Source organism: Leptospira neocaledonica (assembly GCF_002812205.1).
GTDB classification, from domain to species: Bacteria; Spirochaetota; Leptospiria; order Leptospirales; family Leptospiraceae; genus Leptospira_B; species Leptospira_B neocaledonica.
Genome location: NZ_NPEA01000003.1, coordinates 403701 through 457806, shown reverse-complemented (window position 1 = coordinate 457806; position 54106 = coordinate 403701). Strand labels below are relative to the sequence as shown.

The 54106-nt window shown below is 38.8% G+C and carries 45 protein-coding genes (1 of these 45 running past the window's edge); 17 read left to right on the top strand and 28 right to left on the bottom strand.

The genetic code is table 11. The features are described 5' to 3' along the window. From CH365_RS07025 to CH365_RS07010, 4 genes are all read right to left on the bottom strand, one after another. A partial coding sequence (locus tag CH365_RS07025; protein ID WP_125226295.1) for a TIGR04388 family protein occupies positions 1-672 on the bottom strand: 672 nt, incomplete at its 3' end. Positions 673-863: 191 nt separating this feature from the next. Further along, positions 864-3536 (bottom strand): efflux RND transporter permease subunit, encoded by a 2673-nt coding sequence (locus CH365_RS07020; protein WP_100767855.1) that lies wholly within the window; start codon positions 3534-3536, stop codon positions 864-866. Further along, positions 3520-6597, bottom strand: a complete 3078-nt coding sequence (locus tag CH365_RS07015; protein ID WP_100767854.1) for an efflux RND transporter permease subunit — start codon at positions 6595-6597, stop codon at positions 3520-3522. Before CH365_RS07015 ends, CH365_RS07020 begins: the two co-directional genes overlap by 17 nt. After that, on the bottom strand, positions 6597-8015 hold the full coding sequence (locus CH365_RS07010) for an efflux RND transporter periplasmic adaptor subunit (protein ID WP_100767853.1): 1419 nt from the start codon (positions 8013-8015) through the stop codon (positions 6597-6599). The genes CH365_RS07015 and CH365_RS07010 overlap by 1 nt, the downstream gene beginning before the upstream one ends. On the opposite strand from CH365_RS07010, the gene CH365_RS20050 reads away from it, so the two are divergent. Next, positions 8014-8157 (top strand): hypothetical protein, encoded by a 144-nt coding sequence (locus CH365_RS20050; RefSeq protein WP_208861165.1) that lies wholly within the window; start codon positions 8014-8016, stop codon positions 8155-8157. The two genes, CH365_RS07010 and CH365_RS20050, sit on opposite strands and share 2 nt — an antisense overlap. 545 nt (positions 8158-8702) lie before the next feature. Here the strand turns inward: CH365_RS20050 and CH365_RS07000 are convergent. The 4 genes from CH365_RS07000 to CH365_RS06985 are packed head-to-tail and all read right to left on the bottom strand — an operon-like array spanning position 8703 to position 12905. Further along, the gene (locus CH365_RS07000) at positions 8703-9368 is read right to left on the bottom strand and encodes a tetratricopeptide repeat protein (protein WP_100767851.1); all 666 of its coding nucleotides are present in this window, start codon (positions 9366-9368) and stop codon (positions 8703-8705) included. After that, positions 9365-9994 (bottom strand): lipoprotein, encoded by a 630-nt coding sequence (locus CH365_RS06995; RefSeq protein ID WP_100767850.1) that lies wholly within the window; start codon positions 9992-9994, stop codon positions 9365-9367. Before CH365_RS06995 ends, CH365_RS07000 begins: the two co-directional genes overlap by 4 nt. Beyond that, positions 9991-11376: an Ig-like domain-containing domain gene (locus CH365_RS06990; protein ID WP_100767849.1), complete on the bottom strand. Its 1386-nt coding sequence runs from the start codon at positions 11374-11376 to the stop codon at positions 9991-9993. The genes CH365_RS06995 and CH365_RS06990 overlap by 4 nt, the downstream gene beginning before the upstream one ends. Then, entirely contained in the window at positions 11373-12905 is a 1533-nt protein-coding gene (locus tag CH365_RS06985) for a TolC family protein (RefSeq protein WP_244283023.1), read from the bottom strand. The genes CH365_RS06990 and CH365_RS06985 overlap by 4 nt, the downstream gene beginning before the upstream one ends. Positions 12906-13298: 393 nt before the next feature. Here CH365_RS06985 and CH365_RS06980 point away from each other — a divergent pair, with 393 nt between their 5' ends. The 5 genes from CH365_RS06980 to CH365_RS06960 all read left to right on the top strand — a co-directional run bounded on the left by CH365_RS06980 (position 13299) and on the right by CH365_RS06960 (position 16561). Continuing rightward, positions 13299-13727 (top strand): MarR family winged helix-turn-helix transcriptional regulator, encoded by a 429-nt coding sequence (locus tag CH365_RS06980; RefSeq protein ID WP_100767848.1) that lies wholly within the window; start codon positions 13299-13301, stop codon positions 13725-13727. A 54-nt stretch (positions 13728-13781) separates the two neighbouring features. Beyond that, on the top strand, positions 13782-14531 hold the full coding sequence (locus CH365_RS06975) for a glucose 1-dehydrogenase (protein WP_100767847.1): 750 nt from the start codon (positions 13782-13784) through the stop codon (positions 14529-14531). Positions 14532-14645: 114 nt separating this feature from the next. Next, positions 14646-15215, top strand: a complete 570-nt coding sequence (locus tag CH365_RS06970) for a DNA-3-methyladenine glycosylase I (RefSeq protein ID WP_100767846.1) — start codon at positions 14646-14648, stop codon at positions 15213-15215. A 15-nt stretch (positions 15216-15230) separates the two neighbouring features. Next, positions 15231-15887 carry an SAP domain-containing protein gene (locus CH365_RS06965; RefSeq protein ID WP_100767845.1) on the top strand — a complete coding sequence of 219 codons (657 nt, stop codon included), beginning with the start codon at positions 15231-15233 and terminating at the stop codon, positions 15885-15887. Between the two features lie 77 nt (positions 15888-15964). Next, positions 15965-16561, top strand: coding sequence for a hypothetical protein (locus tag CH365_RS06960; protein ID WP_100767844.1), 597 nt, complete (start codon positions 15965-15967; stop codon positions 16559-16561). 20 nt (positions 16562-16581) lie between these two features. Here CH365_RS06960 and CH365_RS06955 read toward each other — a convergent pair whose 3' ends face one another. Then, positions 16582-17178 (bottom strand): TetR/AcrR family transcriptional regulator, encoded by a 597-nt coding sequence (locus CH365_RS06955; protein WP_100767843.1) that lies wholly within the window; start codon positions 17176-17178, stop codon positions 16582-16584. 102 nt (positions 17179-17280) lie between these two features. Here CH365_RS06955 and CH365_RS06950 point away from each other — a divergent pair, with 102 nt between their 5' ends. Then, on the top strand, positions 17281-18105 hold the full coding sequence (locus CH365_RS06950) for an acyl-CoA thioesterase (RefSeq protein ID WP_100767842.1): 825 nt from the start codon (positions 17281-17283) through the stop codon (positions 18103-18105). A 45-nt stretch (positions 18106-18150) separates the two neighbouring features. Further along, positions 18151-18834, top strand: coding sequence for a YwaF family protein (locus tag CH365_RS06945; RefSeq protein WP_100767841.1), 684 nt, complete (start codon positions 18151-18153; stop codon positions 18832-18834). Between the two features lie 70 nt (positions 18835-18904). Here the strand turns inward: CH365_RS06945 and rsx are convergent, their stop codons facing one another. From rsx to CH365_RS06925, 4 genes are all read right to left on the bottom strand, one after another. Continuing rightward, positions 18905-20290 (bottom strand): LIMLP_03685 family anti-sigma factor, encoded by a 1386-nt coding sequence (gene rsx, locus CH365_RS06940; protein WP_100767840.1) that lies wholly within the window; start codon positions 20288-20290, stop codon positions 18905-18907. 1 nt (position 20291) lies between these two features. Continuing rightward, a complete protein-coding gene (locus CH365_RS06935; protein ID WP_100767839.1) occupies positions 20292-20822 on the bottom strand; it encodes an RNA polymerase sigma factor in 531 nt (176 codons plus the stop codon). A gap of 142 nt (positions 20823-20964) precedes the next feature. Continuing rightward, positions 20965-22656 carry an RICIN domain-containing protein gene (locus tag CH365_RS06930; protein ID WP_100767893.1) on the bottom strand — a complete coding sequence of 564 codons (1692 nt, stop codon included), beginning with the start codon at positions 22654-22656 and terminating at the stop codon, positions 20965-20967. A 320-nt stretch (positions 22657-22976) separates the two neighbouring features. Next, entirely contained in the window at positions 22977-23441 is a 465-nt protein-coding gene (locus CH365_RS06925; protein WP_244283019.1) for a helix-turn-helix domain-containing protein, read from the bottom strand. Positions 23442-23728: 287 nt separating this feature from the next. Between CH365_RS06925 and CH365_RS06920 the strand changes: the two genes are divergently transcribed. Continuing rightward, complete coding sequence (locus tag CH365_RS06920; protein WP_100767838.1) at positions 23729-24028, top strand: DUF433 domain-containing protein; 300 nt, start codon at positions 23729-23731, stop codon at positions 24026-24028. A gap of 96 nt (positions 24029-24124) precedes the next feature. Here CH365_RS06920 and CH365_RS06915 read toward each other — a convergent pair whose 3' ends face one another. From CH365_RS06915 to CH365_RS06890, 6 genes are all read right to left on the bottom strand, one after another. Beyond that, positions 24125-24652, bottom strand: a complete 528-nt coding sequence (locus CH365_RS06915) for a NuoI/complex I 23 kDa subunit family protein (RefSeq protein WP_100722294.1) — start codon at positions 24650-24652, stop codon at positions 24125-24127. Next, positions 24639-26093: an NADH-quinone oxidoreductase subunit G gene (locus CH365_RS06910; protein WP_100767891.1), complete on the bottom strand. Its 1455-nt coding sequence runs from the start codon at positions 26091-26093 to the stop codon at positions 24639-24641. The genes CH365_RS06915 and CH365_RS06910 overlap by 14 nt, the downstream gene beginning before the upstream one ends. Before the next feature lie 141 nt (positions 26094-26234). Continuing rightward, positions 26235-27380, bottom strand: a complete 1146-nt coding sequence (gene aroC / locus CH365_RS06905; protein WP_100767837.1) for a chorismate synthase — start codon at positions 27378-27380, stop codon at positions 26235-26237. A gap of 72 nt (positions 27381-27452) precedes the next feature. Next, the gene (locus tag CH365_RS06900; protein ID WP_100767836.1) at positions 27453-28940 is read right to left on the bottom strand and encodes an HD domain-containing phosphohydrolase; all 1488 of its coding nucleotides are present in this window, start codon (positions 28938-28940) and stop codon (positions 27453-27455) included. 226 nt (positions 28941-29166) lie between these two features. Continuing rightward, positions 29167-30660, bottom strand: a complete 1494-nt coding sequence (locus CH365_RS06895; RefSeq protein WP_100767835.1) for an HD-GYP domain-containing protein — start codon at positions 30658-30660, stop codon at positions 29167-29169. A 124-nt stretch (positions 30661-30784) separates the two neighbouring features. Further along, positions 30785-31396: an ACT domain-containing protein gene (locus CH365_RS06890; RefSeq protein ID WP_100767834.1), complete on the bottom strand. Its 612-nt coding sequence runs from the start codon at positions 31394-31396 to the stop codon at positions 30785-30787. Positions 31397-31675: 279 nt separating this feature from the next. Here CH365_RS06890 and CH365_RS06885 point away from each other — a divergent pair, with 279 nt between their 5' ends. Together CH365_RS06885 and CH365_RS06880 are read left to right on the top strand one after the other, a co-directional pair. Continuing rightward, positions 31676-33553, top strand: coding sequence for an ABC transporter ATP-binding protein (locus tag CH365_RS06885; protein WP_100767833.1), 1878 nt, complete (start codon positions 31676-31678; stop codon positions 33551-33553). A gap of 4 nt (positions 33554-33557) precedes the next feature. Beyond that, complete coding sequence (locus CH365_RS06880) at positions 33558-33956, top strand: SET domain-containing protein (protein ID WP_100767832.1); 399 nt, start codon at positions 33558-33560, stop codon at positions 33954-33956. Here the strand turns inward: CH365_RS06880 and CH365_RS06875 are convergent. Then, the gene (locus CH365_RS06875; RefSeq protein ID WP_100767831.1) at positions 33953-35998 is read right to left on the bottom strand and encodes a sigma-54-dependent Fis family transcriptional regulator; all 2046 of its coding nucleotides are present in this window, start codon (positions 35996-35998) and stop codon (positions 33953-33955) included. The genes CH365_RS06880 and CH365_RS06875 overlap by 4 nt on opposite strands. 340 nt (positions 35999-36338) lie before the next feature. On the opposite strand from CH365_RS06875, the gene CH365_RS06870 reads away from it, so the two are divergent. From CH365_RS06870 to yihA, 3 genes are read left to right on the top strand one after another with little or no spacing between them, the layout of a single operon-like run. Beyond that, positions 36339-38267 carry a GAF domain-containing SpoIIE family protein phosphatase gene (locus CH365_RS06870; protein WP_100767830.1) on the top strand — a complete coding sequence of 643 codons (1929 nt, stop codon included), beginning with the start codon at positions 36339-36341 and terminating at the stop codon, positions 38265-38267. Positions 38268-38269: 2 nt separating this feature from the next. After that, positions 38270-39523: a tRNA lysidine(34) synthetase TilS gene (tilS, locus tag CH365_RS06865; protein ID WP_100767829.1), complete on the top strand. Its 1254-nt coding sequence runs from the start codon at positions 38270-38272 to the stop codon at positions 39521-39523. 15 nt (positions 39524-39538) lie between these two features. Continuing rightward, positions 39539-40213 (top strand): ribosome biogenesis GTP-binding protein YihA/YsxC, encoded by a 675-nt coding sequence (yihA, locus tag CH365_RS06860; protein ID WP_008591632.1) that lies wholly within the window; start codon positions 39539-39541, stop codon positions 40211-40213. A 3-nt stretch (positions 40214-40216) separates the two neighbouring features. Here yihA and CH365_RS06855 read toward each other — a convergent pair whose 3' ends face one another. From CH365_RS06855 to CH365_RS06845, 3 genes are all read right to left on the bottom strand, one after another. Continuing rightward, positions 40217-40921, bottom strand: a complete 705-nt coding sequence (locus tag CH365_RS06855) for a hypothetical protein (RefSeq protein WP_100767890.1) — start codon at positions 40919-40921, stop codon at positions 40217-40219. Between the two features lie 77 nt (positions 40922-40998). Beyond that, a complete protein-coding gene (locus tag CH365_RS06850; RefSeq protein WP_100767889.1) occupies positions 40999-41337 on the bottom strand; it encodes a PilZ domain-containing protein in 339 nt (112 codons plus the stop codon). A gap of 162 nt (positions 41338-41499) precedes the next feature. After that, positions 41500-42438, bottom strand: a complete 939-nt coding sequence (locus CH365_RS06845; protein ID WP_100767828.1) for an MBL fold metallo-hydrolase — start codon at positions 42436-42438, stop codon at positions 41500-41502. A gap of 49 nt (positions 42439-42487) precedes the next feature. Here CH365_RS06845 and trmB point away from each other — a divergent pair, with 49 nt between their 5' ends. After that, on the top strand, positions 42488-43135 hold the full coding sequence (trmB, locus tag CH365_RS06840; RefSeq protein WP_100767827.1) for a tRNA (guanine(46)-N(7))-methyltransferase TrmB: 648 nt from the start codon (positions 42488-42490) through the stop codon (positions 43133-43135). Between the two features lie 7 nt (positions 43136-43142). On the opposite strand, the gene CH365_RS06835 is transcribed toward trmB, so the two are convergent. The 5 genes from CH365_RS06835 to rsgA all read right to left on the bottom strand — a co-directional run bounded on the left by CH365_RS06835 (position 43143) and on the right by rsgA (position 51954). Further along, positions 43143-46715, bottom strand: a complete 3573-nt coding sequence (locus CH365_RS06835) for a tetratricopeptide repeat protein (RefSeq protein WP_100767826.1) — start codon at positions 46713-46715, stop codon at positions 43143-43145. Next, positions 46715-48334: an LIC10124 family lipoprotein gene (locus tag CH365_RS06830; protein ID WP_244283017.1), complete on the bottom strand. Its 1620-nt coding sequence runs from the start codon at positions 48332-48334 to the stop codon at positions 46715-46717. The genes CH365_RS06835 and CH365_RS06830 overlap by 1 nt, the downstream gene beginning before the upstream one ends. A gap of 220 nt (positions 48335-48554) precedes the next feature. After that, entirely contained in the window at positions 48555-49484 is a 930-nt protein-coding gene (locus tag CH365_RS06825) for a FecR family protein (RefSeq protein ID WP_100767825.1), read from the bottom strand. A gap of 204 nt (positions 49485-49688) precedes the next feature. After that, on the bottom strand, positions 49689-51002 hold the full coding sequence (locus CH365_RS06820) for a hypothetical protein (RefSeq protein ID WP_100767824.1): 1314 nt from the start codon (positions 51000-51002) through the stop codon (positions 49689-49691). After that, positions 50986-51954 (bottom strand): ribosome small subunit-dependent GTPase A, encoded by a 969-nt coding sequence (gene rsgA / locus CH365_RS06815; RefSeq protein ID WP_100767887.1) that lies wholly within the window; start codon positions 51952-51954, stop codon positions 50986-50988. The genes CH365_RS06820 and rsgA overlap by 17 nt, the downstream gene beginning before the upstream one ends. A gap of 27 nt (positions 51955-51981) precedes the next feature. Here rsgA and CH365_RS06810 point away from each other — a divergent pair, with 27 nt between their 5' ends. Both CH365_RS06810 and CH365_RS06805 read left to right on the top strand, forming a co-directional pair. Further along, positions 51982-53796, top strand: coding sequence for a sensor histidine kinase (locus CH365_RS06810; protein ID WP_100767823.1), 1815 nt, complete (start codon positions 51982-51984; stop codon positions 53794-53796). After that, positions 53793-54106, top strand: the 5' portion of a protein-coding gene (locus CH365_RS06805; protein ID WP_100767822.1) for an MGMT family protein. It continues 40 nt past the right edge of the window; the window shows 314 of its 354 coding nt (coding positions 1-314); its start codon is at positions 53793-53795; its stop codon lies beyond the right edge, outside the window. The genes CH365_RS06810 and CH365_RS06805 overlap by 4 nt, the downstream gene beginning before the upstream one ends.

Here is a 54106-nt window from a genome sequence, read left to right as displayed (position 1 = left end):
TATCGTTTGTATTTGTTGGAAGTTCTGTTGGAATTGAGCATCCGTACTTGCAAGTGAGTTCTGCATACTCGTAAATTCGGTTTGCAAATTTTTCAAAGCGGTCTGGAACTCATACATTCCAACCTGAGTATTATCTTGGAATTTTTGGTTCCAGGCATTTAAAGCCAAACTTTCCGAAGTATTACTTACTGGGCTTTGGTTTGTTAAGGTGTCTACCTGGGTATTTTGAAGACTCGCCAAGAAATAACTTCTTTCTTGTTCGATCCTATATACCGCCTGGTTCTCCCAATCTTTTGCGGCTTGTTGTTGCTCCATCTGCAAATAGCTAGTAACGTAATCTATATATCCTTGGTTTCCTGCTATTTCATCACTATTCGTTATCGTACTTAATATATTCGAAAATTCTATGTTAGATTGGTTTTCCCAGTCTGACCAAAAATAATTAAACCCCTGCCCGATGAGCTGATCCCAGGTTGCTACATCTGATAAATAATATGCCTGCTGAAAAAGACTGTCCCATTGAGAAGACTGGTAGGCTCCAGTCGGTAACTCCATGCTTCCCGGATCTACAGCTTGAGATTTTAAAGTTCCTTGGAAGGGAAATAGAACGAATCCTACCAATATAAAATATACTCTCATTCTGCGCAAAAACGATACGGTTAGCTGTGACATAAACACTACCCTAAGATGGCTTAAATCACAAAAAAATGGCTTTTTCTCCTTCATTCAAGAGTAATTTGCAAATTTGAAAAAACTTTCTTGGAAATAGCGAAACTAACTTTTGAGATGATAGCATGACTTTACGAAAGGAAGCCCTTAAGGTATAGGTGTATCTCAAATTGGGTATTAAAACTTCGTTTCGATTAAATAAATAAGCCAAGAAGGATGAAATAGATATAAGAATCCGACCTCCATTCTGGGAACACAATTACCAATAGAATGAATAACGCAGATAACTTATAAGACTGAGCTAGAAACCTAGTATATAAATCCGAGCTCCCGAAATAGGACACGAGCGGAAGTAGAATTATGACCGAAATAGTCAACAGAAAGGAAACATCCATTCTTTTTATGATACTTTCCTCTTCGGAGGCATTGATCGTATAGTCGCCCGGCAATGGAACTTCATCTACTCTTTCAGTCACTTTATCAATATACCCGCGGCTATCATTTCTTAGTCGCACAGAAAATGACAGAGATCTCTTTCTATCCGAATGGTATATTTTCACGGGAGTACTGTCTTCCTTACCGGAAGTAATTTCCTCCACCGGAACAAACTTTGAAGCGGAATTTCGAACTTTAATTTTATTTAATGAAGTTTTGGATTCACGAAACTCTTCTGTCGATCTAATTCTAACATCATATAACTTTGAATTCGTAAAAGCCTTAGCTCCCACTCCTCCCTGCAAAGTTAATCGAATGTCTTCTCCTAAACGTGATGTTTCTAATAAGGATTGTGAAGATTTACTAGGATCTAAATCCATTATAAATTCGTCTCTTGGTCCCTTATATCTCAAAACGGTTTCCTCGACCTCAGGCATTCCCGATGTTTCTTTCGAAAATATTTTTACTAATCGATCTAACTCAGATTGGTCTGGTCCTCTAATTTCAAAAGTAGTTTCAATATTAGTCTCGTTATCTCTATCAGGTAAAAGTGAAACATATGCGGGAGCTTGTTTTCCGATGCCATTCTTTAAAAAGGCAAGCAGCTCAGCATTAGGAGATTCACCTCTTTTAAGTTTAATAATCAGATTGGCATGATCGGATTCAACAGTCGTAAGAACTTCATCGCTTACTTTTGCTGCCAAGATAACTGTCTCGACCTTCTTTGCGACCTTATCAGTCGCACCGATTCCTGTTCCCGAAGGTAATTCAATCCTGCCAATGACAGTTCTCCTACTTAATGGATTAGAATAACTTCTATGAACAAAGAAACAAAATATAAACGGTAACGATATTATAAAAATCTGAATAACAGAATATCGACGAATCTTGTCCGATATTTCATATTTATCCAACTTAGAAGACGATTTCTCGATAAAGAAAGAAAGAGACTTATATTTTTTTGAAAGTTTTTCTTTATATTTGAAGATTACGGTTCTAAAAGTCAGAATAAACGGGGCGCATGCACGAAAAATTTTCTTATCTAAAACTTCCATTTTATGTAAAAAAGGAAATCTCTTTTTTTCCGTAATATTAAAGGTTAAAAATAAAATCGTAAAAACGATCTGGGACACAGACGCCTGTAAAAGTAGTTTTAAGAATTCAGGATTTATAATATAATACGCGCAAATTATCCAACCGATGGCGATATAAACTGACCCATACAGGCCTTTATTTTTAAAGAAAAGTTTTCTTAGAATCAGCAGACAGAACGTGACATTTATGCCGATAAAGAGGGTAGCACCTATTTTATGACTAATTAATGATAGAATTGATGCAGTACATATTAGTGAATATAAAAATCCAATGATCTTGGTAAAAGTTTTCCTAAAACTATTTACAGCTAGATAAAGAATAAAGATAATACCAGTAAAAAGAAAACGTATTAACATTTCCTCTTGAATCTGTTCATTTTTATCGTAAAGGATCCTAAGTTCTATACCCTCTGTCTCTAAATTCTTAGCTGCCTGACGAATCGCTCTCGAAGAAAAAGTAACACTTCCCGAAGCATAAGCATAAATGCTGACACCTGCCTTACCATTTCTACGAAAAATCGTTTCTAAATCTTTATTTGCATACTCGACCTTGGCAACATCTCTCAAGAATAAAGTTCCTTGTCCGCGAAATGAAATAGGCAAGGAAGCAAAATCAGTTGGAGTATATTTTCGATTATCTAAATAAATCGGAACTTCTATGTTTCCTCCTTTTTCGATTCCAATTCTCGAATATAAAGAACCTTGACGCACAATATTTAGAACGTCCCCAATCGTTAAATTCTCCGCTTCTAAACGATCGCGATCGCAAGAAACTAGAATTTCTTTATCTTCTCCACCTACGACTAAGACCCTTCCAATTCCAGGGACACCTTCCATATAAGGTTTGACTTTTTGTTCAATAAGTCGCCTTGTTTCAAACAAATCTTGTTCATCTACGTTAGCAACTGATGCTATAAAAACGGGGCTTTCAGATGAATCGAAAGATTGGATAGAGGGCCTTCTAACATCCCTTGGAAAACGAACGGAAATAATTTCGATCTTCTCTCTCAACTCGGCAATTTTTACAGAAAGATTGATTCCAGTTGTAAAAGAGATAGTAATCATCGATTTGCCCGACTCAGTGACCGAACGAATCTTTGAAATTCCGCCTAACGAGCTAATCGATTCCTCAAGAGGGAAAGTAATCTCCCTTTCTATTTTTGAGACGTCCGTGCCCGGCCAGCTCGTTGTTACTGTAACAGTCGGCGATTTTAAATCCGGAAATGTTTGTAGAGGAACATTAAATATACGCAATAAAGATAAAAGAAGAAGGATTGAGAATAAGGAAAGGAACGCTCCCGGTCTGCTTTTAGATATTCTCTTAATTTTTAAAAGCATTCTTTCTATCCGAAGTCATAACAAAGAACGTAGGCAGAACGAATAACGAGTTTAACACGCTGAGAATCAAACCGAAGCCGACCACAATTGCCATCGACGCCTGAAATTCCGAACCAGGAATTAAACCAAACATAACAGGAAGTAGACCGGCAATCGTCGTAGAAGAGTTCATGATAACTGGGCGAACAATTGTAGAAGCTGCGGTAATTGCCGGTTCTTCACTTATCCGTTTTTTATTATAAAAAGAATGATAATATTCGTAAAATAAAACTCCAGAGTCTACGGAAATCCCCATTAAAAGAATTAGACCGACAAATGAGCTCGCATTCAAAGAATTAAAAGTAATAACTAATGCGATTACAGATCCAAACACGACTAGCGGAACCGTAATTAAAATTAAGGATGAAACCCGAAGGGATTCGAACTGTCCTGCAATCAAAAGGAAGAGAACCACATAAGCTAACAAGATCGAAAATCCAAGTTCAGCCGAAACTTCCGAATAGTCCTCTTGATCTGAAGTTGAAATAGAAAGATTTGCAGGAATTTTTTCTAAACGATTCAGAAGGTCTGTTGTCGCTGAATCTTTTTTTCCGGATTCAGGAACAAGAGTTACAATATTGGCTCTTTGACTACCGATACCATATAGATATCTATAACCAGTTTCTTTATTAAGCTCTACTAATTCTCCGATCGGAACTAATTTTTCTCCTGTTGGAATGGTAAAATTTAATAGAGAAGTCGCATTTTGAACATCTTCCTCTCTAAAAATCAAACGAATGGGGACTTCTTTTCCTGAAATTTCAAGACCGGAGAAATAGGCACCTAAAGTAGCAATTCTTAAATATTCAGCTAAAGAATCATTAGACCATCCATACCTTAACATTTTCGCTTCATCTGCTTTTAAAGAATAAGATCTAATTTTTTCAGAAAGTGTGTGTTTACTACTTAAAATAGATTTAATAGATTGTGATTGCTGAACAATTTTTTCACCCCAAGTCTCTAACTCTGAAAAATTTTCTCCTCTCAATTCTAATCGAATTTCAGAATTCTCACCGATCAATGAAGTAAGAATGTCTCCCGAATAACGTATTTTTGCATCTATATTAGGAAATTCGGATATAATAGTTTTTCTCAAGTATTCAACATATTTCGCCGTCTTGGTCCTATATGAAGAATCTAGAATGAACCGAATTTCCGAAACAGCTTCTGAGCCTAAAGACGATGAACCGGATGCCTCGATTTCTTTTCCAATTCGAATTACAGTCCTTTCTATCGGAATTTGCTCTCTAACATATGCCTCGAAACCTAAGGTAGAGTCTTCCATTCTCTCTCGAATTGTTCCCGGCGAGAAATTTAAGGTTACTGCAAATTCTCCAGTTTCCATTGCTGGTAAAATTTCTTTTTTTACTACCACCAAGGAAGTTAGAGAAACCAATAAGAAGGTTATTAAAATTATGATGAGTTTTTTCGGTCTTCCGATGAAATTTTTTAAAATTTCAGAATGTTTTTGCAATATCCAAGATTCAATTTCTTCCGCTTTAAGAAATATCTTAAAAATTCTTGTCCCTTTAGCGGGATAAATTCTTGGAATCAAAAAATATAATGTAGGAGTTAATGAAAGAGCAACGATTAAGCTAACTAATAGTGATAATGAAATGGCAATTGCCATTTCTGAAAACAGAGACCCGATAAAGCTGTCCAAAAATGACATCGGAACGAACACAAATAACGTGGAAATCGTAGCAATGACGACAGATACCCCCGTTTCGGAAACCGCTTCTTCTGCTGCCCTTTTCCTATCATTATATTTTTCGTAAACACGCTCTGCCGCTGATAATATTACGTTACTATTATCAAACAGCATACCAATCCCGACCGCTAATCCTCCGAGAGACATCATATTCAAAGAAAGGCCGGCAAGTCTAAATAGAAAGAATGATGCTATTACGGAAACTGGAACTATTATTAGAATTATTAGAGGTGTAGAAAAATTTCTTAAAACTAAAGCGCAAACTACGAAAGCAAGAAAAGCACCGATTATTAGGGATGTTCTTAAGCCAGCAACTGCCTTCTTAATATAATCGGATTCATCAAAACCCATTTCGAATTTTAATTCGGACCGAGACGAATTTAGAATTTCTTCCGCTTGTTTTCTTACTTTTTTTGAAACCTCAACAGGATTTCCGCCGGATTCTAAAAAGAAATATAAAATAACGCATTCTTTTCCGTTATATATTGCCTTCTCTGATTTTTTTCTATATTCATATGATAACGAAGCAAAATCTTTTAAACGAACTGGTTCTCCATCTTGTCCGACAAACACAACCGTTTGGGAAAGATCTTCTAAATTTTCAGCAGCTCCTCGGACTCTGACGAGCACTTCCTTATCTCCGGAAGGAACAGATCCAGCTGGAACGTTTCGGTTTGATTGAACAACTGATCTTCCTACATTTTGAGGTGAGAGTTTAAAGGATAACATCCTTCTAGAATCTACTTTTGCTAAAATTTCTCTCTCATAACCTCCGCCGATTTGGAGGCTAGCAATACCTTCGACTCTTTCCAAAATAGGCTTCCAATCTTCTTCAACTTTGCTTCTAAGAAGAATAGGGTCGTTTAACTTATCCGGAAAAACAGCAATCTCCAAAAATGAGCCTGCATTCGGATCATATCTGGTAAGCACAGGTTTTTCAACATTTTGAGGGAGCGCTTCTCTTACTTGTTCTAACTTTTCGCGAAGCTCTAAAATTTTGAAATCTAAGTCACGATTATCTACAAACGTAACAGTTATTTTTGAAACACCAGGTTCAGAGACGCTATAGACTGCTTTTACCCCTCGAGAAGATCCGAGTCTTTCTGCGATAGGACGGGAAACTAAAGATTCGGTTTCCTCAATTCCGGCATAGGGATATTTAGTCTCGATTAATATCTTAGGAAACCCTATATCGGGTAAGGTTGTAATCTTTAAATCGAATAAGGAAAGAATCCCAAATATGACTAGCGAAACGAAAAATGCAAGAACTGCTATCGGACGCGAAAGAAAGAAGGAAACTGCATTCTTCACTACTGACCTACAGATTGATTTTGTTCAGAACCTTCCGATTTAAGAACATCTACTTCGATACCTTCTTTCAGTCTACTTACTCCTTCAACAACGAGTTGATCACCTTCTTGTAAGCCTGACGAAATTAAAATCGATTCTCCCCTAGTTTCAGAGACTTCTACAGCAACTTTATAAGCTCTTTTCTCCTTTATAACGAAAACAAAACCTTGTTTATCACCTGTCTCAGTAAATCCAGATCTAGGTATTTCAAACATTGGCATTTTTTCACCTGCATATGTCCTTGTTCTAAGAAACATACCTGGCTTTAATTTATTACCTTTATTTTCTACTTTCGCGCTCACTTGAAGCGTGTGAGTTTTTTCTTCAATATAGGGCTGAATTTTACTGACCACTCCCTTATATTTAACTTCGGGAAGAACATCGATCGATATATCGACCTCTAATCCTTTCTTAACTTTTACCGAATCTTTTTCACTAACGTTAAAAACAGCATATATGGTTTCTAATTTCGCAACTAGTACGACAGCCTGCCCCTGAACGGAAGACCCGCTGATCACATCGCCACGGGTTTTATATTTTTTTATTACGAGACCTTCCATAGGCGAATAAAGATCAGCTTCTCTTAGATTTTGTTTTGCAGAATTTAGAAGAGATTCATTCGAACGATAAGAAGCTCGTGCAACCTCTACTTCTGCCTTTTCAATCTTAGTATTTAAGTCCATTAAAATGGCTAACTTTCCAGAATCCGTTGTAGGAACTTTAAATCCTGCAGTTTTGATGTCATCATCTCTCATTCCAATGGAGACAATTTCATAATCCCTTTTACCATTTTCATAAGCAGTCATTCTTGCAATCATCTCAACTCGAGCACTATTTGCTTCTTCGCTGCTTATCCCGCCCTCTTTAAAGACGGTCTCTTTTGCTTCGTAGGTCTTTTTGGATTTTTCGTATTCTTCTTTGTACTTATTTACAAGTTCGGAATGTTTGCGGACCTCAATATATCTTGCCTCGACCTGCTTCCGAGCTTTTTCATACTTTTCTTCGGCTAACCTTACCTGGGCCATTGAGGAGTCTAAATTTGCTTCGAACCTTTTCTTCTCTTGTTCAAGTTGAAATTTTTCTAAAGACGCCAATAGTTTTCCTTTAGAAGCATGATCACCTTCTTCGACATATACTTTTTCGATCCGACCTGGAACCTTAAAGTATACTTCGACTTTCTCCTCCGGATCCACGATTCCGCTGGATTCTATACTAGGGGAAACCATCTTCACTTGAATTTCAACCGTCTTAACGGATGGCTTTTTTACACTAGAATCTTTGAAAGTCCCAGAAATCTTAGGGACTAAAAAAGATATTAATATAGCGATAAATAATAGAAGTGTTGAGCCTAGAAAAAGTATTTTACCGTTAATTTTCATGAACGTGTCTTACTTAGCTCAATTATATGCAATCCAAACTAAAAGCCCAGTAATCAATAACGGAAAAGACCAAGTTATTATAGATCTTCCTTTAGGTTGTTCCAAAATAGCGTTAGTCACCAATATCCATCGTTTTAAATAAAAGAAAGCCCCAAAAAGAATGGTTAGCATATATACAGATACGTAAAAAATCAACGGAAGCAATTGTAGCTTCCAACTTTGCGGAAATATTTTGGCAATAAATAGAAGCGGGAAGAGAGAAATAAAAAATCTAGAAAAGGAGTGAATTTCAGCTAATGCAATTCTTTGCAAATCTGTATACTTTTCAGAAAACAGTCTTATAAGGCCCCATCGAGATAAAATAGATATTGTTTGGAATAGTATTATGAAGAACGCACCCCAAAAAACAGTATAAGGATACGTGTTCATCGAATACAAGAAGGGAGAAACTTCTCTCTGATCGAATAGATACCTCATCCTTATATTTAAGGCGACCACCTCTTCGTAATTAGTGGTATAGGTAACCACTAAATTAAGAATTACGTAAAATACGATTAGGATAGCCTCGCCTATCAAACTGATAATTAAAAACTTCTTAACATTCTGAGCTAAAACTTCCGGCTCAGTTTTAACATATTCGTTAAAAAAGTTTATACAATAGGAATATGCTTCTCTCAGATAATTCATTCATTTTTCCTTTTTATTCGTTTTTGTAGAACCGTTTAATTCTTGAACTGCGTTTGAAAATTCTCTATAGCGTTGTGCTTTAGCTGGAAAGCCAGCTTTTTTATATATTGCTTCCAATCTAGCCAATGAAGGAAGAATTGTAGAGGTAAAGGAAATAGATCTATTGTAACTTTCTAACGCGAGGTCCAATTTGCCTTTTCTTTCATATAAGATTCCCCTAAATTGATCCAACTCAGGATTTTCAAATCCATCCTCGGCAAGTTGATTCAAGATTTTTTCAGAAAGATCATAATCCTTACCGGAATGAATTAGAGATTTCAAAACCCAAAGTTTACAATTCAATTTACCATTGTCGGCGCAAGTTTTGAAATAAGTTGTCGATTGATCAAAGTTTTTAGAAAAATATTCTATCTTTCCTAATAGGAAAGATACATCCTTAAAATCTGAATCCGATTCATAAATTTGTAATAATAAACTCTTAGATTTGTCCAAATTTTTAACGGAATACGCGGATAAAGCTTCCTGATAAAGCCCATTCAATTTTACTGATTTAGTGTAATACCAAAAAATAAAGATAACAAATATCGCAATTGGAATGCTTAAGAAAATTAAGATAATCTTAACATTTAAAAATGCTCTTAGTTCAGTAAGTCTTTCCTTAATCATTCTTTAACTAAATCCCTAATTTGTTTTACCGAACCGTAAGTTGAGTATTTAACTGTTTCATCCAACTTTTCTCTTGTAGTATCGGCAGAAAACCGTATCTCACCGAATTTCTTCCCGGTTTTGCCACTTACGCGAATAAAAACTGATACGGAATAAAGCGGATCCAAAACGGTTCCCGTTTCTTTTAATATTACTGTACTTTCTAAAAAATAATCGAATTTCGTTTTATCGAAAAGGTTTTTTAAATCATTTTCGGAGATTCCGAGAAATTTAGGATTTTCTTCCTTTGTATTTGCAACTGGAGGATTCGTTTGTTTAACGTCAGACGGTTCTTCCGGGAATGTGATTCTTCCTCCATCCTTATATGGAAGGCTTTCCCGATTCGTTTCGTCTAAAGCGGCGGAAACAAAACCTTGTTTTGCTAATTCGAATCTTAAATTTTCTCGAAATACCTCTCCTACGAAGCTTCCGCCGGTCGAATCTTTCAATCGAATAGGAGCAATTAAAACGTATCCTGTTTTTCCATTATTTCTCGCGATTTCCGGTTCCGATGGGAAGAAACTTCTCAAAAGAACACATTGCAGGGATAAACTTACTGCAATCGGAATAATAATAAAATATTTCATTTTCCCTCTACGCCGAAAATAAATTGAGAACTTAAATTTTTCCCGTTCACATCCTGAGCGGAAGTATCTACAATCAATTGATAGAATGGGAAATTTGCAGGTGCATTGTCTGTTCTATCTAAATTAAAATCTCCGCCTGTACTTGAATCACCAAAGAGTGTACCGTTACAAGAGGATTCCTGTTCAGAAAATGCGATAGTAAGCACCTTACAACCGAACGGAAATACTGCCTGGCAATCTGACCAAACATACGTTGCCGTTCTTATATTGGATGAAGGAGGAGAAACTCGTTGTAACCTCACCGCATTTACAGTATTTCCAGGATTCATATAGTTGTTGAATATTACCCTGAAATTATCCGTATTCACGTCTGCGCAGGCGTTAGAAGAACCGATCGTACCTGAACCATCATCCCCTCCTCTAAAACGATATGAACCGGAGGAAAGAAGAGGAAGAGAATTATCCCAAAAACAACTTCCTAAAGTCCAGTCACCACCGGAAGCCGAACCGGATCCTGGAGAAGTAGTAGAACATCCTTGGCTTTCCAATCCTACCGCCTGCACTACCGGTAGAGGATTTAGTCCGCCGGCTACAAAGTTTGCAGTAAAGGGAGCATCTAACCGATAGCCCACCTGGCTTTGAGCAGACGAATCGATTTTAAACGTATATCTAGTTCCGAAATTTAGAGGACCGTCAGGTAGAATTGTAAGAGTTTGTGAATCTGACGACCAAGATAAAGAAGCAGCAAGACTCGCAGTATAAGATAAAGCTAATGTAGTGATTGTACGATCCATCGGTGACGAAAAGACAATCTGAATTGGAGTTCGCGATGCTACACTTCCAACACAAGTATCTTCAACAGTGTTGGTGGAAAAATTAATCGATGCCCCACCTCCAGCATTACAAGTGGCAGGAGTACCATGCAATGTAGAAGCACTTACGACAGTCGGTGCTAATTGATTACCTCCTGGAACGGATCCGACCGCAAATCTTAAAACGAAAACATTATCCAAATCTAATCCGGATTTATCTTCGCAAGACTTTGTAATAGTAATCGTATAAGTTCCATCAGATAAAGGTGCAGAAGGAGTAAATTCAAAACCAAACGGACTACTTGCAAAGAAGCCGGTAATTTTTGGCTCGATCACAAAGGCAGAAATACAAGAATCAATATTCATTTCCTTATCGAACAAGAAAGATATCGAAGCGTTCGGAGGAACATTAGCAGTGTCTTTCAAAGGATAGTAATAAACCAATTTCGGATTTTCAGAACCGCCTAAAAATGGGAACATTTTACTCGCAGATCCGGTTAGTTGATCGCAAGAGACTAGAAAGAATAGAGAAAGTCCATATATCGTTTCTTTTAAAAAGTTAAATCTCATTTTTTTCTACCTTTTTCGGGAAAGAAGTCTTCATTCTCTCTTGTCTCTTTCACTAGCTTTGCGACTATACTGTTTCCTTTGCCCAAATTAACTTTATAAAATGGAAGATCCCCGAGATCTCTTCCTGTTACATAAAAATATTCGTAACAGGATCTTAAGTATTCAGAATATGCGTCAGCCAAGTCATCTTGTGTTTTAGAAAATTCGTATTCGCTTTTCAACAGGTCAGTCCTTTTTAGTTGACCACTTTTAAACTTAACCCGATTAATCCGAAAATTTTCTAAATAAAGAAGTACCTTTTGGCTAAGCACAGAAATAACAGAGTAATTTTCTAACACTTTGTCTCTTGCTTTAATAGTTTCAAATTTAGCCTGCTTCCTTGCGAATTCATAAGAAGACTTTGCATCTACAAATTTAAGTTCTCCTTCTAGAACTTTACGTGCTTGGCTTAAATTATCGAATAATTGCAAATTAGCGCTATTAAAAGAGTTCGCACCTTGTCCTACGAATTGTGGTCCGTAGCCTGGAATTCTTTGGATACCGGTTCCATCGGTTTGAATACCGTAATTGGATTGGGATTGAAGAGTAGAAGAACCTAATGGAACGACGACTGAAAAATTAAACCCGTAATTGTCGTGAATCACAGGCAGAACATCGTTTGTATTTTTACCGTAGTATCCACCTGCAAACAGCTTAGGTTTCCAGCCGGATTCTAAAGTTTCCCTTTCTAATTTTAATCGATTCACGATTATCTTAGATTTCTTAAGATCTGGTCGATTTTCTTCTAAGTTTCCCTCATCCGAATCTAAAATTGGTTTAGGATCTTCTATATAATAATCGTAAAAAATATTTTCTTGGATAACAAAATCATCGGAATCTTCTAACTGGAGAATCAATTTCAATTCAGTGATTGAATTTTTGAACTCTGTTTCCGCTCTTAATAAAGAAAGTTTCGCTTCATTAAATTTTGCAGAAACTTCGAGAAAATCCAATCTAGATTTTAATCCGTTCTTATATTCTAAAGTAGTATCATTCAATTGCCCTTCGAAACTTCTATATAAACGCCTTGAAGAAAGATACTTACCCCGATTTGAGATAATTTTCATATACTGGCGTACTACATCGATTTTTGTTTTTCGAATTTGTACTTGAATTTCGGCTTTATTGATCTCGGCAGATAAACGGGCGGATTCTATCAATCGTCCATTTTCTCCGCCATCATAGACTAACTGCTGAATTGTTAAGCGAATATCATTATAAACTGAATCTTGCTGGTTTTGATTTAAATTGCGAAGACCAAAGTAAGAAACACCTAACTTCGGGAGATATTCCCTCCATTTTTCTCTTACTGTCATCTGAAAGACTTCATTTTGACGTTCCAGGTTTTTCAAAATGACGTTATTTGCCAGGCCGAGCAAGACCGCCTTCTCCAAATCCATTTCAACGCCGTCATTAACTGATTTTGCGAAAAAAGATGTAGAAAAGAATAGAGCAAACAGGCAAGCAATGATGCAGAAGATCTTCTTCATACGAATAATATTAATTCTTGGGTAGACTGCGACAAATCCTGACAAAATTCCGTAATTTCTGAGGAAACTTACGTTTAAAAATATCTTTATGAAAATTGAGTTTTTTTTGAGCCGTCTTACGGTCAAGCTGGAACGACGTATTTTACAATTTTGCATAGATCATAACTATGTCAGATACATATAACTATAGTTACCCATTATCTTTTTTCGTCCCTAAGGTAACTAAAATTGAAATAAAAAATAATCTAGTAAGGTTTAATTTCTTAAATAATCACGTTAAACGAATACATATATCCCGAATAGAGTATGCTTTCGTACGAATTTAAGGAATGTATCTAACGGAATTAATATTCAACTTGACAAAACTTCATAACTATTTCGATGTCTAAATAAATGAAGCCCGATTATGTAATTCATTTATTATCCAGAACAAGGGATCGGATCCAAAAACATTTGTCCGAAGAATTCCTGAAACAAGGAATCCAAGATCTTGTCCCTGCCCATGGGGGTGTACTTTTTATTTTAGGCAAAGAAGGGCCGCTTACGATGAGCGAATTGGCGAAATTGTTGGATAGGACCAACTCAACAGTTACCGCTCTTTTGGATAAAATGGAAGAATTCGGTTATGTTAAAAGATCTAAACCTTACGAAGATGAAAGAGTTACTTCGGCAGAATTAACCGAGAAGGGAAAACAAACCTTAGAAAAAGTGCAAAGAGCTTCTAAGGCAACATTAGTTAAGCTCAGTCATAATTTAGAGCAGGGAGAAAAAGAGGAATTCATGCGAATTTTAACTAAAATCCATTCGAATTTCGATATATAACGTAAAAATTTTTTACATTAATATTTCGACATCGAAATAAATAGGAGAACGACAATGTTAGAAGGTAAAACTGCGGTAATCACCGGATCAGCTAGAGGCATAGGTAAAACGATCGCAAGAATGTTCTTAGAGAGAGGGGCAAAGGTCGTCCTCTCGGATCTAGGAGATTCCAATTGTAAGGAAACGGCAGACGAATTAGCAAAATATAATCTTGAGGGAGTTTTCTGGAAAACTTGCGATGTGACTTCTAAAAATCAAAACAAGGAATTGGCAGAATTCGCAATTGAGAAGACCGGAGCTTTGGATATTTGGATTAATAATGCAGGCATCGTTCAAGATGATCTTCTTTTGAGAATGTCGGAAGAAAAATGGGAGAAGGTACACTCGGTAAATTTGAAAGCTGCCTTCTTCGGAATACAAACTGCGGCAAAGTTTATGTTAAAAAAAAGTTCAGGTAGGATCGTAAACATAGGATCCGTTTCCGGGTTTTATGGAAATGCCGGGCAAGCAAATTATTCTTCTGCAAAGGCAGGGCTATTTGCTCTCACCAAATCAGCGGCCAGAGAATTTGCTTCCAGAAATATTACCGTGAACTGTGTTGCTTCCGGTTTTATCAATAATCGTTTTGCTGAACATGTTCCCGAAGAAATTAGAAATTCTATCTTGGATTCCATTCCTTTAAAGATCAAAAGAAATCCGGAAGAAGCTGTCGCCTCTGCAGTTGTATTCCTTTCTTCCGAGGAAGCGGATTGGATTACCGGAGCAACTCTTCGGGTAGATGGTGGAATGTTGATCGGTTTTTAGACCGAATACTCATTTTGTAGTTTTACGAACAGGTAAGAGAAGAATTCAAAAAATTTCTTGCCTGTTCTTTTGTAAGAGGTGACTTAATTCTTTAGATTACCTTCTTTTTATCATATGAATTCTCTTACAAAATATTGCCAATATGTCCTTTCGCTTGCAAGGGACCAAGATCCCGAAAACAAAACCTATCACGATACAGAATACGGTTTTACCTTAAACTCGGATGATGAGTTATTCGGCAGGCTCATTTTAGAGATCAACCAGGCGGGTCTTTCATGGACTACGATCTTACGAAAAAAAGAAAACTTTCGCAAGGCTTACAAAAACTTCTCGATTAAAAAAATCTCAAAGTTCTCCGAAAAAGATTTTGATCGGCTCATGAACGATGCAGGGATCATTCGAAATAGACTTAAAATAAATGCCGCCATTCATAATGCGAATGTGATTATCGGGCTCCAAAAAGAATTCGGAAGCTTCCAAGATTGGTTGAATTCTCATCATCCTAAATCCTTGGAAGAATGGACTAAACTATTCAAAAAAACTTTCGTGTTCGTGGGTGGAGAAATAGTGAACGAATTTTTAATGAGTACCGGATATTTAGAAGGAGCTCATGGACCCGGCTGCCCCATCTATAAGAAAGCTTTAAAATCAAAGCCGGCTTGGAATTCCAAAAAGAGAAAATAGATCGATAACCTGATAATGAAATCTCGTCCTAATTTCGAAACAATCAAAACCATCTCTGAATTCGAGTCTTACTATTGGTACAGAGAAGAGTTAAAAGATATTTGTCTGACTTTAAAAATTTCTTCCAAAGGTGCCAAAGCAGAGTTGGAGGAAAGGTTAAAATCGTATTTAGTATTAGGGAGAGAGAAATTTCTAAAAAAGGAAAAGTTTTTAAAAGGTTCTAGTTCTGTTCGCAGAAAGAATAAAACTGAAAAAGAAATCACTCTCAAATCCAAAATTATTCCGGAAGGAATTCGTTTTGATTCCAAATTCAGGGAATTCTGCAGAGAATATTATGATCTCAAAAAGTTCAGTTTTACCAAGGCAATGGCGGAAGCGGTTCGGGATGCGGAGAAGGTCGGCAATCTAAAACTGTCTGTCCAAGATCTTCTGAAGGTGTACGAAAATCCTCCCAAGGAAGAAAGGCCTGACGATCGTGTTCTAAGATGGAATCGTTTCGTAAAAGATTTTCATTCCGATCCGAAAACTTCTCCGCTCAAAAACAAACTCAATATCGCGGCATTTTTATGGGGAAAGGTTCGAGACAGAGTAGGCAGTAAAAAATTTGATTCTTCTCTTTTGGACGAATTTTCAAAAGACATTCGAAAATTGGAAGCTAAGAGCAATAAGTAATGCTAAATCCGTAATGAAAATCAAGTTTTTCTGCTGGAAGACTCTCCCAAATCATTATAAAATAATATTCGAGCCAAATGAAAGTTAAGTTGTTCTCATTCTCCATTCTATTGTGTTTCGTAATTAGTTTTCCTTTTTTCTTAGGAGCTCAGTCGGAAAGCAAAGTAGTATGTTTAAATTGGGAAAAAGATTTCCCCAAAATAGAATCCAAACTATATCTAGAGATCAGCGGGTTAGAATTGATCCTCAGCCCTCCTACCGGAGCCACAATGAGGAGTAGGAGACCGGGAGAATTAGTGCCGGTTATTCACGGATCTTATAAAACCGAAGGAAACAAAGAAGTACTTATCGAATTTCCATACGAGCCTTCCGATCCTGACGAATGCTCCTTCAATTGTAAGGAACAATCACATACTCTTCGTTCCAACAGAAATCCCGAAGAGGTATTCGATAGTTGTGTTAAATCATGCAGAGGGAATACAAGTTTCAAATACGGCAAGGATAAGTTTAAACTTCATTTGAAATTCAAAATATATAGGGATGAATCGGATACTTTAAGGATAGATTCCGTTTCATATAAAGACCTAAATCCGGTTACTGGAAAATTAGCCTATTCCTTTCCTCATTATTTCGCAGGAGATCTGGTAGAATGTGCTAATTCTATTTGGGATTAATATATTTTAAAAAACTAATATTATCTGTCTAAAGACAAAAGTTCTTTTTCTAAGCGATAGATATGTTTGAAGTCTCCGGACATTCCATACAATTGTAGAGCACCTTGGTAATAAAAAAGAATACTTTCTGAAATTTCCTTTAACTCGGATTCAGTTTTTACCTTTCTTGAGCTCCAAGAGATTTCTTTTAAACAAAGTTCGAAATCCTCGACCCAACGGTTCAATGCCACTTTTACAAAATCGGAAATCTCAGGTTCATCGTGGGTTTGGTTGGATAAATTCGCATAAGGACAGCCGTAAATATACGTATTTTTCAAACCCCTTCTCAGCATCTTCATCCAAGACTTGATAAAGTCCGAATATTTCTTTTCTCTTTTTGCAATCCTTTTAACAAAACCTAATATAGCTTCTTCTTGTTCCAGAAGATAAGCCTTACCCAGATCCCTTTTTGAAGGAAAGTGAATATATAGACTCTTCTTAAAGGCTCCGGCTTCTTCCAAAATTTCGTTTATTCCGGTATTTGGATAACCTTTGGAATAGAATAATTTAAAAGCAGCTTTTAAGATCCTATCCTTGGCTGGATCTTCTGATCGAATTAAGTCCTTTTGGATTCTCATCTTTTTTTTCTCTTCTGATTATAATTGTGGTAGACTGATTTGTCTACCACAATTTATTCTGGAATCTGAGGAGTAGACCACTTTGTCTACCGGAGGCTTTTAATGAGGCTCATGGAAAAAACGGATAAGATTATCACATCTTTCGCCATCCCCGTTCGTAAATCGGATATAGACGTAAACGGACATGTAAACAACGGGACCTACCAAAGTTATTTCGAAGAAGCAAGGATCAAAACCTTCCAACTCTTAAAAGAAGAAGGGGAAACAATTTTAAGTTCGGATCGCTTAATAGTTCGCCTATGCGAGATAGAATACAAAGCAGAACTCAAATATCCGGAAGATGCAGTCGTTACTACGGATATTCTTCATTCTGATCCTGAATCCACAGAGATTATGCAGGAAATTTTCCGTTCCTCCGATTCTACATTGGTCTGTAAGGCAAGATTCGTATTGAGCCTTTTTGACGATTCGGAAGAAGTTTTCTATTCTGAAGAAAATTATCCGTATGCATTCTATCATCCGATCAGCGTAGGCTGGGCAGAAATGAACCCGGACGGTAAAGTAAATCTAGAAACCATCCAGTATTATCTAGACGACGCAAGGATCCGTTCTTCTTATCAATGCGGATTGGATCTACATGCATTGCAGGCAAAAGGAATCGGCCCAGTAGTCTACAAAGCAGAATTAAAGTATTTCGATTCAATGGGTTTTCCAGATGACTTTGTGATAGTAACCGTTTATCAAAAAGCGGAAAAGAACAGATTGGCATTCCGTCATGATGTGTTCTCCAAAAAGACGCAAAAATTAATCCTAAGTTCTTTAGTGAACGGACTCTTTATGGATCTAAAAAGAAAAAGACCTCACCAATTCACCGAAGAAGAAATGAAAATGATCTTTAGCGTGAAAAATAAGCCGATCTTTGATTGAATTTATGATTTGAAATTTCTCTAACGTAAGGAGAGGGTATCTTCGATGAGATTCGAACATTGGAGCCCTCTCCATTTTATTATTCTTTTTCTTACTGCGTTCCTTGGTTTTGCTCTGCCCTACTTCGGCAAGAAGTTCGCTTCCTCTAAAATCAAAAACACGATCGGTTACACACTTGGCGCCATTCTTCTTTTAAACTATTGCGTTTATGTAATATATAGGATTAATTCAGGCTATTGGCAGATACGTTATGATTTGCCTATGGAATTTTGTAATTGGTCTGCAATCGTAACTTCTCTGGCACTTTTTACTCGAAATAGAACCCTTGCTGAACTTTCTTATTTTTGGGTGATCGCAGGTTCTATGCAAGGAGTGATCACCCCGGATCTTTCCGTAACATTCCCTCATATTTACTTTTTTATATTCTTCATAGCTCATTCCGGTTTGGTGATTTCGGCGCTTTATGTTGTATTCGGTTTAGAGTTAACCCCCAGAAAAGGAGCGGTGCTTCGGTCTGTTCTTTATAGCCAGATTTATGTTGCCGTTGCCTTGGTAGTAGATTTCGGGTTGGACGCAAATTACGGATATATGAGAGAAAAATCCGCAGCAGGTTCTTTAATGGATTATTTAGGTCCTTGGCCTATTTATATACTTTGGCTGCAAGGCCTGGGAACGATCTTATTTACTCTATTATATCTTCAGTTTTGGAAGAAGAATGCCAAAAGTTAAGACGCGAACTATAGGTACTTATTGTAAATCGCAGTAGCGGCGGCCATGCAATAGCACGACGTTGCTTAGATTATTCGGACTCTATTTTTTCTACCGCATCTACTGGAATGATCAAATTCCCATCGGGTCTTATTACAACGTAGAAGCTATCTTGCTGATAGATCACTCCTCTTTCCGTAGACCCGTCTTTTAAATAAAGAATACGAATTTCTTGAGAGAGTGTATTTGAAGCACCAGGAACGCCTGGAGTACCAGGGGCTCCCGGACCTTTACCGTTTAAGATATCCGTGATAGATGCCTTATCTACCTTCTTGACCAACTCCATCAGTTGTTCTCTTTCTTTCAGATCCTTTGGTGGGAAACGGACCATACTCGCAAACTTTCTTTCCAGATCTGCTTTTTCGTCCGGAAGTATTTTTTTGAGAGAATTCTTAAGCTCTTTAGGAGATATTAGGAACGGATCCTTTGGAAGAGAATCCACATGAGGTTTTAGACTTTTGATTAGAGTTTCATCAAGTTGAGCGCTAGGCTGGGACTTTTTACTGGCCTTGATCGAATCTTCAATCTTCTTTAGGCCTTTCATTCTTGCGGGTGAGAATCCTTTCCAAGCAAGCTGTTGTCCCGACTCTATCGTTAGTTGCTGTTTATCAAATAAGATCGGATATTCTTTTGCGAGTAGAGCAATTTCTTCTTTGGTCAACCAACTAGAAACAGATTCCCAAAAGATCGCGCCACCAGATTCTAATCTGACTTTTCCTTCTAATACTTTTACGGAGAGAGAAGAGTCAGCTTGTCCTTTATTGACCGAAACCTTAGTTCCTTCTAAAATCAATTTGAAATCATCAGAACCGATAGAAATACTTTCTGCATCCTTAGGACCTTGGCTATCCAGAAGAATAGTACCGTATCCAAGAGATACATGGATCTCTTTTTCTTTACGTTCCGCAGTGAAGTCTGTATCAGGGAGAGCTCTAAGAGACACGCTCTTTTCTCCTTCTAACTGGACATCACATAGGGAGGATTTTCCGGATACGATCCTTTTGCCAGATACATCTTCTCCGGCCTGAGAAGTTTTACCCTCGATAGAACAATCTCCATACGAGTAAGTGAACTTATCTAAAGTAGCTTCTCCTTTTTTGATTTGAGAACCCTTATAGAAGTATATTCCAAATATTGCAAATACCAAAGCCGCAGCTGCGAAATAGATCGCCGGTTTAAGGAAAGGGAGGACTTTTTTAGAAGAAGTCTGAGGAGAAAGGTTTTTTAACTCCTGAGACGCACTAGACGTTCTGAGTTGTGATTGGATCTGGGTAATTTTTCGGTATTCTGCTGCTCTTTCAGGTTCCTTTAATACAATCTCCAAAAGTTGTTTTTTCCCGGCAGCATCAAGCTCACCAGAAAGATATAACTCTAGCAAGTCTTCGAAACTATTTGACTGTTGGGTATCTAATGCCATCTTATAGTCCGATTCCTTCTGCTTCAAGATGCGTTCTTAATATTCTGAACGCACTAAGCAAACGACGACTAACGGTTCTCTCAGAAATTCCGAGAGCATCCGCAGTCTCCTTGAGAGTTTTCTTTTGGATTTCCTTCAGTAATATTATACTCTTTTCAGGCTCAGGAAGACGGGAAACCCCATCTTTTAACGCTAAATTAAGAGAATTTTTCTCTAATTCCAGAGGATCCTCATGATTGCCCCCTGAGAGCTCCGGAAAGTTCTCTACATTAATTGAGACGTTCCCCGTCTCCTTCTTTGTACGATTGAAATGTTTAAAATATAGGTTTTTAGCGATCGTGCAAGACCAAGAGGAGAAACTTCCTCTTTCGGAATCGAAACGATCCATGACTTCATAAGCCTTTAAAAATGTCTCTTGAGTCAAATCTTCGGCAATTTCGGGATTTCCTGAGAGTTTAAGCAGGAAATGATACACAGTATTTTTGCAGGACTCGTATAGAGTAATGAATTCCTGTTGGGAAAGACCTTGCATTTGTAGTTCAGTCGGGCCGAAAAAAAGGATTTCTGCTAATTTTTGGGATATTCCGATTCTGCGGAAGCAGAAAAAATAAGGCCCTCGAAAATCGAGAGCCTTACCTTTTTAGATTACGTGACGGTTTCCCCGCCAGGTAATTTTAGCGCAAGAACTGGAACTTTTCGTTATCAGTCCAAGCACAAGGCCATTGGATCAAGAGACCTCCGTCTCCAGTCGCGCCACCAGCAATATCCAAACATTGGCTGCTATGTTTTGCTTGAAGAGCAAAGAATCCGTCTCCATAAGAGAGCAGTTGGAATCTTTGGTTGTTTCCCCCACCGCAAGAATATTGAATCACATTCATTCCTGCTGCAGTAGATCCTCCCTTCACATCGAAACATTTGCCGCTATGTTTTGCGATAAACTTGAAGTATCCGTCACCTGTGGATTCGAGTGTCCATCTTTGGTTATCTTGGCCTACGTTTGTCCATTGGTAAAGATTTACTCCGTCAGCAGTACTGATGCCTGGAACATCGATCACTTTGCCGCTATGTTTTGCCGAGATCGCTGAATACTCAGAACCATTTGGATCGTTTACGAAAGGAATGTTTCCTCCCACGGAAGATTTACCACAACCGTCAGATCCGCAACCCGCGTTAGAACGCCAGTCTCCTCTTTCCATTGGGTGTCCAATTCCGTCGAAACATCCGCTTCCTTGGCAATTCATCCAGCTCGGAGCATCTCCACCTCTTCTCAATCGAACAAGGTTGTTCCAAGTGTCTTGATGATAGTCGTTTCCACCTGGATTTCTGAAATCTTCGAAGTATAAACATCCGCCGGATCCACCGTCATCATGGAAAGATCCATGTGCGTTTTTACCAACGTATGCAACCGGGTGAGTACCGTTCGCTACTTCAAAGTTACCAGCTTCTTTAGAATACCAGCCGGAGTGTTGAGACCAAGCAACTCGTTTCATTTGTCCGTTCACTACTAGGACGCTCATTCCTTCCCAGTCAGCCGCGTGGCTTCCAAAACTTAAGAAACAAGTACTTTGCCAAGCATAGAAGAACCAGTATCTAATCAGAACTGCATTCGTTCCAACAAGAGAAGTTTCATAGAAAATAGGAACTTGGTTATTTGAAATTGTAGAATAATCTTTATTACAAAGATCTTGTGGAGCAACTCCAGCAGCTCTTTGAGTGTAATAAGTCTGAGGATCACTAGTAAAACATTTTCCAGAATCTCCGGAACCTGTAGTAGTCTCTTGATCGAATCTCAAACGAGGTGCAAATTGTTGTGCAAGTGCATCCTGATCAACATTTGGTCCACCGTTATCAGCTTGGCAAAGATATAAACTCATACTATCGCAATAGCGACCGTTACAACTTGCACCAGCGATATACATAGATTCAGGAGCTACGAATTTTCCACCGTCTTCTTCAGAAATCCCGGAAGTCCAATAACATCCCGTTCTAACACCGTTATTGTTTAATTGAGAACATTTTAAGGAAACGTTATCACAATAACTTCCGGAACATTTGATACCGGTCACGAAAGCATTATTATCACAAACACGATAATTGGTACCTTCTTCCGAAAACCAATCTGTCCACCAACTATTGGTTTGAGTGTATCCGGATTCGCTTGCGAGAAGGTTTACATCATCGCAATAACGGCCGCTACATTTCAAACCGCGAGTTAAGAAAGTAGGTCCTGTTTCAATTGGGTTTGCACCATCAGTGGTCCAATTCAACCAATGTGGAGGAAAAATCTCGTTATGAAAATAAGTGCTGGCTGTGCTAAGTAACTTAGATCCATTTCCGCTTTTAGAAGGAAGAAGACTAGAAAGAATTCCTAGCTCCGCTCCGTTCGACGAGGACTTATCGCTACAAGCCACGAATGACCCGCCGAGAAGTCCGATGATTACCAGAGTATATACACCCCGGATGATGATTCTCTTCATTATGATCCCTCTTTAGTTTTAATGTGGAGGTTTTATGTATTTAAACGACAAGGTAATATAAGCGTCTTAATTCTCACTTATTTTCGAAGCGAGATTATATAATTTCTGAAATAAATAAAATTTTTATTTATTAAGCTCGTTCGATTATAACGAGTAAAGTTTGTTCTATATTTTATAAAGAAGAAGGATTGAGTTACTAAAGGGATGTATTAAGACTTGCGACCTTTTTTCTTTGGAGAAGCAGCTTTTAGATTTTTAAGATCTGAGTCTTTACTCATTCGGATCAATTGTGGTCCCATAAATTTTAGGAATTCTTCTAAGAAGCTAACAAAACCTTTAGAGCCTCTGTTCTCGCTTATGAATATCAAGATCCTACGAATTGCAGGATCTTCTGTTAGATCGCCTAATGCAGTTTCATGTATATTCTTCTTATCCTTATCTAGAAATGCTTTTAGCTCCAAACGAAAGAATAAGCAAAGATTGATAAAATCGTGAGTAAGTAGTCTGGATTCTCCCCTTTCCATTTTTCCTAGAAGGTTAGGATTGAAAGGAACTCCATATTCTTTTTTAAGAGCGTCTGCAAGTTCCTTGAGGGAAAGACCCTTCTCCATCCTGCAATATCGAAAGACGTCGCCTATTTTAATATAAATTGATTCGATGGAGCCGTTTTCCATATTTTGGACGTCTAAAAACGTTTAGAATAGAATAAGATCTGCAATGCTGCTCTGCTTCGAATCGAATTCTTTTTCTTCGGATTGACTTGGCTCGATTTACGGTGAATTTTTTATTCTAGAGTATTTTAATTACTTTTAAGTATTTTTTATTCTCATCATTACTTTTGTATTTTTTTAAAGAGTTGTTCATTCCCTAAATCTTAGGGATTATTTCTTTCCTGGGAAAAATTTCGGACTCCAGAATTAAAGATTCAAAATTTGGTTTGGAGCTTTGTTGTATAATTAGAATGGAAACAAATACAAAAGAACTAGACCGTATTATCTCTCATCCTTCCATCTGCGGAGGCAAACCGGTTATCCGGGGAACCTCGATCCGAGTTTTAGAAATATTAGATATGATTTTTTTAGGATTCGGATACCGTGAAATCCTGAACGAATATCCGAATATTAAGGTTTTGGATATCGAAGCTTGTCTGGAATATGCTTCGAAAAGATTACATTCTCCGATATTAGATAAAGCGAATCGAGAACTTCCGAAAGAATTTGCATCTTCGGAATTACAAGACAAAGATCGGAAAGTTTCTTAAGAGCCCAGATTAGGCTCTTAAAGTTTACGAAGCGAGCTATAGTCGCTGTGCTTCCTGAAGCTCGCGAAGCGAGCTATAAACAGAAGGGTCGGAAGATTAGAGCCTTTCTCCTAAGATCGGTCCTCCGACTTTTTGCATCATTCTTTCTTTAGTTAAGATTAGGTCCTCTCTATTATCGGCGGCCATCTCCGCAGGACCATCCAAGTAGATCGCACCTTTAGGGCATGCTTCTTCGCACATCCCACAGAATATACAACGTAATAAGTCTATCTCGAACTTTTTAGCAAACTTATCTTCCGGATGAAGATGTTGAATCTCAGGAGTTACATGTCCTGCTTCTATCTTAATAGCGTCTGCAGGGCAAATCCACATACAACAGAAACAGCTGGTACATCTTTCTCTGCCTATCTCATCGCGTTTCATGGTATGCATCCCACGGAAACGAGGAGAGAACTTTCTTTTCTTTTCAGGGAATTCTAATGTGACTGCACCCTTTAGAAAAGCTGCTTTAATAAAATGTTTTAAAGTAATCCATAACCCATTCGCAATGGAATAGGAATATAACCTTTGGTACCAAGCGGGTTTATGTTTTGCCGCTACATTAATTACATTAACGGTTCCCAACTGCTGCCTCTCTAAGGTTAGAACGTAATTCTAACGTTTTCTTTTCCAATAAAGAGAAAATTTCCGCAGAGCTTGATAAACCTTTTGGTGCTTCCATAGATTTATTGAAGTTCTGGGACCATCCCTTCTTATTTGTAAAACTTCCGCTTTGTTCTGAATAGGCTTTGATCGGCACGGAATATTTTGCTTTAGTCGCATCTTCCGTAAGATTCGTTTCTAAGATTACAATAGATTCAGAAGGAACGCCAGCCAAGATTTCGGAAGCTTTTTCTTTAATTACAAAGATCAGATCGAATTCACCCTTAGAAGCTGCCGAACGAATGGAATCAATTCCTTCGGCAGAAATAAAGCCTGCTTCTACTGCACCCTTAGTGTTCGGTCTTTTATCAGTCGTGTACAAGAAATCGACTTGTTCAGGTTCTTTATATTGTTCGGAACTTACTCTAGCTTCGGTTACGACTGCAACGCCAAGTTTGGATAAAGATTCTTTAATAGATTTTAAGTTCTGATCCGACTCGTGAGCTCCACCAATCACAGCGATCTTTTTGGATTTTGAAATTTTTTCAGAAATTTCATCTAAAACAGTACTGCTGATACTTGTTTCTCCATTTTTATAGAAAGAGAATAACCGATTTGTATTCAGCCAATCCACATCGAATCGTCCTTTATCACAAAGGAAATATTGGTCCTTCTCCTCATCTATACGAGGCATATAGCGGAACATTTTATTGTCCCGTACATTTGTATAAGTTTTACAACCTGTGCTACAGCCGGTACAAACGGATTCTTCCGATTTGTACCACCAGACTCTCGATTTAAATAATGTTTTATTATTTAATAATGCTCCGACCGGGCAGATATCAGCAAGCGCACCTTGGTAGTTGTGATTGATAGGTTCTTCTTTTGCAAGACCTATGATGGAATGATATCCTCTTTCGAATAGCCCAAGATTGGACTCTCCCACCATTTCTTCTTCAAAACGAACACAGCGATAACATACGATACAACGATTGTGATTGATAATTAAATTAGAACCGATCTCTTCTTGAGGAATATTCCTTTTTTCTAATGTGAATCTTGAATTTCCTTTCCCTTCTTTAAAGGAATTATCTTGGAGTTGGCATTCGCCGGCCTTATCACAGACGGGACAGTCTAATGGGTGGTTTGCGAGTAGGAATTCCATCGTTCCTTCTCTTGCTTCTTTGACTCTATCGCTTTTCGTGACGATAGAAAGTCCTTCGGTGACCTTAGTATTGCAGGCAACTTGTAAACGGGGAATCCCTTCTATCTCGATGAGACACATGCGGCACATGCCCACCACGGATAATTTAGGATGATAACAGAAAAACGGAATATCCACTCCGGCATCTTTAGCGGCGGATATCAGATTTTTTTTCTCGTCGACCTCGTATTCGATCCCGTCTATCTTTATCTTGACCACTCGAACCTCCGTTTTTCTAAACAAGCCAGGCGCCAAATCTCAATGGAAACGTACTATTCCAAGTTGGCAACCCGTTTCTAGATCGCAAAGATATGAGAGCCTGTCTCAGATTCTTGAAGCCACTTCAGACTGAGAGACGAATCAGAGTTTTAAATCTCTGTAATAATCCGGAATTTTGGCCCATTTCTGAAACCACTGAGGATTCATCGCCCTTTGGTAAAGATACGCATCTACTAGAACCAGGTTTATCGCAGCTTCCACAATCGGAACTGCTCTTGGAAGAACGCATGGATCGTGACGACCCTTTGCTTCCAAAGTAGTTTCTTTGCCTTCGATATTTACAGTATTTTGTTTTTTGAAAATAGTAGAAGTAGGTTTAAAAGCAGCCCGGACCACCAAAGTTTCTCCGTTAGAAATCCCACCTTGGAGTCCTCCGGAATTATTTGTACGGGTGCGAACTCTTCCACTTCCTTCTTCCACATAAAACTCGTCATTATGAGTACTTCCGGTTAGAAGAGTTCCAGAAAACCCCGAACCCACTTCGAAACCTTTGCAGGCAGGAATGGAAAGAATAGCCTTTGCTATGTCGCCATCCAGTTTATCGTAAACAGGATCTCCAAGACCTGGAGGAAGATTATAGGAAGCGGAGCGGATGATCCCGCCTACGCTATCGCCTGCTTCTTTCATTTCGAGGATGAGAGAACGCATTTTATCCGCGGCCCGGGAGTCTGGGCAACGAACTTCGTTTACATCTACTTCTTCCCTGGTTTTAGGATAATTGATTTCCGCAATTTCGGAAGAGATGGTTCCGATTGTGTCTACCCAAGCGACTGTTTTTATACCTAGATCGTCTTCTAAGATCATTCTAGCAATCGCACCGGCAGCTACTCTCGCAATCGTTTCTCTAACGGAGGATCTTCCTCCTCCTACGTGAGCACGGAATCCGTATTTAGTCTGATATGTATAATCTGCATGAGAAGGACGGAATGTTTCTCTTAAATTTTCGTAATCTTTAGAGATCGTGTTCTGATTGTTTACGATCAATGCGATCGGACTTCCGATCGTTTTTCCTTCAAAAACACCGGAGAGAACTCGAACCGTATCCGATTCGTCCCGAGGAGTCGTAAGATTACTTTGTCCGGGTCTTCTTCTGTTTAAATCCTTTTGGATTTCTTCCAATCGGATCGGAATTCCTGCTGGAACTCCTTCTACAACAACTCCCACGGCTTCGCCATGAGATTCTCCGAACGTACTGACTTTGAATATTTTACCCCAACTGGAAGGCATACAGTACCAGAAAACAGGAGACCACTAACGGAAGAAAGTAGGATTCGAATATGGAACGGAAAAGCGGACCGTTTACGCGACAGATTTCGGAGCTGTTTTGCGATAACTTTTATCTATCAGATCGAACAAAGGCGGATCCAATTCCGGATCAATCGCATAAATCACCCTTCTTGGGTCCACAGCATTTGCAAGATTGAAGACTGCTTTTCTTGCGTCCGGTCGGAAAGTTTTACGATCGTAACCTACGATCTTGATTTTCCCCTTATTCGAGAAGACAGGCCTAATTGTCCCGACTCTTTCCAGAAGAGGACGAGTTTGATTTTTATTAATTTCTTTGATTACGCAGGTCTCGAAATGGATCTTATGCTGAGAATCTGTGGAAACCACGATCACATAGTCCCCTTCGTTTAGAACACTTTTGTTCTCGCATAAACTCAGAGCCATAAAATCGAAAAATTCCTTAACTACTCTTTCATTATATGAGAAAAAGCTGTTATTCAGGATCAACTTCATAGCGGTGATAGGAGCATATGCTGGTCTCCAATTTTGAGCACTACTTAATGAAGCAAACTCTCCCGCGATAGAAATAATTGCTGGATCGTCTTCGCTATAAGAATTGCTTTGTAAAAGATATAATTGTTTCTGCATATCTTCCACGAGTATACTTCTGGAAGGATCGTTCTTATATTTTTCGTAATATTCTCCCAGTCGTTTCTCTAGGAAAGCGGTAGAAGGATAGTTATTATTCAATCCTTCTCCTCTGTACGGTCTATGGCTGTTTAATACTGCAGTTTTAACTGGACTTGAAATAGAAGCCAAGTTCCCAATCATCAAGTAGCTTACGATAGGATGATTTTTCACGTATTCGAATTCTTCCGTGCTTAAGTTCCCATGTTCCGGAAGTTTCATTCTGACTTTGCCTATATCTACCATATAAGCCGCCATCATCAGATTTAATTGTTGTGCCTTAGAATTTTCAGTGTCTTTAACTGAGATCGCTTTTAAACTCCGTAACTTCATTGCCATGGAGATGACTGTTCTTTTCGTCAAAACTTCGGAGTCTGTCTCCACTCCGGCGGATTTCATTACTTCGATTACGTTGACTAAGCCTAGTTCGACATCTTGGCTATTCGCAAAATCGTCCAGGATTACATCAATTGCCTTTGCGACATTCTTCACATGATTTCCGTTTAATGGATAATCTCTCAGTTCTTTGAGAAGATCGGAAGCCTGCCTTGCCATCTGCAAGGTGAGATCAGGATTCACTAATTTGATATAAGAAACTTTTTTGCCGTTTACGGAATCGGGTTGTTCTACTTGGATTCCAACCTTATGTCTTTCGGATAGAAGGTAATAAATTCCCTGTAGTTCGAACTTTTGGAGTTTATTAATATCTGCTTCGCTCGCATTGTCTTTGCGATGGATTAAGATCTGCCCGTTCTTATTGTAAAAATCTACGGGTATGGATTGAGCTTCTTTAAATTGTCTGATTACTTCTGCATTGAACTCAAATCTTTCAAGTCTGAGGGGATCGATCGGACCGCTTTGAAATTGAGTCATAGTAAAAATCCATACGCATTACCTGAGGGCCAAAGAATACAAGAGTTTATCCCTTCCAGTCCAAACTCTTGAAACCTGAAATCAAAACTGCTATTAAACCTAAGTTTTGAACCAGACTTATAAGCCCAATGTATATAACGTTTAAGTAAGATATCTGTCTAGTAACAAAGAAATGATTCAGCCTTAGCAGCAGGCAAGAATAAATTTCCGAAATTGTGTCAATCGATCAAGAAACAGGTGCTTTAGAGGCAGAATCCGGATCGGAAGAAGTCCTAGAGGGATATGTTTCCCTTACTTTACGATCCAGAGAGTCAAAAAACTCAGGATCGATTTCCGGATCCACTAAATAGATGATCCTTCTCGGGTCTGCGTTACGCTCTAAGTTAAAAATTGCTCGTCTTCTGTCCACAGTCAAGCTGCCCATCTCGAAGCCGGAGATCCTGATCTTTCCATTGTTTGCGAACTTCGGTCGGATAGTTCCGATTCTCTCCAACATCGGTCGGATGGAATTTTTGTGAGATTCTTTAATGATACAGATTTCAAAGAAGACCTTACGATTCGAATCCTGGGAAGCGACAATAACGTAATCTCCAATCTTAACGAAAGGTTGGTTATCACATAAGGAAAGTCCTACGTGATCGAAAAAGTCTTTCAGCGTTTTTTCATTATAAGCGAAGAAACTATTGTTCAAGATCAGTTTCATAGCCTTGAGACCATCCATCGGTTGTCTCCAAGGCTGAGGAGTCGTCAAAGAAGCGAATTCTCCCGCAATAGAAAGAATCCCGATATCTTCGTAAGAGATTGCGTTCGTAAGAATGGACTTTACTTGTCTTTGGATATCGGTTGCTAAAAGATTTTTACGAAAATCGTCTTTATACTTTTCTCGATACCCTTGGAGTTTTTGCACCAAAGGTTTGGTTTGTGGATAATTATTATTCATCCCTTCCCCACGATGAGGTCTATGATGATTTAAAACTACCGCCTTAACAGGATCTTCGATCTCCGGAAGATTAGCAATCATCAAGTAGCTTATGATCGGATGGTTTTTGATATACTCCAACTCTTCTGGTTTTAGATTCGCGTGAGTCGGAATCTTCATCTGAGTGTAACCGATATCAGCAAGGTAAGAAGCCATCATCAGATTCATCTGTTCTGTCTTCTTCTGCTCCATATCCACCTTGGTAAAAACTTTTGCAGCTCTTACCTTCAATGCCATCGCGATCACTGTCCTTTTGGTCAGGACTTCGGAATCCACGGGCATACCCGCATTCTTCATCACTTCTATAATATTGACTAGTCCGGTCTCCATATTAGGAGAAGTTTTAAAGTCATCTAAGACTGCGTTTATGGATTTGTTGATCTCTTTTACATGGTCTCCGTTTAACGGAAACTTTTTGATATCGGATAATAGATCAGTCGCTCCTCTGGACATATCCAAAGTGAGTGTAGGATTAATAAGTTTATCGAAAGAAGGATCTAAGGAACTTTTTTTGTTAGAACCGGGATGGATCTTAGAGATCTCGGCAGTTAAAAAATAGATACCTTGTTTTTCGAATTTTTGAAGACGACTGATATCGTCTCCAGACGCCATATCCTTTTTGTGGATCAGGATCTGTCCGTGTTTATTATAAAAATCGACAGGTATAATTCTATTTTCTCGGAAGTGTTGGATCACTTCTTCCGTAAAATCGAACTTTTGTAAATCTCTGGCTGCGTCCATCGTTAGGTGGAAGGAACTCCTGGATTATAGTATCGGCAAATTGATCCGATGAATCGAATCATTCCGATACCACAATACGTCTCTTTATGGGTTTAGTTACTTTGGACGTTTCAAATATGCGCAATCAAACTTGATTTAAGCTGCTTTGCAGAATATATCTTCGGATCCTTTCTTCTGTGGAGCTTCCTGCAAAACCGATTCCTGTACGAGAGTCGGTTAATATGAATGTGTCCTGGGCTTTTAAGGATTTACCGTCCGTTCTAACTTCTCCGGAAAGAATATTGATCCCGAGATCCTTCAGAACTCCGGTCACAAAGTATAATAACCCTTTTCTGTCTGGAGCTTCTAAGTAGAATTTTGTAGCAGAATTGCCAGGAACGTCCTCAAACTCCAATTGAGAATCTTGTCCTAGATAAAATGTATTTCGAATGTCTATTTCACTTGAGGTTTGGATCATCTCTTCCAACGCATTATCATCGGAAAAGACAGAAGACATTAAGATGCCGAGTTTGGATGCTTTGATTTTAGAATCTGTTTCAGGTGACCTGAGAAGAAATTCGTCGTAGCTGATCATGGAGTCGCCATCTTTGATCGTGCGAATATCTCCGGAAAGGATCTCAAATCCCATAAAGAACATTGCCTTCACCATTTTATGAAGGGTTCCTGGGGCAGTCTCAGAAGTCTTAAGTGTAACTCTGTAGACTCCGTATTCTTCTTTGTAGTTAAATTCTATCATGGTTTCCGCTTTCCTACAAAGCCTGCATATTCCTTGAAAAATAACACTCAAAAACTAAGGCTTTTCAGTGAATGTTTTACGAAGTCTAAATGAGTAGTAGCTCCTTTTTCAATATTCTGTCTCCTAAAATTTTTCATCAATGAGACAGAAGTTCGAGGAAAAACCGCTGCTAGCGGATATACGCCGGAAGGCCTCTGGAATATACTGGGGAAATCGGTGAAATTTTTTTACTAACCGATACGCCCATTTCTCCCACTGGGGATCCATGGGGATATATATATGACAAATAAACAGAAATTTACCGAAGGATTCAAATTCGGAAAAACGCAGGCGACGTATTCTAACACAAAATCGGCCGGACCTAAGGTTCCACAAGGAAGCCAGGCTGCTAGAGGCTCTTATTCTTCCTCTTTAGGGCCAAGTTTTGCAGGAAACGAACCTTCTTCCGAATCTCCTTTGCTAGTCCTTCTAGGTTTAGGCAGATATTTTAAGAATTATAAAGTACGACTGGGCATCGTTTTAGGCCTTCTTTTTACCGAAATCATCGTTTATTCTGCGATTCCTTTCTCTTTTAAGTTTTTGATCGACGAAGCTTTAATCGGAAAGAATGAAACAGTTCTCTACATAACTGGTGCTCTACTGATTGGAGGCACGATCTTAATTACTGCCGCAGGGACATTCAGAGATTATTTATACAATTGGGTCTCTGCTCGTGCTATAAGAGATATGAGAGAAGAGTTATTCATTCATTTACAAAGAGTGAATTTAGACTTTTACGCAAATACTCGTCTAGGAGATGTGCTCTCAAGATTCTCAACCGACCTGACTGCATTAGAAAACGCAGTGCTTGCACTCATTCCTTGGGGAATTTCTCCGTTACTGGAAGCAATTTTCGGAACTGCCTTATTATTCGCTCTAGATTGGAAGTTGGGAGCAATTGCCACCTTGATTTGGCCGATCACTTTTTTAGGTCCTGTATTTTTCTCCACTAGATCAACCGCAGCAAGCTACGAAAGAAAGATAGAAGAAGCCAAGGTACTCACTGCTGTCGAAGAATCTATCTCTGCTCAAAATCTGATTCGAGTCTACGATTTGGATGGAGCATTCTGGGATAAATTCAAAGGGAACTGTGAGAAACTATTTCATGTTTCTTTAAGATTAGGGCTGACTAATTCTTATTTAGAACGTTCTGCCTCCGGCGGGATCCTTCTTTTGCAGGCGGTACTTTTGATTTCGGGAGCTTGGTTCGCATTCCACGGAATGGTGAGTGTGGGAGCTTTGGCGGCTTTTCTTCCTCCTTTCTTGAACTTGTCTTATTCTCTATTGTATGTATCCCAATATTTTCCTACGATGAACCAAGCAAGCGGTTCCGCTAGAAGAATATTAGAGATCTTAAGAACTCCTACCTTCGAATCCGAAGGAGGAGAACGTCCATTTGCACCTTCTGAATTGCAAAATTCTATCAAACTAGAAGATTTACATTTCCGTTATAAAGGTAGAACCAAGAATTTAAGCGGAGTCAATCTGGAGATCCAAAAAGGAACTTATACTGTTATCCTTGGACAAAGTGGTTCAGGAAAAAGTACCATTCTCAAATTTATCCTAGGAATGATGGAACCGAACCAAGGAAAAGTTACTTTGGACGGTATTGCAATGGAGAAGATCCGTTTGGATGCACTTCATTCCATGATTGGTATCGTATTCCAAGATACTTTCCTATTCCATACCAGCATTCTGGAAAACATTCGTATGGGGCGCCCGGACGCAACCCCGGAAGAAGCGATCGAAGCTGCAAAACTTGCCGAGATCCATGAATTCATTTCTGCACTTCCTGACGGATACGAAACCATAGCAGGGGACAAGGGTTCTAAACTCTCAGGCGGAGAAAAACAGAGGATCGCATTGGCAAGAGCGTTGGTAAGAAATCCTCAAATTCTTCTCCTGGATGAAGCGACTTCCGCATTGGATCCGATCACAGAAGCAAGGATCTTAAAGACTCTCCAAAAATTGAGAGAAGGTAGAACAATCGTTTCCGTGACCCATAGATTGACCGGTTTACATGCCGCAGACCAAGTAGTAGTCTTGAAAAACGGAAGTTTGGAACCTTATCCTTCTCCGGAAAATGATTCACTTTCCGCGGCCGCAATCGGATTGTAGAAATATGCTGAAAGTGCCGACTTACGTTGCTGAGTCTCCAATCGGAGGACTCGGAGTTTTTGCAGGTAGAGATATAGAAGAAGGTGAACTCGTGTGGGAGTTTCACCCTAAAACCGTTTGGACCCTAACAGAGAAAGAAGTACAATCTCTTCCTGAAAGGCTCCAAAATCTGATCTATACATATTCTTATTTGTTCGAAGGACAATGGTACTTCTGCGTGGATAATTCCCGCTTCATGAATCATAGCGACCAAGCAAACACCTTAGAAGATAAAAGCGGGGTCCGGGGAGCAAGTAATCCTTTAGGAAGGGACAGAGCTGTCCGCAAGATCCTAAAGGACGAAGAATTAACCTGCAATTATAAGGAATTCGATCAGAACTGGAAGGATAAACTTCCTTCTTAATAATCTATCTTAAGATCTTTGATCTTCTTATCTAGAGTGTTTCTGTTAATTCCTAAGAACTTGGCAACCCTGGTCTTGGTGTATTTGAATTTTTTCATGGCATACTTGATCAGTCTTGCTTCGACTTCTCCCACCACAACTTCCATAGCTCTTCCATCTAATGCATCTAAATGAGCAGGAGAGAACTTAGAACTTGCAACTTCGGAAGAAGCTTCCGGATCTACACCAACTTCCACATCTTCTCCCTCATCGCCGTAAAGTATACGTCCGCTGATCTCTGAGAAGTCTTGGATATCCAACATTTCGGATTGAGAAAGTACGACGGCTCTTTCGATCACGTTCTCTAATTCCCGGACGTTACCCGGCCAAGCATAGCTCATCAGAAGTTTATGAGCTTCTCTGGTAATCCCTTTGATTTTCTTAACATTCTCAGAAGTATACTTAGTAATGAAGTGATTGATCAGAAGAGGAATATCTTCCGGCCTTTCACGAAGTGGTGGGGTCAACATATTGACCACGTTCAAACGATAATATAGATCGGCTCTGAATAGTTTTTGAGAGATCAGATCTTCCAGATCCGCGTTCGTCGCGGCTATAATCCTTACATCAATCTTCTTAGGTTTAACTGAACCTACCGCTTCGATTTCCTTTTCCTGAAGAACTCTTAAAAGTTTGGATTGAAGATTGAGATCCATCTCTCCGATCTCATCCAAGAAGATGGTGCCAGTATCAGCCATCTCGAACTTTCCTTTTTTGTCTGCAACTGCACCCGTGAATGATCCTTTTTTATGACCGAATAATTCGGATTCTAAAAGATTTTCAGGAATAGCGGCACAATTGATCTTAATAAAAGGTTTATCACCTCTGGAAGAATTATAATGGATCGCCGATGCGATCATCTCTTTTCCTGTTCCGGATTCTCCAGTGATCAATACGGAAGCACGAGAATCTGAAACAAGTTGGATCATCTCGAAAAGTTTTTCCATAGACTTGGACTTTCCAATCAAGGAACCGAACTTGTACTTATTCTTAAGTTCTCGTTTTAATAAGATATTCTCTCTAGAGATTTCACGTTTTTCTTCATCGATCAGTTTTTGGATACGGATCGCTTGGTAAATTACCGAGGCAACTACCTGAAGGAAGTCTAAATACGTTTTTAGATCCACGTATTTTTTATGAACGAAGAATACGCTAACTACACCCAACACGTCGGTATCCGACTTAATTGGCGCCGCAAGGAAACTAACGTTCTCGGGATTGTTCTTAAAATGGCTGGCGTTCCCTAATCTATTCAGGAAATTTTCATCGCTTACGATGGATTCAACAATGACAGCTTCTCCGGATTCGTAAACTTTTCCGGTGACTCCTTCTCCAGGAAGATATACTCCCTTCTCCATTTCCTCTGCGGTAAGTCCCGAGGCAGCGCTAAGTTTCAGGATATTTTTATCCGATTCGAATAGAACGATGGATCCTCTTTCTAAGTTCAGGGATTTATCCAATCTATCCATCACATCATCAAAAATTTCCTGGAGAACTAAGGTAGAAGTTACAGTTCTAGAAATATCTATGAGTACTTGTTGGATCTTATTCTTCTGCTCCAACTGTCTGAAAGTTTGGAGGTTCTTGAAGATCTGTGCCGCCATATTGGCGAGGGTGGAAACGAGTTCCAGATGTTCTTCGCTGAAAGCCTGTTTTCTGCTGGAGTCAAGAGAGATAACTCCGATGACCTCGTCTTCTACGATCATCGGAACTGCAAGCTCTGAAAGAATATCGTCCTTAATGGAAATGTAATGCGGGTTTTGGGTAACGTCGTTAACGATCATACCTTCGCCGGAAGCGGCAACGATACCGGTAATACCTTCTCCCACTCGAAGTTTAACTTTTGTTCGAACGGAAGGGTTCATACCTCTGAAAGTTACTATGTCCAAGACCTCGTCCGATCTGCTGATCAGCATAAGTGAACCTGAACCAACCTCACAAATTTGGATACATCTCTCCAAAATCAGATCCAGAAGGCGATCTGGATCCAAAGTCGAATTCATAGCGGTTGCCACTTCTTGTATATGGCGGAGTGGGCTGGGTTTTACGTAACCGGACATCTGCTCAAAAAAGGTGCTGATTGATGATTTTGCGGTCAAGGAAAAAACTTAAAATCCAAGCAAGTCGCTTCGTTTCCAGGAAAGAACGCAATATTTGTATCAGAATCAGTTTAGATTGATCGATTCAAATGACATAATATCATAAATGAGCGGTTTACTTTACATTTTAGAAGAAGATTAATCTCGAAATTTAGAACAAATTCGTGTTATTCGAAGATTTTCTGAAAAAGAAGAATAAAAACATCTTTCCACCCTCTCTTCTTCCCGTATCATCTTTATCCCGATGTCCTGCGTATTTTGCGGAGAATATTATCTTCCGGACGGAGAATTCAAAGATGGAAAATTTCTTTGTAATTCCTGTGGAAGAGAATGGATCTTAGAAAAAAGAAAACGAAACAGGATCAAACCTCCTGAAGTACACGCATTATCTAACGAGATCCTCTTAGAATTTCTTTCTCTTTTTAATACGAGTCCTAATCTAGACGACCTTCTCGAAAATTTCACTAACCTAGCATTCAGAAAATTGAATCTTCCTGGGATCTCAGTTATGGTATATGAGCCTAGATTGGATCGTATCCTAGTAAAATCCTGCAAAAATAAAAAAGGCCCCGCTCTAGAAAAATTAGCCTTTAGGATGGAGATCAAAAAGGGAGAACAGAACGGTCCTTTAGGGCAGGCGATCGAGACCTGTAAATCTGTTTATTATAGATTTGATGAACAACCTCATAAACAGATCAGACAATATGGAAGAGTAAATAAGGTAGAATCCGAATTGTCGGTCCCAATCCATCTTAAAAAAGAAGTATTAGGATTAATTAATGTAGATTACGAAAAAGACGATCCAGTACAAGCGGAGAAGGATCGCTATTTCCTGGAATTGATCGCTAGTCAGTTTGCTACTACATTAAAGAACAGAATTCTTTTCGAGGTTTCTCAAACCCAATCCAGGAATTTCAGAAATCTGCACTCTGCAGCTTTAAAACTCAGCAGTTTAGGATTTAAATATAGAACCGAAATTTTCCGGGTCATTCTACTTTCCTTAACCGAATTTTCCGAAAGTAATCTTTTCGTTTTGATAGAAAGAAAAATAGATTCAGAAGGAAAAACGATCTCTACCGAAGGACATATACTTACAGGAGTTCCGAGAGCACCGGAAATCAAATTGAATGTCCAATTAAAGGGAGAATGGAACGTTCTGAAAAAACTGACAGAATCCGCTATATTGCTAGATTCGTCAGATCTCAAGGAATGGAAAACCTTAGGCAGTAACGGAAAGAAAAAACACCTGGCAATCTTACCTGTATTACGTTCCGATAATTCGGAAATTTGGATACTTCTCGCTAAAGAAGAAGAACTTCATTGGAGCCCGGAAGAAATTGATGTCTTGAATGCATTCGCAGTCCAAGCAGGGATCTCCATCCAAAACTTTCATTTATTCCACCAAAGAGCGGAAAAAGAAAGATTGGATAAAGAGATAGAGATCGCAAGAGACTTACAAAGATCTCTTCTGCCTAGAAAAATGCCAGATCATCCGAACTACGAATTCAGCGGGATCATGGTACCTGCGATCGGAGTTGGCGGAGACTATTACGATTTCATAACACATCCTACCAATAAAGAAACGTATGTTTGTATCGGAGACGTGAGCGGCAAAGGTGTTCCGGCCGGAATCGTGATGGCAACGGTTAGAACAGTGATCCATTCACTTGTTAGAAAGAATCCGACACCTTGGGAAATTTTAGTTACAGTAAATACGTATTTATATCAAAATTATTTTAAGGATATTGTTTCTCCTCGTTTCATGTCTTTGACCATTATTCATTGGAACCAAAACGAAAATCGTTTTGTTTTCAGCGGTGGGGGGCAAGGAGATATTCTAGTTTATCGTAAAAAGGAAAATCGTTTGGAAGAAATCCCGACAGGAGGAGTTGTTTTAGGAATAGATCCTGACATAGACCATTTTGAAAATAGTGGAGAACTTTACCTAGAGCCAGGAGATTTTTTTCTAATGCTTACTGATGGGGTATGGGAAGCTATGAACCCTTCCGAAGAATTTTTCGAAATGGATCGCCTACACGAATGCGTTTTTGAAGCCAGAAAAGAAACACTTCCTCAGCTGCTGGAAACTGTGTTAAAAAAGATAAAAAACTTTACCGGGGAAAGGGAACAGACAGATGATATTACTTTAATAGGCGTAAAACGTTTAAAATAAAAATGAACGAAACCTTAGAATCCATTTTTCAATCCGCCTGGTCTCGACTAAAAAATTACCATGAGTTTATGAAAAATAAACCTGCAGTGATTGCCTTTTCAGGTGGAAAAGATTCTTCCCTGCTTCTTCAATTTTATCTTTGGCTCCATAATAAAAATCTAATTTCCCATTTTCCAACTATTTATCATTTGGATCATTCTATCCGAGATAATATGGAACAAGAATCCGAAATCTTAAAGTATATCCTCTCCTTAGCTCCCAATTTTACCTTTAAAAAAAAAAACGTTCCAAAGTTTGCTGCTAAGACTAAACTAAGTTTAGAAGAAGCCGGAAGAGTTCTTCGATTTAGAGATCTAGAAAAAATTTACGAAAAGATAGGCGGTTATATTGTTACCGGCCATCATGCCGAAGATTATCTAGAAACAGTACTTCTACAGCTCATCAGAGGTGGTGGTTGGAATTCTCTACGTACCTTAGGAGTTTTAGAAAATAATAGATTCAGACCATTATTATTATTCGGAGAACAGGATCGTAAAACAGCATTGGCAAACGCCGATTGGCCGGTATTCGAAGATGAATCCAATTCTTCTTCACGTTACCTTAGAAACCGAATCCGAGCAGAATTACTTCCTGTACTTTTAAAAGAAGGCGCTGATCCGGATAAAATTTTTCATAATTTTCACGATTCAGATACACCTAGAAGCGGAACATCAAACCGCAAGGTAAACGAAGACGAGATTAGAACAGTATCAAGAAGAATTTTGGAAGAAGAGCCTGCTTCTATTTGTAAACAAATTTTAGACTTACATTTAAAAAGTTTGGGCCTTCATCCGCTGAATTCTCAGTTTCTTGCGGACCTTCTTCATAACCTGGACAGAAAAGTTTCTTTTTCTCTCGAAAACAAAGAAGTTTGGTTTTGGAAAAGTGTTTCGTCAGATCTGTACATCTTACCCAAAACCGCTTCTTATTTGAAACCGTTCAGTTATAACTCTGACTCTTTCTTTTTGAAATGGAATGGTAAGACCAAAAAGATACCGAAAAATTGCGAACCTTCTAACGACGGAGAAGGAGAAAAAATCCTGCTTGGAGGAATCCATCGAGACGTTTCCGAAATCCTTAGAGAGAAAGAGATTCCGGTTCCGGTCAGAAAAATGCTACCCATTCTAAAACGAAAAGGGAAAACTGTATTGGTTTGTCTTCGTTTGTGGGATGCCCGTTTCGATGATATTCGATCGGATGATTTCCAACAAGATTAGAGAGTCCAGAGGTTTATGGAAGAACTCCAAGAATTAAAGCCGGACCCATTCTTTAGAGAAGTTAGATTTCTATCTTCTTATGCGGACGCTTCTAAAGTTCCTTCCAAAGGTATTCCTCATATCGCATTCGCCGGTCGCTCCAACTCCGGAAAGTCCAGATTGTTAAACGCAATTGTAGAAAGAAAATCCTTAGCAAAAGTTTCTGCCACTCCGGGAAAGACCAAATTACTGAATTTTTTCTTAGTTTCTAAATCTTTGTTCTTAGTGGATACGCCTGGTTTCGGTTATTCCGCAAATTCTCACAAAGATCATGAGCAGATGATGGATCTTTTAATGAATTATCTTAACTCTGCTAAAGATCTAAAATGTCTATTCTTACTATCCGACGCTCAAAGAGAATTACCTGACGAAGAATTAGAATTGATTGGTACCTGTTTCGAAAAAGGAACTAAACCTGTTTTAATTCGTACTAAAATAGATAAACTTAATCAGTCGGAACTTTCTAAACTTAGGAAAAAAATGAAAAACATCCAAGGATTATATCCTATGTTGGAAATCGTTTTTGTTTCACCTAAGTATGGAAAAGGTCTACCAGAACTCAGAAAGATCATAGAGAATATGATGAAATCCTTAATCATTCCTCCGATGGAAGAGGATGCGATCCCACAAGAGATCAACGAACAAGGCTAAAGATTAAGCGTGAGTTTCTAAAAGATTGCCGGCGGAGTTGATCGCATCTCCGTAATATACTTTTCCGGCAAATTGGATCTGTTTCTGATTTAATTCTTGGATCGTTTTTAAAGTCTCTTCCAAAAGAGCTTTCAGTTTTTCCTGGCTTAAAGCCATTTCCAACTTACGTTTTCTTTCGATCAATTCCATATGACGGCGAGCTTCATCTTCCGATTTTCTTTCAGGATCCTCGTGTGAAGATACCTGATTCTTATCCAATCGGTTCAATTCCAGATCTATATCTCTCAATTCGGACATAAGTTCCCATTCTTTATCAGAGATGAGCTCTGAATGAGAAGCAGCTTCTTTTTTCTTAGCGGAATCGGTCGATTTGTTCGAATTCCCACCCGCTTCTTCATTCAAAGTTAAAAGATCAGGTTTTTCTTTTTCGCCCTTTTTAACAGTGGTAGCCTTGGTTTCTCCGGCTACAGCCACTAATTTTCCGTCCCTAAGTTCGTATTCGATGGATACGTCTATGGATCGAAGCTCCGCATTATCTCTGATGGCTTCGTTGCGAAACTCAGCAACGTGCCCTAGTTCATGGGAGATAACATGGAGTACAGAACTAGCCTGAGGCGAACTTTCCAGTTGCCCGTGACCAATGTACTTAACCGAAGTATCTTTCGGTCTTTCCATCATGGAAGAAGATTGTATAACTCCCAGGTTCATCCTATTATAAATGTCGGCCTGGCAAGCCTTGAGTTTAGAGTTTTGGAAAAAAATTCCCAATACTTAACAGAAAAACGTTATCTGCAATGCGCTATCTTATTAAGTATCTCAAGTATGCTTGAGTCGCAAAGATCATGAAATACGATCGCGTATCTTTGCCCCATATTGCTAACAGTTCTACGAATAACCTCTCCTGGTATCTCGCAGGTAAACATAGGTGACATAATCGTGATCTTATTTCCGGGACTCCAATTCTCATTCGAAAGAATGGATGCTCCTATCATCGATATATCAACCAGAGTACCTTCGCTCCAATTTCCTCCCTCTAAAAGTTTTACCTTACTGTCTTTACGGAATCTTGTATAAAATCTTTGATCCGCCGGCAAATCAGGTGTTACCTTTTGGGTAGGATTCATCCCGATCTCTAGTTCTTGCATAGCCGGAAGAGCTTACAGTACTAAGAAAAAATTTAAAAGAAGATTTCTTTTGAAGGTAAGAATCTTTTAAAAAAATGAATATAGAAGTGAAACAATCAATTAAGAATAGATCTAAACATCTATTCTTATACTAACTTTATATTAAAGTTGAAATATATCAGCTTCTCTTGCTAATACTATCTCAGAAAGAGCAGTGGATTGTTTTTCTTGATTGAACATTCGTATGATTTCTTCGTCCGGATGATCAGGTTCATGATGAGTTAGAACCAGTTTATTTACACCCAGAACTTCTCCACAGCGCACAGCTAATCTTCCGGATGTATGACCCCAACCAATCTTACGTTCCGCTTCTTCTGAGCTGTATTGTGCATCTATGATCAACATGTCAGGACTTCCGATTTTAGCGCGTAAATGTTCAAATTCGGAAAGATCCTCTTCTCTCACTTCCACATCGGTGCAGAATAGGAAACTTTTTCCATTTTCTTCTATATGATAACCGGTACAGTTTCCCGGATGTTTTAAGAGAAAAGGAGTTACTTTAAAATCACCGAGTTGAACTGTCTTTTGTCTTTCGAGAAGGTTGAATGTCTTCTTGGACATCATCTCATCTAAAGTGATCGGGAAATTTTCTGGATTCTGTTGTCGATCGAACCTTTCCTTTAGGTTAGAGATCGTGGAGTAAAAATCGACTTGGACACTCGGTATGTATCCAGGTTTAAAGAAAGGCCAACCTTGAATATGATCCCAGTGAGTATGCGTCACTAAAATTTTGACGTTGCCGCCCTGAGCAATGCCTTCCTTCAAGAGATCATTTCCAAGTTCTCTCATTCCGGAGCCGCAATCTATAATTAGTTTCTGACCGGTTGACGATTCAACATAAACGCAAGTGGTGTTTCCTCCCACAGGGTGTAACAGTTCCGTCCCTAAAGATTGTAAGAATGTTGGAACGGAGAAGGTTCCGTTCTTTAGTTTGAACTCCCTATGAGCTGACTCTAGGATCTTTTCCAATTTTTCTCTATATTCTGAACCGGAAAGCGGAGTAGGAAGAGATCCTCTCACTCCGTATAATTTTATTTTCACTGTATTAAATTAGACAACTAAGAGATTTGGTATTTGCAGGCATTCGGCGATGACATCGAATTTTCGTGAAAAACAATGGAAGATCGCCACTCGAATCCCCTTTACCTCTGATTATTTCTTAAAACTAAACCCCGGAAGTAAATTAAAAAAAAACGATTTGTTTTCTGGAGAATTCGGGACATATTATCTAGAGCTTGGTTCCGGTTGGGGAGAGGTTGCCGTATCCTTGGCAAAAGATAATCCAAACACCGGCTTTGTTCTCATGGAGAAGAAGGCGGATCGTTTACGCAAGACAATCCGTGATTTGAAGCAATACGATCTTAAGAACGTTAAACTTCTTTCAGTGAACTTTAATTGGTTTTTAGAAGAAATTTTCGAACCAGGTATCTTCGACGAAATTCTTCTAAACTTTCCTGATCCTTGGCCTAAGCGCAGGCATCATAAACATAGGACCTTAAATCCCCGATTCTTAGATACGATTCATATTCTTTTGAAGAATGGTGGCAAATTCCATTTTGCTACAGATTACGGCCCTTATGCTCGTAAAGGAATTCGCCTTTTTAGAGATGATCTTAGATATAAACCGATCCACTCAGAGTTTTCTTTACAAAGGGAAAATTTTCCAATCTCCCATTTTGAGCAAGAAAAACGGGAGGCTGGCTCCCGTATTTATTATTTAGATCTGACCAAGGTCTAAACGGTTCTTAGTGATACAATAAAGAGTAAACATTGTCTGAATCTTGGACTAGTTTGTAAGTCCAGACAGTTTCTCCTTTTTCATCATATCTAACTGCTGTATTATCTTTATATAATACGATCACATCTTTCTTTTTCCCTGGCAAAAGACCTTCTACTTCTTTGTCCGAAATTTTGATCTCTTTCAGACCGGAAGAATCCGCATCCACACGGTAGATTTTATCGTTACCGGTAAACCAGAGAGAATTTCCTCTCACGCTGAAAAGATTTGCTGACTTGTCTGAAATTTCAGTTTTAGTCGCCTTTCCTTTGCCGGAAACATAAACGATCTCTTTATCCGTACGGAAGAATGTTCCATCTTCAGTTGCACCGAGTAATCTTGGATTTGTAATTCCTGTCCAAGCAGAATCAATATCTTTGCTTAGCTTTGCATCAGCGTATAAAATTTTATCTTCTTTTGAAGAAGACTGGATCAAGAATAGTTGTCCCTTTTTAGAAGCTGACCAAGATTTAGAATCCAAAAGAATAGATTTATTTTCTTCGAATGTATCCGAGTAACTGGTTAAGGTTCTTTTTCCCGAGGTTTCAGTTTCTACTAAAATTCTATCTCCGGAAACCATTGCCTTTTTGAACATTCCTGGCAGATTGATAGTTTGGAAGACGGAACCAGAATTTTGGTCTCTAACTTCTAAACTTCTATCCGTAAAAGCGTACACTCTGCGATCCGCGAGAACATTACGGAAAGGTTTAGTACTTGTGATCCTCCAAAGTCGAATCGCCCTATTCTTATCTAGCGCCTCGATAGAAGTTCCGTAATTTACCAATAATAGATCGTTAATGATCACTGGAACGCCAATTAAAGATCCACGATTCGGGAACGGTTGTAAGATTACCGGGGTATCAGAATCGGAAAGGACCAATCTTTCTGCTTGGCTGGAATATGGAGAATTCGGGAATTTTTCTGCGAGTTCTCTTCCTAATTCTATAGCCAACTTTTTGTATTCAGCATTCGCAGGATTTTTGGTTTTTAATTCCGAAAGAATTCTAATACGCGCATGTAGAAACTTCTCATCCCTTTCAAGTTCTAATGCTTTTACGATTTCCGCATCGGCAGCTTCCAAATCCCCTTTTTTGAAGTAGATATAAGAAAGTTGGAAATGTGCGTCTGGGAAGTCGGGATTTTTTTTAATAATTTCCTTAAATATTTCTACAGATTGCTCCAGAAGATTATCGTTAAAAAGAACAATCCCAATATTATAAGGAGCTAATTCGTTTTCAGAGTCCGCCTTCATGGCGCTTTCGAATTCTTCTTTGGCTTCTTTGCTCTTATTCTGATTATAATATGCGATCCCTTTACCGATCCTAGAAGCTGTAAATTCAGGATTTAGTAACCACGAACGATTGAACGACTCGATTGCAACATCAAAGTTTTTCTTTTGTAAACCAATGATTCCAAGTTGGTAGTGGCTATAGTAAGAATCCTGTTTTTTTTCTAAAATCTTTTGGAAACCTTTCTCAGCATTATCCACTTCTCCCTTTCTAAGTAAGAAGGCGTAAATTGCTTCTTGGGCCGCAAGATTTTTAGATGCATCAGGGGAATTTTCTAAAAGTGAAATTCCTTTCTCTTCCATCCCCATCGCAAGATAACATTCAGCTACCTTAATATACAAAGTAAGTTTTTTTGTTTTATCGTAAGCAGATTGGTAAAGCGGAATTGCTTTTTCGTAAGACTTATTATCGAAAAGACGATTTGCCTTTTGGATAGTTGGAATTACTTCAGAGAATTTTCTGTTCTGGTCTATGGTTTGTTTTGCTTCCGCAATCTCAGGCAAATCTTTAGTTAATTTTTCTGCCTTTGCCAACCAAGAACTTGCAGAATCATAATTTGCTTTTTCGTTTTCTTCTAAAGCAATCTTATAATAAAGAAATGCCAATCGGAATTGAATGGATTCATTGTCCGGGTACTTCTTCATTAAATTTTTATAAGTATTTTCTGCTTTATCGAATTCTTTTTTGTCTTCGTATGTTCTAGCTAATACGATCCCTGAGAGAGGGTCATTTCCCGTGATTGCCTCTAATTCTTTTGTGTACTGAGCAACTTTAGATTGGTTTTTCTGAGCAGAATAAAGACGGATCAAACCTTGGAGTGCAGGAAGATTTCCTTTTTGAAGGCTGAGAGCTTTTAGATAATTTTGCTCCGAAAGTTTTGGATCTCCACTGATCTGATATAAACGACCATATGCAGTATAAACTCCAGGATCATCTTGGTCTTTCGCCTTTGCACGATCGAAATAAGTTTTTGCAGACTTTGTGTCTCCTTTACGAAGACGTAAATCTCCTTCATGGATTAGCTCTGAAGACTCTAAGAATGCTGCAACTTTCTTCGTTTCATCGTCCGACTTTAAACTATCTAATTCATTTTTAGCGGTTTTGTATCTATGTTCGGAAGCAAGAAGATACACAAGGTTCAAGACAGGTTCCTTATAATTCGGATCCAGCTCGCGAGCCTTACTAAAAGATACCATTGCCTTTGCATTTTCGCCCAAAGACTTTTGGTTCAAACCGATTTGGTTGTAGATAGTCGCGTTTTTAGGGAAGAATGGAATGGCCTTTTCTAAAACAGAAATCGCCTTTGGGTTATTCCCTGATTTACTATACGCCGATGCCAGACCGGAATATGCCTCTAAATAGTCTGCCTTTAGTTTGAGGGAAGTTTCAAATGCTTTTACAGCACCGTCTGTATCGTTAGAAAGTATTTTTGCATTTCCTAAAAACACAAATGGAGAAGGGTTCTTAGGATCTAATTGAGTAGCAGAAGTAAAAAATTGGACTGCTTCTCTGTAATTTTTAACCTTTAGAGCTGCATTTCCTTTTTCTAATAAACCAGCCACCTTAGTCGCAGAAGCCGACTGTTTCGCAGATGCAAGATCCGGATCCGCAGTTCTAGCCTTTTCAAAGTAAACTTCTGCTGCTTCGTAATCCTTTACCTGAACAGCGGTATCTCCCAGTTGCATGTACAGCTGGGCCTTAAATTTGAACTTATCTTCCGGAATGGACTTGAGAGCGGAATATGCCTCGTCGTATTTTCCGATCGTTTTCAGTAATACTGCTTTTTTAAATGTATAAGCGCTTCCATCTACCTTAGGAAGTTTTTCCAATTTGGAGTAAACTTCTAATGCATCTTTATTAGCACCTTGCGAAGTGTATAAGATCCCGAGAGTTAAAAGAATTTGCTCATTCTCAGGATCTAACTCTGTACCTTTTTTTAAAGAATTCAAAGAATCCTCTGTTTTTCCCAACCGATATTCGGAAGATCCGATCAGATAATAACCTTCTGCAGTAGGATATGCTTTTACTGCTTCTCTACCTTTAGAAAGAGAAAGTTCGAATTTTCCTTTTTGGAAGGCCGAGTTCCCTTCGTTGATCAATTTGGAAGCTTGTTTTAATTTTTGAGCTGCGATAATATCTTTTTCCAAAATCGCATCTTGGGAATTCGATTTTCTAAAATCTTTAGAAACACAATGTATCGCAAAGACTGAAACGACGGATAATATTATAAAACGAGAAAGTATACGATTCATCACTTGTATCCCTTATAGAGAATCTTAAGATCTTTGATGGGAGTTTTTTCCCTAAACTCTTCTCCTCTGGTCAAAACGGAAATAGTCCAGAGTCCTCCCGCAGGTAAATCTCCCTGCCAAACCATATCCCTTCCTAAGTATAAGGACAGTTTTTTGTTTTTTAAATCCGTTTTAAACGAAAATGGACGGCCTATGTCCTTGTCCACATCCAGATATTTATATGTGCTAAGTGTTTTCCCATCGGAAGGGAATTGGAAGATGGAAACCTTCTCCTTTCCTGCTACAACTCCTAGAGAAAGTCCATTTAAGTGGAATGTTACAGCAACGGTACCGTCTCCATGATCTACAGGAAGTAAGAAGTAACCTTCTATCTCCAATTCTTCCGGAATGAACGGAAGAGAATACACTCCATTCCAACCGTTGGATAAATTTTTCTTTTTTGCAAATTCCAGACCATTCGGCCCGAAAGGAGAAAATCCAAATTCTCCGGATGGTTTCCAGAATTCTAACTCGGATAATAGTCCGTATCCGAAATACGGAAGTGCTAATTCTACCAAACGATCCGGTTTTACATCCAAAATCCCTTCGTAATATACGTAAGCACCATCTGCACTTTCTTTTAAGAGCTCCAATTGATAGGCTCCTGGAGTTAAGTTACTACGAAAGAAAGGAGTTTCTCCTTGTTTGTAACCATCCAAAGACACGGAAAGTCCGTTTGGAACTGTGATTACTTTAGCAGATCCTAATGTACGATCCTCTTCCCATTCTTGGAACAAGAAACTTTTTTTGCCCGCTCTTACTTGAATGGTCTTTGTGATCGGTTTTTTTCCTTTTAGGACTACTTGGATGTCTTGGATACCTTCTTGGATTGGCACCTCAGTCAATGGAGTATTTCCTAAAGACTTACCTTTCCATAGTATCTCAGTATCTCCGGAAGAAGCTCTTACAGTTAAGGTTCCTTTGATAGAAGAGTTTACGATTTCTTTAATTCTAGTTAGATCAGGTTTTCTATCCCAAACCGGAACAGTGGTTTGTTTGGATTCTAAAGAAATAACTCTATCGGAAGATTTCCAGAAGATCGCCTGGTTCCAAGCTCCCACTTCTTCGGTAGAAACCGGACGCTTAAAAGAAAGTTCGAAATCTCCGTAAGAACTTGAATCTACGGAATCTTTTAATTCGAATTTGAAAGTCCAACCTGTTTCGGATTCAGTTACTGAACCCAGAACCAAAACATCTACGTCTTTGGATTTTAACTCCTGAGCTAACCCGGCTTTGTTTTTCCAAACATCGGAAGAAATTTTTGCGTTCGAAAATTTGATATCTTTCCAAATCAGACTGATCTCTTGATCAAAGTAAGAGGCCAATTTTTTATCCACCGATTTAGGATATTCGATTGGAGAGAATGCTAAGATAGGGATCTCATGCCCTGCTTTACGCACCCGATAATCAGTGTCGGATTCCCTAAAAATGAATACACTCTCGGAGTCACCTATCGACTTGTAATACGGTTCTTGTATCAGTTTAGAAGGTTCATTCAGCTTCTGTACCGAGGAGCAAGTAAGCCCAAGACTCGTAATAAGAGAGAATAAAATAAGATTACGAAATGAATTGTTCCCCATCCCGTAAAAAAATTTCCCAGGGACTGATTTAGCAAATCTTTTCCTAGTTCCGGAAAAAATGAGGGCCTTTTTAGAAAGAAATATCCGACCTCGGTTGGTCCTTTTATAGCATTAGAAAATTACGAAATATTTACGCGAGAATGCGCATATGAAGAGAAACCCCGCTGAATTGCGGGGCCTGATAATATTTTAGAAAAGCGGAAAAGAAGAAGAAACTAAATTAGAAAGTTTCTTTCGCGTTGAGTTTCAACTTTTCTTTTTGAACGTCTTGTTGAACGTATTTAGTTTCGTTCACTTGCTGAGCAGTTCTTGCTACTTCGTCCGCATTGGCTCTAGTAGCTTCACGTTTCTGCAATTGGGTACGAACTTCTTCCACTGTGGAAGCTTGGCTCAAAATACGAAGTTCTTCGCTGGACGCTTTCAGCTCATCCACTAGATTATTGTATTCTAGAACATCGTTTTTCTTAAGAACGATCAGTCCTTTTAGTTCTTTAACTGACTCAGGTCTCAAAGAAAGGATCAGTTTTTCGGTCAATTTTTGGTTCTTCTTCAGAGTGATCTCTCTGTTTCTTTCCAAGATGACTTCCGATTCTTCGCCGACTTTAGATACTGCAACGGAACCTTCCAGAACTGCGAATTTAACATCGCAATGATCTTCTGCACAGTTCACTTTTTTACCTGTAGGATTTTCAACAGAAGTTAAGAAGGTAGTTCCGCGAACTCCCGCAAGAGCGGTAGGAGTTACTACGCGGAAATCGGAGTTTTTATTCTCCTTACGAACCAAAGTTACGATCCTTCCGTAGTTCAGATTGACCTTAACGTTAGTTCCTTCGTCTCCTACTAAGGCTGCGATAGATACTTCAGTATCTTTGGAAACTTTGATGATACCACTTTCGGCAACCATGATCTCAACGGATCCATTTTTGCCGGTAAGGATAGTGTCTGCAGCAGTTACAGTCTGACCGAATTCGGCTTTTTTCTCACCTTCGGCGGACTGGACTTTTACATCTCCGTTCAACCAAACGATCTTTGCAGTAGAAGATACCGCTTCCGATTTGACTTGGCCACTGCTTGTTTTAGGACTGCAGGCAATCAGATAACCGGATGCCAGTAGAGTCATTAGAATTAGGGTGTTTTTACTTTTTAACATATATTCTCCCCCGCTTTTTAAGCTTAAGAATCCTCTAGATATAACAAACTAACAAGGACTTTTTACCAATACTTCTGTTTAAACTATTTTACAAAAAGCAAAAGATTTGGTTTGGAAAAAAATTTCCTAAAAATGTCCCTTTGGCAGATTCTACTAGAATGCTTGAAAACTAACCCTTAAGGGTTAGCAATTCGCGAACGAATTCTATTTTTTCTCTGCCTTTTTAGGCTCTATTTCAGGTAAAGAATCCAATTCCTCTTCCAGTTTACACTTCGGATAATGATCTGCACTTAGACTGGAGCCTACCCAACCAAATGCCTCTTGAGAAGAGATAACGTGAATGTCCCAGCCTTGCACTATATTCGGACAATCCCAGACCTTATTCTTACATAATACCTGACTCGCCTTAGGTTTTGGATACGCCCAAGCTGCCGGAGGATGAAGACATTGCATCTCTACCTCCGCTAACTTACGCATACGTTTTACATTTTCTTCAAATTGTTTGAATAAGTTTACCAAAGGATTGGCAAGGACTTCGTTGAAGTAACCTCTGGAAGTATTATAAGCTAAAAAATATACCAATTCTTCCATTACATATTCTTTATCATGCGTGAAGGAGCTAACAGTATGAATATATCTAGCTATCTTTAAAGAATCCGTAAGAAGTTCACGTAACACGTCTTCCGATTTATCGGGAAGTCCTGCGTCTTCTTCGTCATCCGGTGTAGAATCACTTTCTCCATCATCCACCATTAGCTCAGCGAAGAATGTTTCATCCGGATTTTCACGATCCGATTTTTTGGGTCCTGCTGCGACCACTTCTACGTTATCTTGAAGTCCTAGAGGGACATGGTTTGAAGCAGCAGAACATACAAATTCGGGGAGATCCAGCTTCTGCATGAAGTTGGCACATTGTTTTGCAATTCTAGTCTTTTCAGTATCATCAGGAAATGGCCTGTTCCACTGGTCTCCGGTTACCCGAGCGATGTCCATAAAGATCCCGCCCAGAAAAGAATACCGACGTAACATTTTGTATTTTAGTGCATCAGGGATCAGAACAATTCCCAAAGATAATAGCCCCAATTCACAGATATGTTTGAAAAAGTGAGGATTCTTTTCGTACACTTTAAAAAGTGAAAGAAGATGTTTTCTATTATTGAGACCGTTTCGGATGATTCCCTTAAAGTTGAATTTGTTCTCTTCGTACATGAACTTTAAGAATTTCTTATCCGTTTGCTTGAGTTGAAGAACGATCTTCTCAGCGAGCTTGTCTTGGATCTGGCCGCTCAATTCTTTGGTTAATTTTATCTTAAATTCGGGATTGTACTGACCCTTAATTTCTTTCAGTCGAGTAAGAGCAGATTCTTTTACCTGTACTTCTTCCTTTACTAGAATATTGCCGCTATTGTCCTCGATCGCATTTAGGAAACGTAACATATTCCCGGCATTATAATCTCGTACGAAGTTTAAAACCTCTTCAATCGAGTTATATTCTATCGATTTAGGATTTACTTTCATTCTTTAAGTGATCTCTACGTGTGATTCTAAACGGGTTTTCCAAGCTTGCAAGCATAGATTCCAAGCTCTTTCTTCTTTCCATACTTATATCGGTCGCTTCTCCCATAGAAAACAACATTTTGCATCCGGGGCCAGCGTCACAACAGTCGGAAATATCACAGTCCTCTTTATACTTTCTCAATTCCGGGTAACTTTCCAAGATTTCACCTTTGGACAAATGTAAGATCCCCCATTCTTTGATACCTGGAGAATCGATTAACACGATATTATCTTCCAGGACCAGGAAGTTGGAGTTTGTAGTCGTATGTTTACCCTTCTTAGTGGAAAGACTGACTTGAGAAGTTTTTTGCAATTCCCTATCGGATAAGACGTTTACTAAGCTAGATTTTCCAACTCCGGAATTTCCGACCAAGTAGGTGGTTTTGGAAGAAAACTTAGAGCAGAGTTCCTCTAGACCTTGGCCGGTCTGACAAGAGACGATAATTATCTCGTAGCCTAAATCTTTGTAAACAGATGAGCGTTTAATCGCAGTTTCTTGATCTACTAAATCGGATTTTGTGAATATGATTAGGGGAGGGACCTGGGATAAGTAAGCGGCCGCCAAACAACGATCCAAAAATCCGTCTTTGGTTTCAGGATCTTTTAAAGAAGCGAGGACTGCAATTTGGTCCACATTCGCACAGAGTACCTGTGCATCTCCCTCTTTACTTTTACGCAAAAGTTCGTTATTACGGGACAATCTTTCTTCGATGGCCCATTCTCCGCCCGATTCCATTGCACAAACCCTGTCGCCTACAACAAAGGGATGTCTTTCTTTTGCTGCGATATTTCTGAGCCTTCCTCTAAGTACGGCTCTGACTCTTCCTCTTTCTGGAGAATACAAATCATAGAAGGCTCCGAAGACCCTTGCTATCGTAAAAAACTCCTTTACTGGAATTGTGGAACTAGACATTCTTAAGCCTAATTTTACAGGCACGCGATGAAAATCATACGCAAATTCGGACCAATATTCGGTCTTGTTTTAGCCGCATTCCTTCTGCAATCGGCGCTTATATTCGGTTTGGATTTCAGATCCTTGGATCCGGATCGTACAGTCGTACTTCTCATCAGTTTGCCTTTTACGACTCTGGCCGCCGTTTTTGTTTGGATCTGGTTCAATGAGTTTGGCCCGGCATGGAACTTATCATCCGCACTTTCCAAACTGACGGACCAAGAATATGTAAAATACCTTTCTTCGTTAGATAAATTCAAAAGTGATCTAATTGCAACCAACATCACGGAAAGTGTATGCGATAAAATCCTTAAATTTCTCCCAAGTATCATAAATGCGAGCAGAGCCAAAATTTACTTATGGAGAGAGGATTTAGGAAAATTTTCGCCCTATCCCAGAGAAACAGGAGAAGATCATTTTTATATCTTTGATCCTTTTCTTTTATGGATCACCGAGCACGACAAAATTTTTTATTCTGAAGAATTTGTAGATAACGTAAAACTGCAGCAGATAAAAGAACATGCACTTTCTTTCGCTGCAAAAACAAAGGCAGATCTTCTCGTTCCTTTTATCTTAAACAAAAGTCTCTTAGGGATGCTGGTTCTAGGGCCTAAGAATGATGGAAGAAGGTACAATGCTTCCGAACTAGAAAAACTGAATGAAATGCGATCCGTTTCTGTGATGTCACTTTCCAATTCCATTTTTTACGAAAGACTAATAGAGCTTACCGAAACTCTCGAAGAAAAAGTACGACATAGGACTCAGGAACTCGAGAGTGCACAATCCCAGCTAATCATGTCTGAAAAAATGGCTTCTTTAGGAACCATGGTTGCCGGAATCGCTCATGAAATCAATACCCCGGCCGGAGTGATCAACGGTTCCGCAGATAATTTAGAATCGAATATGAATTATATTGTAAAGAACGTATTCGAAATAGTTAGATTCGCAAGAAACAAAAAATTAAGAAAATCTTTCGAAGTCGCACTTCTTCATATTTTAAGAGACCGGAAAAAAAGCCAGGCAATGGAGTCTAAGGACAAATTCCGGATCAAAAGAGAACTGAAAGAAGAAATGGTCGAAATGGGAATCGAAGTTTCCCTAGCCGGAGAAGTTGCCTCTTTCATTATCGAAAACGATATCATGGAAGTAAGAAAGTATATTTTGGAAATTTTAGCGCAAGGAGCAAAACCGGGATACGAGATGCTCAAACATGCGTCCAACACGAATCGAAATATTAAAAATATCAAATATTCCATTAAAAATATAGTTAGGATCGTAAAGGCTTTAAAATATTATTCTCACCTAGACCAAAGCAAATCTTTTACTAGCGCGGATCTGATAGAAGGTATCGAAAATACTTTGGTAATCATGAACAACCAACTCAAGTACGGAGTGGAAGTGAAGAAGAACTTCTCCACAATTCCTAAGGTAGTATGCAATCCTGATGAACTGAATCAGGTCTGGACTAATTTAATCCAAAATGCGAACCAAGCGATTCGAGGCCAAGGTACGATCGAATTATCAGTGTATTCAATCGGTGATACGGTCACAATAGAAGTACAAGACGACGGCCCAGGAATTGACTCTTCTATTAAGGATAGGATCTGGGATCCATTCTTCACAACAAAGGACCAGGGAGAAGGTTCAGGTCTCGGCCTTGGTATTGTAAAAGGAATCGTGGAAAAGCATAAAGGCAAGATCACAGTGGAATCGGCACCGGGAAAAACAATATTCAAAGTAGAATTGCCACTCCGACCTCCTCAGCCAAACGCAGAGACAAATTTAGAAAAACCTGCTGTATGACTACGAAACCTAAAAAGAAAAAGATAGAACTGAAAGCAGAGAATTTTTACGAACTAGTTTATAAAATCGTAAAGAAAGTCCCAAAAGGAAAAGTAACAAGTTACGGCAGGATTGCGGTTTTGATCGGAAAGCCCAGAGCAGCGAGAGCAGTAGGTTACGCATTAAATGCCTTAAAAAAAGGCCAAGAACAAAAGGTTCCTTGGCAAAGGGTTATCAATAGTATGGGGAAAATTTCTCATAGGGGAGATACTCCTAGAGCAATCCTTCAAAAAAAACTTTTAGAATCCGAAGGTATTAAATTTTCTAGAGA

Bases quoted from the DNA above. Each gene is read 5' to 3' on its own strand.
- CH365_RS06895 (WP_100767835.1), bottom strand. From the start codon at position 30,660: ATGGACGCAGCCAGAGATTTACAAAAGTTCGATTTTACGGAAGAAGTG.
- CH365_RS06810 (WP_100767823.1), top strand. From the start codon at position 51,982: ATGAAAATCATACGCAAATTCGGACCAATATTCGGTCTTGTTTTAGCC.
- aroC (WP_100767837.1), bottom strand. From the start codon at position 27,380: ATGCCTTCCAGTTGGGGTAAAATATTCAAAGTCAGTACGTTCGGAGAA.
- CH365_RS20050 (WP_208861165.1), top strand. From the start codon at position 8,014: ATGAACGTGTCTTACTTAGCTCAATTATATGCAATCCAAACTAAAAGC.
- CH365_RS07000 (WP_100767851.1), bottom strand. From the start codon at position 9,368: ATGATTAAGGAAAGACTTACTGAACTAAGAGCATTTTTAAATGTTAAG.
- CH365_RS06855 (WP_100767890.1), bottom strand. From the start codon at position 40,921: ATGAACCTGGGAGTTATACAATCTTCTTCCATGATGGAAAGACCGAAA.
- CH365_RS06925 (WP_244283019.1), bottom strand. From the start codon at position 23,441: ATGGAAAACGGCTCCATCGAATCAATTTATATTAAAATAGGCGACGTC.
- rsgA (WP_100767887.1), bottom strand. From the start codon at position 51,954: ATGTCTAGTTCCACAATTCCAGTAAAGGAGTTTTTTACGATAGCAAGG.
- CH365_RS06870 (WP_100767830.1), top strand. From the start codon at position 36,339: ATGTCCTGCGTATTTTGCGGAGAATATTATCTTCCGGACGGAGAATTC.
- CH365_RS06980 (WP_100767848.1), top strand. From the start codon at position 13,299: ATGAAGCCCGATTATGTAATTCATTTATTATCCAGAACAAGGGATCGG.
- CH365_RS06825 (WP_100767825.1), bottom strand. From the start codon at position 49,484: ATGTTAAAAAGTAAAAACACCCTAATTCTAATGACTCTACTGGCATCC.
- CH365_RS06995 (WP_100767850.1), bottom strand. From the start codon at position 9,994: ATGAAATATTTTATTATTATTCCGATTGCAGTAAGTTTATCCCTGCAA.
- CH365_RS07010 (WP_100767853.1), bottom strand. From the start codon at position 8,015: ATGAAAATTAACGGTAAAATACTTTTTCTAGGCTCAACACTTCTATTA.
- CH365_RS06950 (WP_100767842.1), top strand. From the start codon at position 17,281: ATGAGGCTCATGGAAAAAACGGATAAGATTATCACATCTTTCGCCATC.
- trmB (WP_100767827.1), top strand. From the start codon at position 42,488: ATGACATCGAATTTTCGTGAAAAACAATGGAAGATCGCCACTCGAATC.
- CH365_RS06830 (WP_244283017.1), bottom strand. From the start codon at position 48,334: ATGGGGAACAATTCATTTCGTAATCTTATTTTATTCTCTCTTATTACG.
- CH365_RS06920 (WP_100767838.1), top strand. From the start codon at position 23,729: ATGGAAACAAATACAAAAGAACTAGACCGTATTATCTCTCATCCTTCC.
- CH365_RS06965 (WP_100767845.1), top strand. From the start codon at position 15,231: ATGAAATCTCGTCCTAATTTCGAAACAATCAAAACCATCTCTGAATTC.
- CH365_RS06970 (WP_100767846.1), top strand. From the start codon at position 14,646: ATGAATTCTCTTACAAAATATTGCCAATATGTCCTTTCGCTTGCAAGG.
- CH365_RS07020 (WP_100767855.1), bottom strand. From the start codon at position 3,536: ATGCTTTTAAAAATTAAGAGAATATCTAAAAGCAGACCGGGAGCGTTC.
- CH365_RS06850 (WP_100767889.1), bottom strand. From the start codon at position 41,337: ATGAATCCTACCCAAAAGGTAACACCTGATTTGCCGGCGGATCAAAGA.
- yihA (WP_008591632.1), top strand. From the start codon at position 39,539: ATGGAAGAACTCCAAGAATTAAAGCCGGACCCATTCTTTAGAGAAGTT.
- CH365_RS06900 (WP_100767836.1), bottom strand. From the start codon at position 28,940: ATGACTCAATTTCAAAGCGGTCCGATCGATCCCCTCAGACTTGAAAGA.
- CH365_RS06880 (WP_100767832.1), top strand. From the start codon at position 33,558: ATGCTGAAAGTGCCGACTTACGTTGCTGAGTCTCCAATCGGAGGACTC.
- rsx (WP_100767840.1), bottom strand. From the start codon at position 20,290: ATGGCATTAGATACCCAACAGTCAAATAGTTTCGAAGACTTGCTAGAG.
- CH365_RS06935 (WP_100767839.1), bottom strand. From the start codon at position 20,822: ATGCAAGGTCTTTCCCAACAGGAATTCATTACTCTATACGAGTCCTGC.
- CH365_RS06960 (WP_100767844.1), top strand. From the start codon at position 15,965: ATGAAAGTTAAGTTGTTCTCATTCTCCATTCTATTGTGTTTCGTAATT.
- CH365_RS06890 (WP_100767834.1), bottom strand. From the start codon at position 31,396: ATGATAGAATTTAACTACAAAGAAGAATACGGAGTCTACAGAGTTACA.
- CH365_RS06820 (WP_100767824.1), bottom strand. From the start codon at position 51,002: ATGAAAGTAAATCCTAAATCGATAGAATATAACTCGATTGAAGAGGTT.
- CH365_RS06985 (WP_244283023.1), bottom strand. From the start codon at position 12,905: ATGAAGAAGATCTTCTGCATCATTGCTTGCCTGTTTGCTCTATTCTTT.
- CH365_RS06885 (WP_100767833.1), top strand. From the start codon at position 31,676: ATGACAAATAAACAGAAATTTACCGAAGGATTCAAATTCGGAAAAACG.
- tilS (WP_100767829.1), top strand. From the start codon at position 38,270: ATGAACGAAACCTTAGAATCCATTTTTCAATCCGCCTGGTCTCGACTA.
- CH365_RS06990 (WP_100767849.1), bottom strand. From the start codon at position 11,376: ATGAGATTTAACTTTTTAAAAGAAACGATATATGGACTTTCTCTATTC.
- CH365_RS06875 (WP_100767831.1), bottom strand. From the start codon at position 35,998: ATGAATTCGACTTTGGATCCAGATCGCCTTCTGGATCTGATTTTGGAG.
- CH365_RS06955 (WP_100767843.1), bottom strand. From the start codon at position 17,178: ATGAGAATCCAAAAGGACTTAATTCGATCAGAAGATCCAGCCAAGGAT.
- CH365_RS06835 (WP_100767826.1), bottom strand. From the start codon at position 46,715: ATGAATCGTATACTTTCTCGTTTTATAATATTATCCGTCGTTTCAGTC.
- CH365_RS06975 (WP_100767847.1), top strand. From the start codon at position 13,782: ATGTTAGAAGGTAAAACTGCGGTAATCACCGGATCAGCTAGAGGCATA.
- CH365_RS06945 (WP_100767841.1), top strand. From the start codon at position 18,151: ATGAGATTCGAACATTGGAGCCCTCTCCATTTTATTATTCTTTTTCTT.